This window comes from Flintibacter muris, from assembly GCF_943192995.1.
Classification (GTDB): domain Bacteria; phylum Bacillota; class Clostridia; order Oscillospirales; family Oscillospiraceae; genus Lawsonibacter; species Lawsonibacter muris.
This window is the reverse complement of record NZ_CALPCP010000005.1, coordinates 1-56939: the sequence shown is the minus strand read 5'-3', so window position 1 is coordinate 56939 and position 56939 is coordinate 1. Positions and strand designations below refer to the sequence as shown.

Annotated in this window: 57 protein-coding genes, 1 tRNA gene and 4 pseudogenes (1 of these 62 running past the window's edge); 37 read left to right on the top strand and 25 right to left on the bottom strand. The window is 54.8% G+C overall.

Going from position 1 to position 56939, the window contains the following annotated elements; translation table 11 throughout:
* Window positions 1-30 carry the 5' portion of a hypothetical protein gene (locus tag NFS22_RS06555; RefSeq protein ID WP_251316896.1) on the bottom strand. The gene continues 162 nt to the left of window position 1, outside the view, so the window shows 30 of its 192 coding nt (coding positions 1-30); the start codon lies at window positions 28-30; its stop codon lies off the left edge, out of view.
* 217 nt (window positions 31-247) lie between these two features.
* Between NFS22_RS06555 and NFS22_RS06550 the strand changes: the two genes are divergently transcribed.
* From NFS22_RS06550 to NFS22_RS06540, 3 genes and pseudogenes are all read left to right on the top strand, one after another.
* On the top strand, window positions 248-877 hold the full coding sequence (locus NFS22_RS06550; RefSeq protein WP_251316895.1) for a hypothetical protein: 630 nt from the start codon (window positions 248-250) through the stop codon (window positions 875-877).
* A 139-nt stretch (window positions 878-1016) separates the two neighbouring features.
* A complete protein-coding gene (locus tag NFS22_RS06545) occupies window positions 1017-4343 on the top strand; it encodes an MSCRAMM family protein (RefSeq protein ID WP_251316894.1) in 3327 nt (1108 codons plus the stop codon).
* Window positions 4334-4930 (top strand): annotated as a pseudogene (locus NFS22_RS06540) (terminase TerL endonuclease subunit); the annotation flags it as partial. The gene NFS22_RS06545 and the pseudogene NFS22_RS06540, both read left to right, overlap by 10 nt.
* Window positions 4931-4973: 43 nt before the next feature.
* Here the strand turns inward: NFS22_RS06540 and NFS22_RS06535 are convergent.
* The gene (locus NFS22_RS06535; RefSeq protein ID WP_251316893.1) at window positions 4974-5645 is read right to left on the bottom strand and encodes a gamma-glutamyl-gamma-aminobutyrate hydrolase family protein; all 672 of its coding nucleotides are present in this window, start codon (window positions 5643-5645) and stop codon (window positions 4974-4976) included.
* 166 nt (window positions 5646-5811) lie between these two features.
* Window positions 5812-6753 carry a LysR family transcriptional regulator gene (locus NFS22_RS06530; protein WP_251316892.1) on the bottom strand — a complete coding sequence of 314 codons (942 nt, stop codon included), beginning with the start codon at window positions 6751-6753 and terminating at the stop codon, window positions 5812-5814.
* A 146-nt stretch (window positions 6754-6899) separates the two neighbouring features.
* Here NFS22_RS06530 and NFS22_RS06525 point away from each other — a divergent pair, with 146 nt between their 5' ends.
* The 9 genes from NFS22_RS06525 (at window position 6900) to NFS22_RS06485 (ending at window position 17898) form a co-directional block, all read left to right on the top strand.
* The gene (locus NFS22_RS06525) at window positions 6900-7688 is read left to right on the top strand and encodes an SDR family oxidoreductase (protein WP_251316891.1); all 789 of its coding nucleotides are present in this window, start codon (window positions 6900-6902) and stop codon (window positions 7686-7688) included.
* A 297-nt stretch (window positions 7689-7985) separates the two neighbouring features.
* Window positions 7986-9821: an NAD(P)-binding protein gene (locus tag NFS22_RS06520; RefSeq protein WP_251316890.1), complete on the top strand. Its 1836-nt coding sequence runs from the start codon at window positions 7986-7988 to the stop codon at window positions 9819-9821.
* Complete coding sequence (locus tag NFS22_RS06515) at window positions 9815-11557, top strand: [FeFe] hydrogenase, group A (RefSeq protein WP_251316889.1); 1743 nt, start codon at window positions 9815-9817, stop codon at window positions 11555-11557. The genes NFS22_RS06520 and NFS22_RS06515 overlap by 7 nt, the downstream gene beginning before the upstream one ends.
* 195 nt (window positions 11558-11752) lie before the next feature.
* Window positions 11753-12937 carry a pyridoxal phosphate-dependent aminotransferase gene (locus NFS22_RS06510; protein WP_251316888.1) on the top strand — a complete coding sequence of 395 codons (1185 nt, stop codon included), beginning with the start codon at window positions 11753-11755 and terminating at the stop codon, window positions 12935-12937.
* 30 nt (window positions 12938-12967) lie between these two features.
* Window positions 12968-14200: a dicarboxylate/amino acid:cation symporter gene (locus tag NFS22_RS06505; protein ID WP_251316887.1), complete on the top strand. Its 1233-nt coding sequence runs from the start codon at window positions 12968-12970 to the stop codon at window positions 14198-14200.
* A gap of 24 nt (window positions 14201-14224) precedes the next feature.
* Window positions 14225-15151: a fumarylacetoacetate hydrolase family protein gene (locus NFS22_RS06500; protein ID WP_251316886.1), complete on the top strand. Its 927-nt coding sequence runs from the start codon at window positions 14225-14227 to the stop codon at window positions 15149-15151.
* 73 nt (window positions 15152-15224) lie between these two features.
* On the top strand, window positions 15225-15998 hold the full coding sequence (locus NFS22_RS06495; RefSeq protein WP_251316885.1) for an SDR family oxidoreductase: 774 nt from the start codon (window positions 15225-15227) through the stop codon (window positions 15996-15998).
* A 12-nt stretch (window positions 15999-16010) separates the two neighbouring features.
* Entirely contained in the window at window positions 16011-16349 is a 339-nt protein-coding gene (locus tag NFS22_RS06490) for a hypothetical protein (RefSeq protein ID WP_251316884.1), read from the top strand.
* Between the two features lie 334 nt (window positions 16350-16683).
* Window positions 16684-17898 carry a recombinase family protein gene (locus NFS22_RS06485; protein ID WP_251316883.1) on the top strand — a complete coding sequence of 405 codons (1215 nt, stop codon included), beginning with the start codon at window positions 16684-16686 and terminating at the stop codon, window positions 17896-17898.
* Window positions 17899-18174: 276 nt separating this feature from the next.
* On the opposite strand, the gene NFS22_RS06480 is transcribed toward NFS22_RS06485, so the two are convergent.
* The 7 genes from NFS22_RS06480 to NFS22_RS06450 all read right to left on the bottom strand — a co-directional run bounded on the left by NFS22_RS06480 (window position 18175) and on the right by NFS22_RS06450 (window position 23008).
* Window positions 18175-19851, bottom strand: a complete 1677-nt coding sequence (locus NFS22_RS06480; RefSeq protein ID WP_002569190.1) for a recombinase family protein — start codon at window positions 19849-19851, stop codon at window positions 18175-18177.
* Window positions 19852-19951: 100 nt separating this feature from the next.
* Entirely contained in the window at window positions 19952-20179 is a 228-nt protein-coding gene (locus NFS22_RS06475; protein WP_004613661.1) for a transposon-encoded TnpW family protein, read from the bottom strand.
* Between the two features lie 417 nt (window positions 20180-20596).
* Window positions 20597-20857, bottom strand: a complete 261-nt coding sequence (locus NFS22_RS06470; protein ID WP_002569189.1) for a helix-turn-helix domain-containing protein — start codon at window positions 20855-20857, stop codon at window positions 20597-20599.
* Complete coding sequence (locus NFS22_RS06465) at window positions 20838-21278, bottom strand: RNA polymerase sigma factor (protein ID WP_002569188.1); 441 nt, start codon at window positions 21276-21278, stop codon at window positions 20838-20840. The genes NFS22_RS06470 and NFS22_RS06465 overlap by 20 nt, the downstream gene beginning before the upstream one ends.
* A gap of 101 nt (window positions 21279-21379) precedes the next feature.
* Window positions 21380-21565 (bottom strand): hypothetical protein, encoded by a 186-nt coding sequence (locus NFS22_RS06460; protein WP_009243795.1) that lies wholly within the window; start codon window positions 21563-21565, stop codon window positions 21380-21382.
* Between the two features lie 250 nt (window positions 21566-21815).
* Window positions 21816-22805 carry a 23S rRNA (adenine(2503)-C(2))-methyltransferase RlmN gene (gene rlmN / locus NFS22_RS06455; RefSeq protein ID WP_002569187.1) on the bottom strand — a complete coding sequence of 330 codons (990 nt, stop codon included), beginning with the start codon at window positions 22803-22805 and terminating at the stop codon, window positions 21816-21818.
* 23 nt (window positions 22806-22828) lie between these two features.
* Window positions 22829-23008, bottom strand: a complete 180-nt coding sequence (locus NFS22_RS06450; protein WP_002588768.1) for a cysteine-rich KTR domain-containing protein — start codon at window positions 23006-23008, stop codon at window positions 22829-22831.
* A 384-nt stretch (window positions 23009-23392) separates the two neighbouring features.
* On the opposite strand from NFS22_RS06450, the gene NFS22_RS06445 reads away from it, so the two are divergent.
* From NFS22_RS06445 to NFS22_RS06430, 4 genes are all read left to right on the top strand, one after another.
* Window positions 23393-23746 (top strand): helix-turn-helix transcriptional regulator, encoded by a 354-nt coding sequence (locus NFS22_RS06445; RefSeq protein WP_002569186.1) that lies wholly within the window; start codon window positions 23393-23395, stop codon window positions 23744-23746.
* Between the two features lie 267 nt (window positions 23747-24013).
* A complete protein-coding gene (locus NFS22_RS06440) occupies window positions 24014-24343 on the top strand; it encodes a plasmid mobilization protein (RefSeq protein WP_002569185.1) in 330 nt (109 codons plus the stop codon).
* Entirely contained in the window at window positions 24304-25650 is a 1347-nt protein-coding gene (locus NFS22_RS06435; protein WP_002569184.1) for a relaxase/mobilization nuclease domain-containing protein, read from the top strand. Before NFS22_RS06440 ends, NFS22_RS06435 begins: the two co-directional genes overlap by 40 nt.
* Before the next feature lie 63 nt (window positions 25651-25713).
* Entirely contained in the window at window positions 25714-25965 is a 252-nt protein-coding gene (locus NFS22_RS06430) for a helix-turn-helix domain-containing protein (protein WP_002569183.1), read from the top strand.
* 177 nt (window positions 25966-26142) lie between these two features.
* Here NFS22_RS06430 and NFS22_RS06425 read toward each other — a convergent pair whose 3' ends face one another.
* The 5 genes and pseudogenes from NFS22_RS06425 to NFS22_RS06405 all read right to left on the bottom strand — a co-directional run.
* A complete protein-coding gene (locus NFS22_RS06425; protein ID WP_002569182.1) occupies window positions 26143-26508 on the bottom strand; it encodes a cysteine-rich VLP domain-containing protein in 366 nt (121 codons plus the stop codon).
* Window positions 26505-26711 (bottom strand): transposon-transfer assisting family protein, encoded by a 207-nt coding sequence (locus NFS22_RS06420; protein ID WP_002569181.1) that lies wholly within the window; start codon window positions 26709-26711, stop codon window positions 26505-26507. Before NFS22_RS06420 ends, NFS22_RS06425 begins: the two co-directional genes overlap by 4 nt.
* A 2-nt stretch (window positions 26712-26713) precedes the next feature.
* Window positions 26714-27448 (bottom strand): hypothetical protein, encoded by a 735-nt coding sequence (locus NFS22_RS06415; protein WP_478292999.1) that lies wholly within the window; start codon window positions 27446-27448, stop codon window positions 26714-26716.
* Window positions 27390-27533 (bottom strand): annotated as a pseudogene (locus NFS22_RS06410) (PrgI family protein); the annotation flags it as partial. The gene NFS22_RS06415 and the pseudogene NFS22_RS06410, both read right to left, overlap by 59 nt.
* Window positions 27534-27710: 177 nt before the next feature.
* Window positions 27711-28364, bottom strand: a pseudogene (locus NFS22_RS06405) (VirB6/TrbL-like conjugal transfer protein, CD1112 family); the annotation flags it as partial.
* 114 nt (window positions 28365-28478) lie between these two features.
* Here NFS22_RS06405 and NFS22_RS06400 point away from each other — a divergent pair.
* Together NFS22_RS06400 and NFS22_RS06395 are read left to right on the top strand one after the other, a co-directional pair.
* Entirely contained in the window at window positions 28479-28853 is a 375-nt protein-coding gene (locus tag NFS22_RS06400; protein ID WP_478292998.1) for a recombinase family protein, read from the top strand.
* A gap of 6 nt (window positions 28854-28859) precedes the next feature.
* Window positions 28860-29597: a DUF4368 domain-containing protein gene (locus tag NFS22_RS06395; RefSeq protein ID WP_251316881.1), complete on the top strand. Its 738-nt coding sequence runs from the start codon at window positions 28860-28862 to the stop codon at window positions 29595-29597.
* Window positions 29598-29672: 75 nt separating this feature from the next.
* Here the strand turns inward: NFS22_RS06395 and NFS22_RS06390 are convergent, their stop codons facing one another.
* The 4 genes from NFS22_RS06390 to NFS22_RS06375 form a co-directional block, all read right to left on the bottom strand.
* Entirely contained in the window at window positions 29673-31853 is a 2181-nt protein-coding gene (locus NFS22_RS06390; protein ID WP_251316880.1) for an alpha-galactosidase, read from the bottom strand.
* A gap of 189 nt (window positions 31854-32042) precedes the next feature.
* A complete protein-coding gene (locus NFS22_RS06385; RefSeq protein ID WP_338147944.1) occupies window positions 32043-32882 on the bottom strand; it encodes a carbohydrate ABC transporter permease in 840 nt (279 codons plus the stop codon).
* Window positions 32883-32894: 12 nt separating this feature from the next.
* A complete protein-coding gene (locus tag NFS22_RS06380) occupies window positions 32895-33782 on the bottom strand; it encodes a carbohydrate ABC transporter permease (protein WP_338147943.1) in 888 nt (295 codons plus the stop codon).
* Between the two features lie 19 nt (window positions 33783-33801).
* Window positions 33802-35085, bottom strand: coding sequence for an ABC transporter substrate-binding protein (locus NFS22_RS06375; RefSeq protein WP_251316879.1), 1284 nt, complete (start codon window positions 35083-35085; stop codon window positions 33802-33804).
* An 816-nt stretch (window positions 35086-35901) separates the two neighbouring features.
* Between NFS22_RS06375 and aroF the strand changes: the two genes are divergently transcribed.
* The 10 genes from aroF (at window position 35902) to NFS22_RS06325 (ending at window position 45663) form a co-directional block, all read left to right on the top strand.
* Window positions 35902-36915, top strand: coding sequence for a 3-deoxy-7-phosphoheptulonate synthase (gene aroF / locus NFS22_RS06370; RefSeq protein ID WP_251316878.1), 1014 nt, complete (start codon window positions 35902-35904; stop codon window positions 36913-36915).
* A gap of 3 nt (window positions 36916-36918) precedes the next feature.
* Window positions 36919-37755 carry a prephenate dehydrogenase gene (locus NFS22_RS06365; RefSeq protein ID WP_251316877.1) on the top strand — a complete coding sequence of 279 codons (837 nt, stop codon included), beginning with the start codon at window positions 36919-36921 and terminating at the stop codon, window positions 37753-37755.
* Window positions 37756-37810: 55 nt separating this feature from the next.
* Window positions 37811-38890: a 3-dehydroquinate synthase gene (gene aroB, locus NFS22_RS06360; RefSeq protein ID WP_251316876.1), complete on the top strand. Its 1080-nt coding sequence runs from the start codon at window positions 37811-37813 to the stop codon at window positions 38888-38890.
* A 2-nt stretch (window positions 38891-38892) separates the two neighbouring features.
* Window positions 38893-40161: a 3-phosphoshikimate 1-carboxyvinyltransferase gene (locus NFS22_RS06355; RefSeq protein ID WP_251316875.1), complete on the top strand. Its 1269-nt coding sequence runs from the start codon at window positions 38893-38895 to the stop codon at window positions 40159-40161.
* Window positions 40151-41242, top strand: a complete 1092-nt coding sequence (gene aroC, locus NFS22_RS06350; protein ID WP_251316874.1) for a chorismate synthase — start codon at window positions 40151-40153, stop codon at window positions 41240-41242. The genes NFS22_RS06355 and aroC overlap by 11 nt, the downstream gene beginning before the upstream one ends.
* Complete coding sequence (locus tag NFS22_RS06345; protein ID WP_251316873.1) at window positions 41229-42365, top strand: bifunctional chorismate mutase/prephenate dehydratase; 1137 nt, start codon at window positions 41229-41231, stop codon at window positions 42363-42365. The genes aroC and NFS22_RS06345 overlap by 14 nt, the downstream gene beginning before the upstream one ends.
* A 3-nt stretch (window positions 42366-42368) precedes the next feature.
* Entirely contained in the window at window positions 42369-43679 is a 1311-nt protein-coding gene (locus NFS22_RS06340) for a shikimate kinase (RefSeq protein WP_251316872.1), read from the top strand.
* Window positions 43660-44094: a type II 3-dehydroquinate dehydratase gene (aroQ, locus tag NFS22_RS06335; RefSeq protein ID WP_251316871.1), complete on the top strand. Its 435-nt coding sequence runs from the start codon at window positions 43660-43662 to the stop codon at window positions 44092-44094. The genes NFS22_RS06340 and aroQ overlap by 20 nt, the downstream gene beginning before the upstream one ends.
* Window positions 44095-44437: 343 nt before the next feature.
* Window positions 44438-45199: a threonine/serine exporter family protein gene (locus NFS22_RS06330; protein WP_251316870.1), complete on the top strand. Its 762-nt coding sequence runs from the start codon at window positions 44438-44440 to the stop codon at window positions 45197-45199.
* Between the two features lie 14 nt (window positions 45200-45213).
* Window positions 45214-45663, top strand: coding sequence for a threonine/serine exporter family protein (locus NFS22_RS06325; RefSeq protein WP_251316869.1), 450 nt, complete (start codon window positions 45214-45216; stop codon window positions 45661-45663).
* 88 nt (window positions 45664-45751) lie between these two features.
* Here NFS22_RS06325 and cysK read toward each other — a convergent pair whose 3' ends face one another.
* Window positions 45752-46684: a cysteine synthase A gene (gene cysK / locus NFS22_RS06320; protein WP_251316868.1), complete on the bottom strand. Its 933-nt coding sequence runs from the start codon at window positions 46682-46684 to the stop codon at window positions 45752-45754.
* A 142-nt stretch (window positions 46685-46826) separates the two neighbouring features.
* On the opposite strand from cysK, the gene NFS22_RS06315 reads away from it, so the two are divergent.
* A complete protein-coding gene (locus NFS22_RS06315; RefSeq protein WP_251316867.1) occupies window positions 46827-47258 on the top strand; it encodes an RrF2 family transcriptional regulator in 432 nt (143 codons plus the stop codon).
* A gap of 49 nt (window positions 47259-47307) precedes the next feature.
* On the top strand, window positions 47308-48999 hold the full coding sequence (locus NFS22_RS06310) for a putative manganese-dependent inorganic diphosphatase (RefSeq protein WP_251316866.1): 1692 nt from the start codon (window positions 47308-47310) through the stop codon (window positions 48997-48999).
* A gap of 81 nt (window positions 49000-49080) precedes the next feature.
* Here the strand turns inward: NFS22_RS06310 and NFS22_RS06305 are convergent.
* Both NFS22_RS06305 and NFS22_RS06300 read right to left on the bottom strand, forming a co-directional pair.
* A tRNA-Gly gene (locus NFS22_RS06305) sits at window positions 49081-49156 on the bottom strand.
* An 83-nt stretch (window positions 49157-49239) separates the two neighbouring features.
* Window positions 49240-49773, bottom strand: coding sequence for a hypothetical protein (locus NFS22_RS06300; protein WP_251316865.1), 534 nt, complete (start codon window positions 49771-49773; stop codon window positions 49240-49242).
* Between the two features lie 255 nt (window positions 49774-50028).
* On the opposite strand from NFS22_RS06300, the gene NFS22_RS06295 reads away from it, so the two are divergent.
* From NFS22_RS06295 to NFS22_RS06285, 3 genes are all read left to right on the top strand, one after another.
* Entirely contained in the window at window positions 50029-50589 is a 561-nt protein-coding gene (locus tag NFS22_RS06295) for a biotin transporter BioY (protein WP_251316864.1), read from the top strand.
* 161 nt (window positions 50590-50750) lie between these two features.
* Complete coding sequence (locus NFS22_RS06290; protein ID WP_251316863.1) at window positions 50751-51332, top strand: RNA polymerase sigma factor; 582 nt, start codon at window positions 50751-50753, stop codon at window positions 51330-51332.
* Window positions 51329-52936 (top strand): PepSY domain-containing protein, encoded by a 1608-nt coding sequence (locus tag NFS22_RS06285; RefSeq protein WP_251316862.1) that lies wholly within the window; start codon window positions 51329-51331, stop codon window positions 52934-52936. The genes NFS22_RS06290 and NFS22_RS06285 overlap by 4 nt, the downstream gene beginning before the upstream one ends.
* A 124-nt stretch (window positions 52937-53060) precedes the next feature.
* On the opposite strand, the gene NFS22_RS06280 is transcribed toward NFS22_RS06285, so the two are convergent.
* Window positions 53061-53528 (bottom strand): DUF4368 domain-containing protein, encoded by a 468-nt coding sequence (locus NFS22_RS06280; RefSeq protein WP_251316861.1) that lies wholly within the window; start codon window positions 53526-53528, stop codon window positions 53061-53063.
* Window positions 53529-53640: 112 nt separating this feature from the next.
* On the opposite strand from NFS22_RS06280, the gene NFS22_RS06275 reads away from it, so the two are divergent.
* Window positions 53641-53817 carry a winged helix-turn-helix transcriptional regulator gene (locus NFS22_RS06275; protein ID WP_338147947.1) on the top strand — a complete coding sequence of 59 codons (177 nt, stop codon included), beginning with the start codon at window positions 53641-53643 and terminating at the stop codon, window positions 53815-53817.
* Here NFS22_RS06275 and NFS22_RS06270 read toward each other — a convergent pair.
* Window positions 53798-54733: a radical SAM protein gene (locus tag NFS22_RS06270; protein WP_251316860.1), complete on the bottom strand. Its 936-nt coding sequence runs from the start codon at window positions 54731-54733 to the stop codon at window positions 53798-53800. The two genes, NFS22_RS06275 and NFS22_RS06270, sit on opposite strands and share 20 nt — an antisense overlap.
* A 126-nt stretch (window positions 54734-54859) precedes the next feature.
* Between NFS22_RS06270 and NFS22_RS06265 the strand changes: the two genes are divergently transcribed.
* A complete protein-coding gene (locus NFS22_RS06265; RefSeq protein ID WP_251316859.1) occupies window positions 54860-55189 on the top strand; it encodes a winged helix-turn-helix transcriptional regulator in 330 nt (109 codons plus the stop codon).
* 110 nt (window positions 55190-55299) lie between these two features.
* Here the strand turns inward: NFS22_RS06265 and NFS22_RS06260 are convergent, their stop codons facing one another.
* Complete coding sequence (locus tag NFS22_RS06260) at window positions 55300-55818, bottom strand: nitroreductase family protein (protein WP_251316858.1); 519 nt, start codon at window positions 55816-55818, stop codon at window positions 55300-55302.
* A gap of 177 nt (window positions 55819-55995) precedes the next feature.
* On the opposite strand from NFS22_RS06260, the gene NFS22_RS06255 reads away from it, so the two are divergent.
* Window positions 55996-56346, top strand: a complete 351-nt coding sequence (locus NFS22_RS06255) for a winged helix-turn-helix transcriptional regulator (protein ID WP_251316857.1) — start codon at window positions 55996-55998, stop codon at window positions 56344-56346.
* Window positions 56347-56513: 167 nt separating this feature from the next.
* Window positions 56514-56939 (top strand): annotated as a pseudogene (locus NFS22_RS06250) (hypothetical protein); the annotation flags it as partial.

Here is a 56939-nt window from a genome sequence, read left to right as displayed (position 1 = left end):
CAACGTTCCATCAGCATTCTTAGTCCGCATTACACCTTCTGTCAGATCAATTTCGTACTCCTTACCGTCAAGTGTAACTACATTCCAAGCGTGAGAATCACTCATAAGAGTCCGACAATAAATCCCCTCCGTGGCTAAAAGATGATGGTAAGCATATGCCACCGCCTGTGACAAAGCGACTGAACTTGGCCTGCTCCCAGATGGTGCGGTGGACGGGGCCTCCATCACCCGGGGGAATATCGCCGTTTTGATCTATCGATCGCTGAATAGTGGAAAGCCTGGAGATGGACAGGCTGCACTCCAAGGCGTTGGGGATGGTTACCTCACCAACGGCAAGCCTATCACAGAAGAAAATGTGCTAGAGCTGCTTCGGGAGATTGAAAAAGATTGGCCTACCGACACTGTCTGGGGAACTCACAACACCCCTGGTACGCACAAAAATGAGGTTCCTAGTACAGAGAGCGGGAAGATTATGCGCAGTTATGGTGAAAGTAACACTTACGGTTGCGGAGCTTATGCCAGTATGATTAGTTCCCTTCTTTTTGGTGATAAATCCAATTCTGGTCGTAAGTTGGAGGACATTTGTGAAATACGTCCTGGTGACATCGTGTTTGTAGTAAGTCCAGAAGGAAAAGTAGCCCATGTTGTTGTGGCTTTGGAGTCCCCTAATACCGAAGGACGCTTTCACTATACCGATGGCAACCATGGGGAAACCATTACATGGCCCAGCCCAGAGCATCCAAATCTCAGAAGTTATAGCCTTACTGGGTTTAGTGGAGGCCGTATCCCCCACCACCTTGAAGTTTGGACACGCTATCCCTCTGGCATCTCTTTTACTGGGAATAGTGTAGAGGCATGGCCTATCAACAATAGCTAAGGAGGAGAAATGTATATAAAGTCACCGATTCCTCATATGAATAGTCTTAATTACAAGTAGAGAATCTCATCCGCGAGGACTGCACAATTCTGTGCGGTCCTTTTTCATACCTAAAATCCAGTACAAGGAGGAAGTTTTAATGCTGAAATGTATGAAATCCCACTGGAAACGGGCGGTGTCCGGTCTGCTGGCTGTGGTCATGGCCGCTGGTATGCTTCCGGTTTCTGCCTTCGCCGCAGACACAGGCGGCAGTTCCAATCCCTACGCCCCTACTGGCAGCTTTGAATTAAATGTGGCTGGCACCACTGCCTGGAATGGCAGCGACCAGCCTATGGCCGTCTACCGGACCAAGAACGGCAACACTCAGGTAACTACCATCCCCACTGCTGTACCTTTCGCTCTGCTGGAGGACAACGGCGGCGACAGCCTCAAGATCGGCTATCAGGACGGTGGCTGGACCGGCAGTGACCTGGACGGCACTGGCTGGGCCAACAAGGACAGTGTTCTGGTCAACCTGCCCGACGTGATTCCCAGCATTGCCTACGAGTCGGACGGCAACAAGCTGTTCAACTCCCGTTTGACCCGATTTGAGTATGTGGTCCCCGGAACCTATGCCCAAGCGGAGCAGTTGGCCCAACTCCAGCAGGAGGCTATGAGCAGCGGCGAAACACTGGTTGTCCAAAGGACCGGACAGACCGTGAGTATCATCCGGGCCAAAGGCGATCCCGCCCAGCTGCACAGCTACAGCCTGGATGGAGTCTCCTACCAAAAGTACGACGCTTGGACAGAACCTGTTGACGCAGGTATGTTCGGTTACGAATTGCCTTACTCCATCGACCGGGCATACAGTGCCGATTCCAGCATAACGCTGACCAAATTCTGTCCCCAGGCGGTCACATTTGGCGCTGCTAAGGTGAGCGCCAGCGACCCCACCGGAGGCGTGGGCGCGTACAACCCCGGCAGCCCCGGCGGCAGCAAACCTACGACCTCCAATGTGTCCTGGGCCACCGATCCCGAACGGACTTTTCTGCGCTTCACGCTGATCGAGTTCCCCCAGGGGGTCGTCACCGATCTGAATACCGACGACTGGGGTACGTGGCATGTGGTGGGGACTCCGCTCAATGTTGTGTGGAACACAGACAGCAGTGGAAATGTCTGGTCCGTTGACAAGTGCCGCAGTGACATTACCTGGTACAATTCCTGCGCCATGCAGTACAACGGCCAGGGGGCCAACGCCGCCCAGCTGATGGCGGGAACGGTCTATTCCTACGACGCCACCAGCAATCCCCGCTGGGTGACCACCGCTGATGAGTTCCAGAAAGCCACCGGGATTACAAATGAACAGAAGGAGCAGATGTTCCACTGCAACTCCAGCGCCTGGTCCACCAGCTGGCTGGATGGCGACTACACCTCCATGTGGGGCACCGACGCGGAATCTGTCACTCCCGGCAATCTCTATAAGGTGTACAAGGCCAACGACGCTTTTCTGTACCTGCTGAACTGTCTGAGCGCCAGTGATACCAGCGGCGGCTGGAGTGCGGATGAGGCGATGGAACGATGGTCCGAGTATGTCAATGATGCGGACGGCAATTTGCGGACCAAATACCGGATCATCGTGGAGACAGGCGGCGTGTTCCGTGACCCTGACAAGGGCCGCCGGGCTTACACCCTGCGGGAAGCGATGGCATATTCCCTTTATAATAATGAAGGATCTGGGAATTACACCCTGATTTACGACCAGGCATCCACCCTCAACAATATGGCCCGCTGGATGCGGCAGGGAAAAGATAACCAATTTTTGGAGTATCCGCTGGATGAAAATGGGACGCCAACCGGCGAGGAACTGCATTCCATCAACGGTTTTCGGGAATGTGACAGTTTTGTGGATACCATCCAGTACGCCCGGCCCATTCGGGATACCATCTTCTCGGAACGGAGATCCTTTGGTCTGCACATTTTCAGTCCTTTTAATTTTGAAGGCAATGAACATACAACACCTTCGCTAGAGGTTACAAAAAAAGCTGGAGACAATATCCCTGTCGGAGAGGAATGGAGCTTTACTGTAACTTATACATCTGGCACTCCCATCAACTATACAGCTACAAAAGCTGTGACAGAGACTGCAAATGGGTTGAAGTTTTCACTAAAAGCGGATGAAATAATTCACATTGACTTTGTTGCAGATGCCTCTTTCCGGTTTGAAGTCACAGAGGACGATTCATCCCAGCTAACTAATATCACTGGCACCGGCGGCATCGCTGACATGGCGGCCAAGAAATTCACCAGCAACGGCGGGGCCTCCAAGGTGACCTTTACCAATGGCACGACCATCACCGAGAAAAAGCCTGTTTACCTGAAGCTGAAGAAAATCGCCGCCACAGATAAGCGGCCCCTCTCCGGCGCGGAGTTCTCTGTCTATGCTGACAGCTCTTGCAGCGGAACGCCTCTGGCCGTGATGACCACCGGCGCTGACGGCACAGCCAGCACATCCGTTCCCAACATTGTGGAGGATGGCGGCTCTGTGACCCTGTACGTCAAGGAGACAAAGGCCCCCGCCGGCTGTACCCCGCTGGCCTCCCCCTTCACTGTGACCTGCAAGGCCCCGGAGAACAGCACAGCGGCGGGCGCGGTCCAGGTCGGCCCCGCGAGCGGTATTGAGAACGGCGGCATTCCCGAACCGGGGAAAGCCCTCCTGTTCAAGCGGGACGCGCTGACCAATACCGGAGTCGGCCCCGCCACCTTCAAGTTCTCCTCCGTCACCAACGGCGTCTATGAGTTTGACACCGACGAAAATGGCGTTCTGGAGAGCGTACAGTGGTGGGACCCCACCGAGGCGTCCGGGAAGTACATCAAGCCCGGCGAGTACGCCGTGACGGAGCTGGTCCCGCCCCCCAATTACGAGCCCACCACCGAGGTCCAGCAGATCAAGCTGGAGCTGGACGCCAACGGCAACCCCATCCCCGCCGGGCCGCTGGTATTTAAGAATTTGGCGAAAGTCGGCTTGAAAATCGTGAAATATGACCGGCAGAGTCATAAGCCTATGGCAAATGTCACCTTCGAGATTTTCCGGGACGGCGTTTCTCTGGGCAACTATGAGACGAACGCCAGCGGCGAAATTCTCCTGACCGGCATCGAGCCAGGCACCTACCGGGCGGTGGAGGTGGACACCGGCGACGACAGCCACATCAAGGACACCGCCCCCCAGGAGATCGAGCTGACCGCCGGCTGTGGCATGAAAGAGCTGTTCTTTTTCAATGACGTTCTGCCCGGCATGAAGCTGGTGAAGGTGGACAGCGCCAATCCTTCCAAGACCATTCCCGGCGTGAAGTTCAGCATTCGGGCCATTGACGGCAGCTACGGCCCGGAGGAGTTTATCACCGATGGAAATGGTGAGATCGACCTGTGTCTATCTGGTGGTATAAGCTGGATTCGGTTGATGAGGTTGCCTATCCCGAGATGTGGATGAAAGCAAATCCCAATATCGGAAAAACAGTCACTTACGAAACATACCAGTTGGATGTCGATAGAGCCGAGAAAGCTCCTGCTGCTCGAAACGATATTTTAGCAAAGCGGTTTGGGCTCCCAATGGAGGGCTATACCTATTACTTCACTTATGAAGAAACGCTCCCCCATCCATATCGGAGTTTTTGGCAGTTGCCTTGCGCTCTTGGTGGTGACTTATCTCAAGGCGATGACTTTTGCTCTTTTACATTCTTATTCCCGTTACGAAATGGGTGTTTTGGAGTAAAAACCCGGAACTATATTTCTTCGCGAACGCTAAATAAACTTCCGGCGGCCATGCGGATCAAGTACGAGCAGTTCATGAACGAAGGAAGCCTGATTGTTCTTGAGGGGACGATTCTTGACATGATGCAGGTCTATGAAGACCTGGACAATCACATCGTTCAATGCGGTTATGATGTCCGGTGCTTTGGATACGACCCCTACAATGCGAAGGAGTTTGTGGAACGCTGGGCCGCTGAGAATGGACCGTTTGGTATTGAGAAGGTCATTCAGGGCGCAAAGACAGAGTCAGTTCCTCTCGGAGAACTGAAGAAACTCGCCGAAGATAGGATGCTCATTTTCGACGAAGAACTCATGACCTATATTCTGGGTGCCATTGTACCCCCAGAATGGGTTTTCTTCGGTGAACAATTGCCTCTACCATGCACCAGTCGGTTCCGTCCACTTGCTGCCCGCTCTGGATTTGAGACAGACAGTGGTTCTTTTCACGTTCAGAAATGCTCGGCGCAAACCAAAGCTGAGCAATTTTGAAGGATTTGGCTACTGTTTTCACTGCCTGGTGGTGTTTGGTGTTGATGATACCACCCGCACCATAGAACTGATACAGCGGTGTGCCGGGAACACAGACGGAATCATGAAGTGTTTCCACATCTGGAACGAAGCGATGAACTTTCAGGTCCACAACATCTTGAATCAATGTACCACCAAAGTAGACGTTGAGAAGTTGATGTCCCCAACATATTCCCAGAATGGGCTTGTCCAGGCCCAGCGCAGTATCCAGCATTTTCAACTGTGCTATGTCCAATTCCGGTTCAATCACCCCGCAGGCGATATTTCGTTCGCCGTAGCTGGCTGGGTCAACATCGGGTAGCCCACCAGGGAGAATAACACCATCACAGGTTTCAATATCGGACGGATTTAGGCTGAACGATACCTGTCCTCCGCTGTTTTCTACAGCAGCTTTTGTAATCTGTGGTATGCGGAATGGATCGTCAGCAGGTCCGGCAATCAAAATATTTTTCACGCTATGTCCCTTCTCACTATATAGTAATTTAATATTAAAACGCCGGATTCAAAATATCAAAGACGAATTACTTAATAAGGTTATATCTGTTTTCATATAACAATTATGAAAATCCCACAAAATAAAGTGCCCAATCAGAGCGTTCTGATTGGGCGCTACGGTTTTCTTATAAAATACTGTCTTTCATGAAGTCGATCAAATGCTGTTGTACCGGGTTTGTGTTCCGTTTGGTATATGAGAGGTAAATACTGCGCACAGCCAGAGAATCGCCCAGCTGGTAAAAAACAACCTTATCAGTTGGCGCAACGTGGGCCGGTATGGTAGAACGCAAGAAGGTAATCCCCTGTCCTTCACAAACCAGATAGTAGGCTGTCATCATTTGAGTCAGATATAGGGATACATTGGGGATAAATCCGGCATTTTTACAAATTTGCAGACTGCGCTGATGAATGTCATTTCCTTCTTTCAAGAGGAGAAAGTTTTCCTGCGCAAAAGCCTCCAGGGGAACGGATGGACGGCGGCTGTCCGCTTGATTACGGTTCAGAAATTCTTCAAAGGAGTAGCGGTATTGCTCCAGTTTCTCATTGACCGGATTGTTAGCCGGTACCGCCAGAACGATCTCCTCTGACGCCCAGGGGATAGCATAAATCCGACTGTTGGCGGGCTGCTCTGCCTCCAGAAGAAAATCAAGCCGTCCATTCATGAGCTTTTCTAAAAGTGTTTTGTTGCCGCCCTCTGTTAAAGTTAATGTTACCTGTGGATAGAGGAGCTGGAACTCTTTCATCAGGCTTGGGAGTACATACGTACAGAAGAACATGGAGCTTCCGATGTGCAGTTCTGTGCGATTTATATCTCGCATCTGCCTGAAATTTTCAATCATCTCCTCCTCAATGGCTGTAATTTGTTCATACTTCTCAATGTAGTATCTTCCCGCTTCGGTCAATGAAATGGGATTGGTGCTTCGGTCAAACAGGGCCAGGCCCAATTTCTGCTCCGCTTTTTTGATGGTGGCGCTCAGCCAGGGCTGAGAGACATACAGCTTTTTGGCCGCCTTGGAAAAACTTTTTTCCTGATAGACCGCATAGATGTATTCTTTATAATTCGTCATTTTGCTGCCCTCCTATACGAAAATCGATATAATGTCTTCAAGTTTTTCGTATTTTACTTTTTGACGGCTTTGTGGCTAAATAATATCAGAAAGAAAAACAAAACGCAAGACAAGAAATTGAATCAATTTGTTGGGGAGGTATCATTATGGATCTCGGATTAAAGAATAAGGTAGTTTTGTGCATGGCGTCTGCTGCCGGCCTGGGCAAGGGGATCGCCACGGAGCTGGCCTGGGAGGGGGCCAAAGTCATGCTCAGCGGCCACAACCCGGAACGGCTGGCCGCCGCCCAGGCGGACATTGAACAGGAGACGGGCAACCGTCCCGAGGTCTTTGTGTGTGACGTGAACAAGGCGGAGGACATCCAGGCCCTGGTGGATCACACCGTTCAGACGTTGGGCGACATTTACGCCCTGGTCAACATGGGTCCCGGCCCCAAGCCCGGTCCCTTTGACAGCTTTGATGACGCGGCCTGGACGGGCACCTTCGAGATGTGCCTGCTGTCCTACATCCGTACCATCCGGGCTGTGCTGCCCTCCATGCGCCGCCTGGGCGGGGGCCGCATCCTCAACTCCACCAGCTCCTCCGTCAGGGACTGCCTGGACAACCTGATTCTGTCCAACACCATGCGCATGGGCGTAGTGGGGATGAGCAAGACGCTGGCCAAGGAGGTGGGTAAGGACAATATCCTGGTCAACGTCATCGGCCCTGGCCGGATTGATACCGACCGCATTACCAGTCTGAACGCGATGCGGGCAGAGAAGGCAGGAATCTCCGTGGAGGAATACGAAAAGGAGGATTTGAAGTCCTTCCCCATGGGCCGCTACGGCACCGTGGACGAGTATGGCCGTATGGCCGCCTTCCTGTGTTCCGAGGCTAACACCTATATTTCCGGCCAGACCATCCTGGTGGACGGCGCGATGACCGGGGCCTATTGAGTTTGTGTTTCTTCTCTCTTTCTTCCATGCGGGAGTCTGGCAGGATTATCTTGCCAAGCTCCCGCTCTTTATTGGAAAAATCGACAAACGATATACGAAAATAGATATAACCTTATTAAGTAATACGGATTGGACAAACCAGAATACCTTCTGCTACAATACGGGACAACAAGGTTGAAACGATAACTTTGTTTTGCAGACCTCCCCCATGGAAAGCCTGACCGGACATTTGCCCAGATGACTGGTCGGGCTTCTTATTATTTCATTTGTTATTTTCATAAAGAAGGAGGAATTTGAATGAGCCGATTATCCATCGAAGTGCCGGGGCGGGCTCAAACTGTCTTGGGCGGCCTACAGCGTGACATGGAGCGGCGGATCAACGCCAGCCAGCCGGGGCTTTGTCCGGTGGACATGTCGCTGAACTTTCTGCGGCTGTGCCACGCTCAGACCTGCGGCAAATGCGTCCCCTGCCGGGTGGGACTGAACCAGTTGGCCGTCCTCATCGAGCGGGTGCTGGACCGCACCGCCGCCCTGGAGGACATCGACCTCATCGAGAACACCGCCCAGGTGATTGCCGACTCCGCTGACTGCGCCATCGGCTACGAGGCTGCCCACATGGTGCTCAAAGGGGTTCGTGGCTTCCGGGAGGACTACGAGGAGCACGTCCTCCACGGCCGGTGTATCTGCGGCCTGAGCCACCCGGTGCCCTGCGTGTCCACCTGTCCCGCCCATGTGGACATTCCCGGCTATGTGGCTCTGGTCCACGAGGGCCGGTATGAGGACGCGGTGCGCCTGATCCGCAAGGACAACCCCTTCGTCTCCGCCTGTGCCTACGTCTGCGAGCACCCCTGCGAAAGTCAGTGCCGCCGGCGCATGGTGGATGACGCGGTGAACATCTGCGGCCTGAAGCGTTATGCGGTGGACCACTCCCAGCCCATGAAGGCCCCGGCGAGAGCGGAAGCGACCGGCAAGACGGTGGCAATCATTGGCGGCGGTCCCGGCGGATTGACGGCGGCCTACTATCTGTCCCTCATGGGACACGACGTCACCGTCTACGAGCAACGACCCAAGCTGGGCGGGATGCTGCGCTACGGCATCCCTGACTACCGTCTGCCCCAGGAGGTGCTGGATCGGGACATTGCCCATATCCTGAGTGCGGGGATCAAGGTACATACCGGCGTGTCCATTGGGAAGGACCTGACGATGGATGAGATTCAAACCAGCTTTGATGCGGTGTACATCGCCATCGGGGCCCACAACGACAAAAAGCTGGGCCTGGAGGGCGAGGAGGCCCAAAATGTCATCAGCGCTGTGGCCCTGCTACGGAACGTAGGGGATGGAGAGGCTCCCGATTTTACCGGAAAGCGGGTTTGCGTGGTCGGCGGCGGCAACGTGTCCATGGACGCCACCCGTACCGCTCTGCGGCTGGGGGCGGAGCGCGTCACCTGCGTCTACCGCCGCCGGGTGGAGGACATGACGGCCTTGGCTGAGGAGATTGAGGAGGCTATGGCGGAGGGCTGTCAGATCCTGCCCCTCCAGGCCCCCACCCGCATTGAGGCGGACGCGGAGGGCAAGGTGGCCGCTCTATGGACCCGTCCTCAGCTCATCGGCGCTTATGGCCGGGATGGACGTCCCAGACCGGGGGACGCGGACGCCAAGGAATTTCGCATTCCCTGCGACTATGTGATTGTGGCCATCGGCCAGGCGATCGAGGCTCAGGCCTTCGAGAAGGTAGGGGTCACCACCAGCCGGGGGGCCATCCAGGCCGACCACACCAGTTCGGTTCCCGGGGTGGACAATGTATTCGCCGGAGGCGACGCGGTGTCCGGCCCCGCCACCGTCATCCGCGCCGTGGCCGCGGGCAAGGTAGCCGCCGCCAATATTGACAACTACCTGGGCTTTGACCACAAAATCCGCAGTGAAGTGGAAATTCCCCCGGCCCACTTTACCAACACCCCGCCCTGCGGCCGGGTGAATTTGAAAAGCCATGCCCATCCCGGCTGCCAGGGGGATTTCTCTCTGGTGGTGGAGGGGATGACCCAGGAGGAGGCCCACCAGGAATCCAGCCGCTGTCTGCGGTGCGACCACTTCGGCTTCGGCAGCTTTAAGGGAGGGAGGAACACGGAATGGTAACCCTGACCATCGACAACAGACCGGTACAGGTTCCGGAGGGAACCACCATCCTGCAAGCGGCGCAGTCCGCCGGTATCTCCATTCCCCACCTGTGCTATCTAAAGGACGTCAACGAGATTGCCGCCTGCCGGGTGTGCTGCGTGGAGGTGGAGGGAGAGCGGGCCATGGTCACCGCCTGCAACAGCCCAGTCCGGGAGGGGATGGTGGTCCACACCAACTCTCCCCGGGCCCGGCGCACCCGGCGAACCAATGTGGAGCTGATTTTGTCCCAGCATGACTGCAAGTGTGCCACCTGCGTGCGCAGCGGCAACTGTCAGTTCCAGACCATCGCCAACGACCTTGGGATTTTGTCGGTTCCCTACGAGACGCAGCTGCCCAAGGGCCTGCGGGGGGCCTGGACCACCACCTTCCCTCTGTACCACGACTACAACAAGTGCATCAAGTGTATGCGCTGTGTTCAAATCTGCGACAAGGTCCAGTCTTTGAGCATCTGGGACGTGGCGGGCACTGGCGGACGGACCATGGTGGACGTGTCCAACAACCGGGTCATCAAGGATTCGGACTGCGCCCTGTGCGGACAGTGCATCACCCACTGTCCGGTGGGCGGCCTGCGGGAGCGGGACGACACACAAAAGGCCTTCGCCGCCCTGGCCGACCCGGACAAAATCACCGTGGTTCAGGTGGCCCCGGCAGTCCGCACCGCCTGGGGTGAATACTTCGGCCTCAGCCGGGAGGAGGCCACCATGGAGCGCATGGCCGCCTGCCTGCGCCGCCTGGGCTTCGACTATGTCTTTGACACCAACTTTTCCGCTGACCTGACCATTATGGAGGAGGGCAACGAGTTCCTCCACCGTCTGAAATCTGGCGGACTGACCCGCTGGCCTATGTTCACCAGTTGCTGTCCCGGCTGGGTGCGGTTCCTGAAGGGACAGTACCCGGAGCTGACCGGCCAGCTGTCCACCTCCAAGTCCCCCCAGCAGATGTTCGGCAGTGTGACCAAGAGCTGGTTTGCCAAAAAACTGGGCGTGGAGCCGGAACAGATTTGCTGTGTGTCCATCATGCCCTGCGTGGCCAAAAAAGCGGAGTGCGAACTGCCCAGCATGACCACCGGGCATGGCCCTGACGTGGATATGGTGCTCACTACCCGGGAGCTGGTTCGGATGCTGCGGGCGGATCAGATTTCTCCTGCCAGTATGCCCGAGGAGGCCCTGGACAGTCCTCTGGGTACCCACACCGGGGCAGGGGCCATCTTCGGGGCCACCGGCGGGGTGATGGAGGCCGCCCTACGCACCGCTTCCTACGTCCTGACCGGAGAAAATCCGGACCCGGACGCCTTCGCGGCGGTCCGCACCGGCCCTGGCCTACGGGAAGTCACCTATGAGATTGCCGACATCCCGGTGCGGTGCGCTGTGGTCAGCGGACTGGGCAATGCCCGGCAGCTCATTGAACAGTTAAAGGCTGGAAAAGTCCACTATGACTTTGTGGAGGTGATGGCCTGTCCCGGCGGCTGCGTAGGCGGTGGTGGGCAGCCCATCTCGGTGGAAGACGAGGAACGGTACGGCGTTCGGGGTGAACGGCTGTATCATCTGGACAAGGCGAATCCCATGCGCTTCTCCCACGAAAACCCGGATGTGCAAACGCTGTATGAGGAGTTTTTGGGACAGCCTCTCAGTGAAAAAGCGGAGGAACTGTTACATACCGACCATATGGCTTGGAATATGCCAAGTCAGGCGTAATCAAAGGGCGTCCGGCCACCAGGCCGGGCGCTGTTTAATTGTGCAGATTGCATAGCACTTATACGAAAATAGATATAACGTGTTCAAGTTTTTCGTATTTTACATTTCGCCGCTTTTATGGCTAAATAGTATCAGAAGGCAGAACAAAACGCAGCCTGTTTTACACAAATTAACCAAATCAGAGGAGGCAAAACTATGGCGGCAAAAATCGCGGCGCGGATGAACCGGATGGCACCCTCCGGCATCCGCAAGGTCAACGAAAAGGCGCTGGCAATGGAGCGGGCGGGGGAGAGGGTCCTCCACTTTGAGATCGGACGGCCCGACTTTGACACCCCGGAGTACATTAAGCGGGCGGCGGAGCAGGCTCTGGCGGACGGGAAGGTCCACTACACCTCCAACTTCGGCCTGATGGAGCTACGCCAGGCCATCGCGGACAAGCTGAAGCGGGAGAACAACGTGGACTATACAGCATCCGAGGTGCTGGTCACCGTGGGGCTGTCCGAGGCGGTGTTCGCCGTCCTGGCCACCATCCTGGAGGAGGGCGACGAAATTCTGGTCCCCGACCCGGTGTGGCTCAACTACATCAACGTGCCCAACCTGCTGGGGGCCAAGGCGGTCACCTACGGGCTGACCGAGGAAACCGGCTTCCAGATGAACCTGGAGGAGGTCAAAGCAAAAATCACCCCCAAGACCCGGGCCATCGTCATCATCACCCCCAACAATCCCACCGGCGGCGTGCTGTCTGAGGACGTACTCAAGGAGCTGGCTGAGATTGCGGTCTCCAACGACCTGATGGTTATTTCCGACGAGGTTTACGAGCGGCTGGTCTACGACGGGGCCAAACACATCAGCATTGCCTCCCTGCCCGGCATGAAGGAGCGCACCTTCACCATGAACGGCATGTCCAAGGCCTACGCTATGGATGGCTGGCGGCTGGGCTATGTGGCCGCTCCCGAGGAATATATTTTGGCCATGAACAAGTTCCACCAGCACAATACCACCTGCGCCCCCAACTTCGTCCAGGTGGCCGCCATCGCCGCCCTCAACGAGGAGGGGGACGAAGTGAAGGAGATGGTGAAGGAGTACCAGCGCCGCCGGGATTATGCGGTGAAAGCCATCAACGAAATTCCCGGCCTGCACTGCGAGTGCCCCAAGGGCGCGTTCTACATCTTCATCAACTGTAAGTCCCTGAACATGAAGTCTGCTGATCTGTCCGCTTACCTGCTGGAGGAGGCCAAGATTGCCCTGGTGCCCGGCGACGTGTTCGGCCCCGGCGGTGAGGGCTATCTGCGGATGTCCTTTGCCAACAGCTACGAAAACGTGGTGGAGGGGTGTGCGCAGCTGAAAAAGGCCGTTGCGCTGCTTCAGCAGAAACCTTGACAAGTGAATAGAGAAAGGGAGGACAAACGCTTGAAAAAGAAAAAGATGAGCCTGGCCCTGAAAACCTTCATTGGCTTTGGTCTGGGTATTGTAATCGGCCTGATCTTCCAGGAGAAGGCCACCATTCTGAAACCTCTGGGCACCATTTTCCTGAACATGATCAAAATGATCGTCGTTCCCCTGGTGTTCTGCTCCATTACCGCCGGCGTGGCTAGCCTGGGCGACCTGCGCAAGCTGCGCAGTATCGGTGTGAAGGTGGTGGGACTGTACGCCCTCACCTCCGCCATTTCAGTGGCCCTTGGACTGCTGATGGCAAATATCACCAATCCCGGCCAGGGCTTTGATATGAGCGCACTGGCAGAAAGCAGCCAGTATGAGGCCCAGGCCATGCCCAGCGTGCTGGACACCATCGTGGACGCTTTCCCGTCCAATATCTTCCAGTCCTTTGTTGACACCAATATGCTCCAGATTATCGTCTTTTCTATCTTCCTGGGCGTTGCCCTCATTATGATGGGGGAGCAGGGGGAGCGTCTCTCCTCCGCCATCCAGAGCTTTTCCGACGTCATGTCCAAAATCACCGCCATTGTTATGGAGTTCTCTCCCATCGGCGTGTGCGCCCTGCTGGCTGACTCCGTGGGCGCATATGGACTGAAAATCTTTGGTCCTCTGGGCAAGCTGATTCTCACCGTTTACGCCTCCGACGTGATTCTGGTGTGCCTGATGTATGTCCCCATGGTGGCGATCCTGGCCCGGTTCCCCATCGGCCAGTTCTTCAAGGGCATCTGGAAGGTCTGGGTGGTCACCCTGAGCACCACCAGCTCCGCTGGTTCTCTTCCGATTTCCACCTCGGTCACCAACGATGACTTCGGCGTGTCTCCGGAGCTGTCCTCCTTCTCTCTGCCCCTGGGGGCTACCATCAATATGAACGGCGGCTGTATCTATTACGCTGCGGCCATCGTGATGACAGCTCAGATTTATGGCATGGACCTCACCCCCGCCGCCCTGCTCAACATTGTGGTATCCACGGTGCTGGTGGCTATGGGCTGTCCCGGCGTCCCCGGCGGCGCAATTATTATGACCACCATCCTGCTGACTAACATGGGCCTGCCCCTGGAGATCGTGGGCATGATCGCCGGTATCTTCCGTCTGATTGACATGGCAAACACCACCTTTAATGTCACTGGCGATGTGGTCACCACGATGGTAGTGGCCCGCAGTGAAAATATGATAACTCCCCCCGCTGCCGTCGCGGCAAAAAAATAAATACATACTTGGAGGAATATAACCATGCGTCTTGCTACCATTAAAAAGAACGGCGGGGAAATCGCCGGTATCGTCACCCCCAAGGGCGTGTTCCCTATCGCCGCCCTCAACGCAGCCAAAGGCACCGCCTGGAGCACCGACATGCTGTCCCTTATTCAGGAGGGCGAGGTTCCTGGTCTGACCGCCTGGTACAACGCCGGCGGCAAGGCTGAACTGGACAATCTGCCCGGCCTGGTTCCCCAGGAGGAAGTGGTCTACGCTCCCCTGTACCGCAACCCCAAGCGCATCTTCGGCATCGGTCTGAACTATGTGGACCACGCCGGGGATATCGGGTCCGCCGCTCCCACTGGTTTCCCCGGCAGCTTCTTCAAAATGGCCGACACCCTGATTGGTCCCAACGACGATATCAAGCTGCCCACCCTGAAGGAGGCCCAGAAGACCACCGCCGAGGCGGAGCTGGGCGTGATCATGGGCAAGGACTGCCGGGATGTATCCGAGGAGAACTGGCAGGACGCTATTGTGGGCTACACCACCATCCTGGACATGACGGAGGAGTCCATCCTCAAGGGCAACGACTACGTCAGCGGCAACCCCCGGTATCTGTGCATCGTGAAGAACTTCCCCACCTTCTTCTCCTTCGGCCCCGAGCTGGTTACCCCCGACGAGGTGCCCGACGTCCTCAAGCTGGAGGTCCAGTCCGTCCACAACGGGGAAATTTATGCCAAAAACGTGGTTGCCAACATGACCCACCGCCCTGCCCGGCTGGTATCCCTCCACAGCAGCATTCAGGGCTGGTACGCCGGCGACATCCTGTCCACCGGCACCCCCCGGGCCTTCCACATCCAGGACGGCGACATGGCCGAGTGCCGCATTGTCGGCCCCGACGGCTTTGAGATGCGGCCCCTGCTCAACCCTGTGGTGGACCTGAAGAAGCATCCTGAGAAAGAATAAAGCATGTTCCGGTTCCCGCCCCATCCGGGGCGGGAACGTAAAATAAGCATTGATCTGGAAGGAATGAAATGTTATGGGTATCTATGTCGTTACCGGCGGCACCACCGGAATCGGCGCAGAGGTCTGCCGTATGTTGATGGGAGAAGGACACGAAGTCTTCAACATCGACTACAAAGATGGTGACTTCCAGGCCGACTTGTCTACAGACGAGGGTGTCAACGACGCAATCCAGGCTGTGAAGAAGAAGTACCCGGACGGGATCGACGGTCTGATCAGCAATGCCGGTGTAGGTCCCACTGCGCCGGCAGAGAAAATTTTCGCATTGAATTTTTATGCGGGCACCTATATTGCGGAGGGCCTTCGGCCCCTGCTCATTAAGAAAAAGGGCTGCTGCGTGATGACCTGCTCCAACACCATCACCAATTCCATTGTCCGAATGGACTGGGTGGAGCTGCTGACCAATCTGCGCAACCGGGAGCGAGGGATGGATCTGGCCCGCATGATTCCCAAGGAAAAAGGCCCTGCCGCTTACAGTTCCTCTAAGTGCGCCTTGGCCCGCTGGATTCGTCGGGTTTCTCCCAACTGGGCGGTGGATGGCCTGCGGATCAACGGAGTTGCTCCGGGCAATACCACGACTCCTATGACGAAGGGTATGACGGAGCAGCAGCGGAATGCCGCGCTGCTCATCCCCATTCCCACACGATATGGGACAAAGGAATTCCTGGACGCAGAGGAAATTGCCAACTCTATTGTGTTCCTGGCCTCCCGCAAAGCCAGTGGTATCAATGGCGAAATCCTGTTTGTAGACGGTGGCATCGATGCGCTGATGCACTCCGAACGGTTTTAAGGGGGTGCCAATATGACGTTATTGGAACAGTACATTGATTATATGCGCAAGGGTGACGAATGCGCTCTTTCTGATCTGTTTGCCAAGGATGGCATTCTTCACGATGCTTCCTGGACCCAGGTAGGAGAAGACACCCTGCATCTGTCCGGAAAGATGGCGGTGGAGATGATGTTCCACCATAAGTTCGGATATAACGGTGGTCCCTTCCCCATCAGCGGTGTGAAATTCATGGAGGAGAATGTAGCTTGGTACTTTATCGTGTATCATGACAGAGTGGTACCGGTAGTCGCCTACCTCTCCTCGGTAACTGAGGATGGGAAGATTGACCGTCTAAACATTCTTCCTATGTAGATGGATATCCTCATCTGCGAAAGGCTACCCGCAATATATTTGGGTATAATCCGGAGGTGATCCACATAAAAAGACAGATATTAGTTGTGGACCATGACTTAGCCGTGTGCCGGGCAATCTATGATGGTATGCGGGATGAGTTTACGGATGTCTGCTATATGACGTCTGCGGTTGAGGTTTTAGTTGATTACATGAAGCAGGAATACAGTTTGGTGATTTTAGACTCACAGCTTGCAATGATGAGTGACATGGAGTTGCTTCGGATTTTAAGAAAAGCAAACCATATGACTTTCCCTATGGCACTGCGGGTAATATCAATAACGGTCTATTAAACTTGATTAACGAAATGTACAGCCGGGACCTATCCCAGAAGTCCAAGGCGGCCAAGCGGCTGTACGCCCAACGGGGCCAGTGTATCAACGCCTACCCGGTCTATGGCTACCTCAAATCCCCGGAGGACAAACGGGCCTGGATTCCTGATCCGGAGGCGGCTCCGGTGGTTCAGCGGATGTTCAACTGGTATGCAGAGGGACTCACCCCCACAGAAATAGCCAAACGGCTGAATGAGGATGGCACCCCTACGCCAGCCCAGCACAAGAGGGCGCTGGGGTCCAAACGTCAGCTGTGGAACTCGGAACGCACCGATAATTTCTGGCGAGCCACTACGATTGGGAAAATCCTGCGGGACGAGCGGTACACCGGCAAGCTGGTGGCACTGAAAACCACACTGAGCGAGTTGGGGAATATCCACTCAGCCAAGGCGATTGAAAAAGGTGATTGGATCATCGTTCCTGGAGCATTTGAGGCGATTATCTCTCAGGAAATCTTTGACCAAGTACAAGCAAAGCTTGAAACGGTCAGGCCCGCTCGGAAGCTGGGCCCCATGAAACGGAGACTGTTTTCCCGAAAGCTAAGATGCGGCCACTGCGGCGCGGCGTTGATACGCCATGAGATTGCGCAGGGCGTCTACTACGCCTGCGATGGCAGGACATGGAACGGAACAGATGACTGCAAAAAAATCCGCCTGTTTGAGACAGACCTGATTCAAGCGGTTCTGGCCTCCATCCGGTTTCAAGCGCAGCTTGCGAAACGGACGGAGGAACAACTGGACCGGCAGGCAAAAAAAGTCCAAGCGGCGCAAGATCGTACTCAGTCAGCCCAACAGCGTATCCAAAGGCGAATCGCTCAGTTGGAGGCGCAGAAAGCGGAAACCTATCTGAGCTTTGACTTGGGCAAGATTTCTCAAACCCAGTACAGAGAACAATGTATAAAACTTGGCACTGCTATCACCGAGCAGCACACAAAGCTGGAAATGTTGAACCAGACCAGCGATAGTGACTCTTCCAGTGTGGATATAGTCAGTTATGGTCAGATCAATGGGCTGAAGCAGCTGACCAACCTGAGGACACTGAATCGGAACGTGGTGGAGATATTGATTCACTCAGTCCAGGTTTACAGTGGAAAGCATATCGAAATATCCTGGAATTTCAACGAAGATGATATGCGGCTGATTGCCAAGGAGGATACCACTATGCGGGACAGCAATTAACAACAATTCGATATATAACGTGGGAACGGTGTATTTCGCCGTTCCCACACTTTGTATTTTAATCACTTTTTGGTTTTTACAGGACACTTTCACCCGATAGTGTCCAATAAAAACCAAAAAGGAGATTGTTTTATTTCCTCCGAGAAAAAATTTTTATAATTTTTGGGTTTTCCCTTGACACTTTCTGATGACGGTTACACAGGGACAAATTTTGTTGAGGTAAGATAACGATACCTTTTTTGCAGAGGGTGTTATCTTACCTCTTTTTGATGTATGTTAGATAGCATAACTCTTTACGTCGGCTCCTATCTGTCTGAAATAGGAGATACTTTCGGTAGGCTTGTCACCTGTATCAACTCTGCCGACAAAGCTATAAAAGATTTCGATTTTGCGGGTGTTCGTTTCCTTATCCAGTTCGTGAATAAGAATACGGTCAATAAATTCATGGACGTTTTCGTAGGTCAGTTCTTCAATCGCTGTGTATCTGCGTACCAGTGCGACAAACCTTTTTACGTCCGCGCTGCGCTCGGTGGCGTTGTCGATTTCCTGTGACAGCTCCGCAATCCTCCGGGTCAGCGTCTTTTTTTCTTCATCATAGCCGGAAGTCAGAAAAGCAAATTGTTCATCTGAAAGTTTCCCTAAAGCGTTGTCCTCGTAGAGCTTGCGGAATAAGATGTTCAGCTCGTTAATACGGTTCTGCGCCTTGTCAAGCTCTTTCCGCTGCTGTGTCAGCGTCTTTTGTACTGCCTTTGCGCTGCACTCGTTGGCTGTTTCGATAAACTCCTGTTCATGCTCTTTCACATAAGACGTTACTCGCTGCAAGTCTGCAAGGACAAGTTCTTTCAATACGCTTTTGCGGATATAATGCGTAGTGCAGAGCATATCATTTCTTGCCCGGTTGCGGTAGTTGCCGCAAGTGTAGGCGTGTTTCCGTTCAAGCGTCCCGGCTCCGCGTACTGCATACATTTTGTAGCCGCAGTCCCCGCAAAAGAGCAGCCCGGAAAACAGGTCAATTTCATCAACCTTTGTCGGGCGTTGCCGGGTGGCAATCCGCTTCTGTGCAAGTTCAAAGGTTTCTTCATCAATCAAAGGTTCGTGAGTGTTGGGGAAGAAATACCTTTTTTCCTCCGGGTTCTTTTTCGTCTTTTTCGACTTATAAGATACCTTGTAGGTTTTCCCGGTTATGGTATGCCCTAAATATTCTTTCCTTGTCAGAATGTCGTACAGCGTCTTATCCGGCCAGTTGTACCATGCGTTGAGCTGTGGGCGGGGGTGGCGTTTGCTCCCTGTCCTGCGGTAGCGCAGTTCCCCGACGGTCAGTATTTCATTGTCCCGCAGCCAGTTCTGGATTTCACACATACGGTCGCCCCGTACATACATTGCAAAAATCTGTTTTACGACGTGCGCCGTTTCCGGGTCGGGTATCAGATGATTGCGGTTATCCGGGTCGATAAGGTAGCCGTAAGGAGCTTCGCCGTTGACGCGCTCGCCTTTCTGCGCCTTTGCCTGTTTGACAGCCCGGATTTTCTTTGAGGTGTCGCGGGCGTAAAACTCGTTGAACCAGTTCCGCAGAGGGGTAAACTCGTTATCTTCCCTTGCTGTGTCTACACCGTCGTTAATGGCAATGTAGCGCACTTCATATTCGGGAAAGACAATCTCTATCAGCTCCCCGGTTTTCAGATAATTACGTCCCAGACGGGAAAGGTCTTTTGTTATGACGGTCGCCACGTTCCCGGCTTCAACCTCATGCAGCATGGCTTGAAGCCCCTCACGCTCAAAGCTCACGCCGGAAAATCCGTCGTCTACGAAAAAGCGCGTGTTGAAAAAGTGGTGTTCGTCAGCATACTTTTGTAAAATCAGTTTTTGGTTCTGTATGCTCTCGCTTTCCCCGGCTTGCATATCTTCCTGGCTCAATCTGCAATATAAAGCGGTAATCTTGTCTGTCTGTAACATTTTGTCCTCCTTTCCGACGACAGACAAGCATGGTATTTGTACTGTCTATATTATACCACATACCGCTGCCTGTGTCATGTATAAAATGTGAAGAAACGCCCTATTTCCGGGCGTTTGCGGGGTTCAGTTCCATGTCTTTGCGAATGAGTTTTTTTATCTTTTTATCCAGTGTGTCCGTTGCGCGTTCACTTGCGGACGAACATACAAGGTAAGTAACTTTTCCTATTTTATGCTCCGTTGTGGTAACGGGCGTTTGGTTTTGCGTCAAAGAAAATCCCCCTTTCTTTCGCAAACATATAATATAGTCTATGAATAGCAGCAAGTCCACTATTCAATAAAACAAAGGCTTTAATCGGACGGTTATTAGCATAACCTCATGGGAATTTCACCCCGGCATGGTTCTCATGCCGCCCTACCCATTGCCTGCGACGCTCTTAACGCTCGGACTGTGGCTGTAAGGAAGTATCATTGTATATTCTGCGTGTCGTCGCCCGCAAGCCGCTACACTTGCTTTCCGGCGCGGTGTTGGTCGCTCGGCTGTCCGGGCGGGGATAACCTCACCCGGATAGCGTCATGGCGCACCCGCCGTATGGCTCGGCGCAAAAGGAACGTATCCGATTTGCCCTATGCTGCGCCGCCGTTATCTTGCGCCGCTTTCTTTGTCAAGGTTCAGAATGGCTTTGCTGCCGCGTCAGCAGCGGAACGGAAAAGGGGGAGAGAGAAAGCGTCCCGCCGCCGCTGCGGTTTATTCCTCTGCCTTAAAGGTGAGGACAGCCATCATCAGTTTTGCTTGCAGCCGTTCCCGAATGTCGTGGTCTACGCCAAAATAGACGTTCCCGCGCTCGTCGTACAGCTTCCGCATGGAGAGGCGGGCTATGTAGCCGCTGAAATGCTGCAAGACAATCTTCATGGCGTCCGGGTCGCCCTTTGTCGCTGCCACAATGACAGGATAAGGAACAAGGGCATTTTCCGGGTAGCCGGGTTCGTTACCATTCGTCCCATTCATCAGCATTTTCCTCCAGATATTTTCTTAATTTCTCAAAAGAGCTTGTCCGCCTGTACTGTATCGTGCTTCTCGACGTGTTGAACAGCTCCGCAATCTCGGTATCGTTCATTCCCTCGAAGTAATACAGCAATATGGCTTTGCGCTTTTCTTCCGGCAAAGTACGGATTGCTTCAAGAAGCAGCTTTGGCGTGATTTTCTTCCCGGCTTTCTCAAAGACGGTTTCGGCGGCTTCACGTTTGAAATATTCATCAAACGTATGAAGCTGCCGCGCTTCGTCTAAGGTCATGTCGGAAAAGGTCACTTCCTTTGCCTTGTGTCTGCGAAGTTCTCTATGGGTGTCGCAAGCTTCATTGTGCAATACCGTATTACAAAACTTCTGAAAAGCACACTGTTTGTAAAACTCCCTGCTATTAGGTTCCACATTCTCACCTCCTTTCTCGTTGGAAAGTTGGTGGTGCTTCCCCCCTTTTCGCGGGGCAATACGGCGTTTTTCAAAAACGCCGAAGATTTTTTGAAATTTCTTCAAAAATTTTTTGAACGTACAAAATGCGCCCGTCCGAAAAGCCCGGACGGGCGCATAGGCATTGTAAGCAGTATCCAGATGATTAGACAGTTCATATATATAAGCGTAGTTTCCCCCGGTGGTGGGCGGGCTTTTTTTGATAAGTCAATAACTGTCGGATTTTGTCGATATGCTTTTTGCTTCATGGCGGCTACCTCCTTTAGCCGCCGATTTCAACAGTGATACCGCGTCATTTCATTAGAAGATAAAAAGAAACGGCGGCTTTGATTTTTCAAAGCTGCTGCGGAAATCAAAGAACGACAAGCAACAGTTCTGATTTTGCTCCAATATGGTTATTAGGGGCACAAATTAAAATCAAAAAAGAGCCGATAACAGCAGTATTTCAAACTGCATATTATCGGCTCTGCGTCTGTGCGTCTGGCTCTTTTAATTAAATTATTTCTGTTGTTTTTTGGCTTTATTATATGTATTAGCTAACTGTCCACAAGCTGCTTTAATCTCTCTACCATGAGAAACTCTCATGGTAACTTCAAGTCCTGTTTGCTCTAATTGATGTTTGAACGCAACCATTTCTTGTTTTTGTGGTGCTCTAATTTTTGAATTACTCGTCGGGTTGTATTGCAGCACGTTAATCATAACATTTTTGCCCTTAAACCATTTTGCAAGTTGCCTTATATCTGAGGAACGGTCATTTATACCTGGTAAAAGCAAATACGCAAATACCACTTTTCGATTATGCCTTTGAGAATAGGACAATGCTTGCTTAACAACATCTTCAATAGCGTACATGTGCATATGAGGAATGATACAGTTTCTCGCAGCCTGTGTTGCTGCATGTAAAGATATTGTCAACTGAATTTTTAGATGTTCTTCGCGCAATTTTTTTAATTGATTAACTGGACCAACTGTTGATACGGTAATGCCGTCGGTTGGAAAGTTAAGTCCATTTCTATCTCGAAGAATATGGATTGCTGCAATCAAGTTGTCGTAATTGAATAAAGGTTCTCCCATTCCCATAAAAACGATACGATTTACTTTTTGACGTATCAATACAACCTGCTGCACAATTTCAGACGGTGTTAGATTACGAACAAAACCATTGCGTCCGGACTCACAAAAAATACAGCCAACAGAACAACCAACTTGCGTACTTACGCAAACAGTCCCACCATCTCGCCGTTTAATAAAAACCGTTTCAATATACCTGTTATCTTTCAATTCATAAACATACTTTTCAGTATCGCTACTTTTATAGACTTTTTTTGTTGATATTGATAGATTTTCTTTGTGAAATGGCTGTTTATACAATTCCGTATATAAGGCTCTTGCTTTATCCTCTCCAATTACTTCCGACATTTCTTTGTAAGTAAATCCGTATGGGTCATTCAATATTTCCGTAGGTGTACTTTTAGGTAAGTGTTTCATTTAAATATCCTTCCTTTTCAAAATTAAAAAGTTTGTTTTTCAGAGTTTTTGATTATGATTTCTAGTTTTTCAACATCAACGATATGCGTTAATTTACATTTAGGGCAGAAAAGAGGAAAATTTCTTAATACCGTATTATAAAATACTTGAACCCTCGTCTTTCCGTTACAAATTGGACATTTTATCCAATATTTTTCAAGCATAATATTTCTCCTTTTGCGCAAAAAAATGCAGGTCAATTCTCAACATGAGCATTGACCTGCATTTATACATATAATACTACAACAAAATTAAGGCATAGTTTTTATACTATGTCTATACGTCGTTAGTTTTGTTGTATAGCATACGCAAAATAAGCATGACAAAAAAGCCCATATTGAAAATGGGAAAAATCTTTTTTGATTTCAATGCTTATCGAATACGCATGCTATGTAACATAAACATTCCCCCCCTTTTATATAATATTATATACAAAAGCAGCTTGTTGTCAACATATATATATATGAATTATTTTGGCTAACTGATAGAACTACGTAGACATATCCAAGAAGAAAGGGGAACAGTAAAATGTAATAGGGTGAATAACTATGGCAAAAAGACCAGTACCACGATACGACTTTAAGGCTTTTGGGGCAGCGATAAAGGCAGCGCGTGAGGGATGCAAGGAGAGCCGCAAGAAAGTAGGCGACGAAATGTTTATCTCGCCGCGCTACCTTGCGAACATTGAGAACAAGGGGCAGCACCCAAGTTTACAGATATTCTTTGAGCTGATACAGCGTTACCATATATCCGTAGACCAATTCCTTTTAGAAACGCCGCCGGAGAAGAACACGCAGCGGCGGCAGCTTGACGCGCTTCTTGACGGTATGAGCGATACAGGCATACGGATTGTAACCGCAACGGCAAAGGAGATTTCCGAAGTCGAAAAAGAGGGCGAATAGGAATGTCCGACTTAAAACTGAACAGGATTTAGAAAGCGTTGTAATCTTTTTTGAGGTTGCAGCGTTTTTCTTTTGCGTAAGTTTGGCAAAATCGCTTTTTCTCCGTAGTAGGTGATAAGAGCCTAAAGGATAAAAACATTCGTAGCAAGCATAGGAAGCGGGTACCACTTCCGTATTTTCGCCCTCCCGCGCTGCGGCGCGTCGGTTGAAAATTGCTTGTTGGGAAGTGTCCCAAACCCTCGGAACGGAAAGGAAAGGAGCGAACACATGGACGGACGCAAAAGGACAGTGCAAATCAAATTCAGAGTGACGGAAGCGGAACGGGATTTAATACTGGAAAAAATGAAGCTCGTACCCACCCGGAACATGGCGGCGTATCTGCGGAAGATTGCCATTGACGGGTATATCATTCAGATAGACCACGCCGATATAAAGGCTATGACCGCAGAGATACAGAAAATCGGTGTCAACGTCAACCAGATAGCACGCCGCGTAAACGCGACGGGGAACGCATACCAAGAGGACATAGAGGAAATAAAGGGGGTGCTTGCGGAGATATGGCGGTTACAAAGATTAAGCCTATTAAAAGCACTCTAAGCAAAGCCCTTGACTATATCGAAAACCCGGACAAGACGGACGGGAAAATGCTTGTGTCCTCTTTCGGTTGCTCCTATGAAACGGCAGATATTGAGTTTGAATATACCCTGTCGCAAGCACTCCAAAAGGGGAACAATTTAGCCTTTCATCTGATACAGTCCTTTGAGCCGGGGGAAGTCGATTATCAGAAAGCCCATGAAATCGGAAAGCAGCTTGCCGACGCGGTAACAAAGGGGCAGCATGAGTATGTACTCACGACGCACATTGACAAAGGACACGTCCATAACCATATCATTTTTTGCGCGGTGAACTTTGTAGACCACCATAAATACAATTCCAACAAAAGGAGCTATTACGGCATACGGAACATGAGCGACAAGCTGTGCCGGGAAAATGGCTTGTCCGTTGTCGTCCCCGGCAAGGGCAGCAAGGGAAAGAGCTATGCGGAGTACCAGGCAGAAAAGACGGGTACAAGTTGGAAAGGCAAGCTGAAAACCACTGTTGACGCGCTTATCCCCCAAGTTTCCAGTTTTGAGGAATTGCTAACGCGGTTACAGGCGGCGGGCTATGAGATAAAGCCGGGGAAATATGTATCATGCCGCGCCCCCGGACAGGAACGCTTCACCCGCCTTAAAACCCTCGGCGCAGACTATACAGAGGAAGCCGTAAGGGAACGGATAGCGGGCAGACGGACAAAGGTGGCGAAAGCTCCCAGAGAGCAGCGCGGCGTGTCGCTGCTTATCGACATTGAGAACAGTATCAAGGCAGCGCAGAGTAAGGGCTATGAACAGTGGGCGAAAATCCACAATCTGAAACAGGCAGCTAAAACAATGAATTTCTTGACGGAACATAAGATTGAGCAGTACGCGGATTTAGTCAGCCGGATTGAGGAAATGGCAGCGGAAAGCGGACAGGCGGCAGACGCATTGAAGAACGCCGAAAAGCGGCTTGCGGAAATGGCGGTGCTTATCAAGAATGTTTCCACCTATCAAAAGACAAAGCCTGTCTATGACGCATACCGCAAGGCAAGGAACAGGGAGAAGTACCGCGCCGGACAGGAACAGGCAATTATCCTCCATGAAGCCGCCGTAAGGTCACTGAAAGCGGCGGGCATTGCGAAGCTCCCGAACCTCGCCGCGCTGCAATCGGAGTATGAAGCCCTCCAAGCGCAGAAAGAAGCCCTTTACGCCGACTATGGAAAATTGAAAAAGAAAGTCCGGGAATATGATATTATCAAGCAGAACATTGACAGCATTTTACAGGCAGACAGACAGCCGGAACGGGAAAAGGAAACAGAACGCGGATAAGGATAGCAAAATCCCCGCCGCTGTGCTATGATAGGGCTATCAAAAAGCAGAGGAGCGTTGAGCATGGAAAACCAGAAAATGCCGGAATATGAAACCATACGCGCCGCCGTTGCCGGGGAGAAATGGGCGGTGGAGAAAGTCGTGGATTGCTACAAGGACGAAATCGACAGGCTATCGACGGTAGCGGTCAGACAGCCAGACGGAAGCACGAAACAGGAAATCAACGAAGATATGCGCCAGTCTATCACAAAGAAGCTGATAGAAGCCCTCCCGCAGTTCCCGCTTGAAGAAATGGAAAAGGGAAATGTCAGATAGGCAAAAAAAGAACAGGGCGCGGAAGCCAGTATATGACTTCCGCGCCCTGTCTTTTTATGGGTGCTGTTTTCGTGAATGTTACGCAGTAGAACGCCATTTTCGGGGGTAAAGGTATAAAGTATCGCCTATCCGATTTTCACGCCCGGAAAGCCCTGTAAATCAAGGGATTTTCCGCACCTACTGCGTAACAGGGGTGCGTCTTTTCCTCATGCGCTCGGCAGCTTGTCTGCGGGTGATACGCTTCCGGCAGACGGGGCAGTATTTGACACTGTTAGAGGTTGACGCAAAGAACGCGCCGCACTCGGTACACTTCTTCTTGTCCCCTGTCTGGTAAAGCTCCGCATAGAGTAGCCTGTCGGCGGGAAGCACCGCAGCCCGGAACCACTTGCAGAGAAGCGAATAGGAAATGAGCTGCGGACAAACGCACTCGTCCCCGTCGTCCAGTAAGATACAGTTCCCGTTATCATAATTGCAGCACGTCCGGCGCACAAGGGCGTTGACTTTCCGGCTCTGGGGCGGCGTCAGCCGCTTAACCCCGTTCATACTTCATCAGCGGCGTAAATGGGAAGCTCTGCAAATTCCGCTTCGGTCAAAGCGTCCACTTTGGAAAGGGTGCGCTTTGCAAGCTCCCGCATATCCGCGTCCATGTAGGGCAGCGCGGCGTTGACATTCTCAATCAAAGCCCGCTTGCCGCCCTCGTTGTAAATGCTCAAAAGGTTTGTTTCTTCAACAGTCAGTCTAATCATGCTCATACCTCCATATCGTGATTTTTTGTTTTTGCCGCCGCCTTTTTCGGGGCGGTCTTTGCCTTGTCTGCTTTAAGCTGCGCCCGGATAGAGGGGCGGGGCTTCCTTATCTTCCTGTCCCGGTTCTCCCCCTTGTCAATCAGCGCATACGTCCCATGTCTGCCCTCGATTTTGGAAAAGGCAAGGGTCTTGTAGGGCAGCATGGAGAAAAGGCGGTCAGTGTCCTTTGTGGCTGCAAGCTGCATGAACGCCGGGGAAAGCTCTACCATGAAATGGGTCTTGTTGGGGCTGTTCGGCGTGTCGTGCCGCTTCATTTCCCGTACAATGCGCCGCGCTTCCGTTTCAATCAGCCCGTCCCGCAATGCGGCGATATGCGCCTTGAAATCCCCCGGCGGAAGCTGCTCCCGGCTGCGCCGTTCTTCCTGTAAGAGCGATTGCAGCGCGTCCGGGTCGTTGGGTACGGCTTCAAAGCGTTCAAACTTTCCAAGCTCATAATCGGGATTGCCGTTGAAAAACTGTCCGGCGGGTATCTCCCGTTCCCCATGCTCATAAATCAGCTTCACCGTATCGGCGGGCAGCTCCTTTTCCTTGACGCGCTCATAATGTTTAGCGTAGTCCAGTTCGTACAGATTGCCCTTGATTTTCCCGCGCTCCGTCCCCGTTAGCTCGATTGCATATGCCTGTGCTGTCTTTGAGCAGAAAGAAAAGCGGCAAGCCGAACAGGAGAGCCGCCGCAAAACATACAATCTGCCGTTTGGTAAGGTTGAACGCTACTTTTGTCTTGACTTTGGATAAGTCTTTGGGTACGGGTACATACGCCAAGTGAAAACCTCCTTTCTCTGGGTTTGGTGTTGCTGTAACTTCCCATAAGGGTAATCAAGGCAAAGGTCAATCTATGCCCTTTGCCCGCCCGTATTATATGGGGGTTATCCGCGTCAAGGTCGGGTCGTATTTTCGCCGCTTCGCTCTGAAAATCTCCACCCTGCCCTTGACACGCCGCTAATGCGCGGAGAATATCGACTTCGCCAGTGCGCCGGATTTGAACAGGGAGAAACAGAGGATAACGGTATAGGCTGCAAGGGAGAATATCGCGCTGTGCAGATTGTCCGCTATTATCATGTTGTTTACCAGAACCGCGTAAATGCCGACGCATATCATAATGAGGAAGCCTTGAAAACCGATAGCGAACAGGGATTTGAGGTAGTTGTTTCCTATCTGCCCCCATTCCCGGTTCGTCATTGTTGCAAACGGGATAGGCGATACCGAACAGTAAAGGTAAATCTCTATCATGCGCCCGTAGAGGATAACGGTTATCAGTACGGACATGATTTTCATGCACAAGCTCACAAGGCTTGTTTCCATGACAAGTAAGAGCAGTTCGGGGATTTCCATAGCGTCAAGCCCGTCCTGCATGGAAGCAAGGGCGGCGGCAACATCAATCTCTGTGCTGCCGCCGATTACCCCCGCCGCGCCGGAAACAACGTGCTGCGCCATATCGAACACCGCCATAGTGATGTCAAAGGTGTGCGTCACAAGGTAGACTGCCACAAACGCCTTGAACACCCACTTGAAGAACATGGAAGTGTCAACGTCGTGCATATTGTTCTTTTCCGTTACCATGCTGATAAGCTCATAGCATAGGACGTAGGTAATGCTCCTGTCATTTTCTGTGCCATAATAAAATCCTCCTTTTGTTGTTTTACAGGCTTTCGCCCGGTTTGAATGAATAATAGTCCGGGTCGCCGTACTGCGGCTTCTTCGGTGACAGTGCGCCGCTTGCCATGCGGCTGGGAGATAGACGAAGAAGCGGCCCAGGTGGTACGGGAGATATTCAGCCTGTGTATGGATGGTCTGGGGCCTATGCAGATCGCCAAGCGGCTCCGGGCGGCGCAGGTGCTGACCCCCACGGCGTACAAGCTGGCAAAGGGCCTCCCTGTGGTGGGCCACCCCCGCGAAAATCCGTATGAATGGGATAGCAAGCTGGTGGCAAAGATTTTAGAACGGATGGAGTACACAGGCTGTACGGTGAATTTCAAGGGCTATAAAAAGTCTTACAAGTCCAAGAAACGGGTACAGAACCCCCCGGACAAGTGGAAGGTGTTCCCGGACACCCACCCGGCAATCATAGACCGGGAGACCTAGGAACGGGTGCAGGAGCTACGGAAGAACAAGCGCCGCCCCACCAAGACGGGCAAGCACAGCATGTTTTCCGGGCTGGTGTACTGTGCTGACTGCGGCGCAAAGCTACATTATCGTACTGCCGCCAACTTCGAGGACAGGCAAAACCATTTTTGCTGTGCCAACTACAAGAGCAATACGGGCACCTGTTCCGCTCACTTTATCCGGGAGGTTGTTCTATCTGATATTGTGCTGGAACATCTGCGGCGGACGGTGCAATATGTCCAGGCCCACGAAGCCGAATTTGTCCAAACGGTGATGGATAAGAGTATGGCCGACCAAAAGCGGGAGACAGCGCAGAAGCGGCGGGAGCTAGCCCAGGCCGAGCGGCGTATATCGGATTTAGACGTGCTGTTTCAGCGTATCTATGAGGACAATATCAGCGGGAAACTTTCAGACGAGCGTTTTTCCAAGCTGTCCAAGTCCTACGAGGACGAACAGCGCACGCTGACAGAAAAGGCCAAGGCCCTCCATGCTGAATTGGACAAGGAACAGGCCCAGGCCGTGAACGTGGCGCAGTTTATCGCCCTGGTGAAGAAGTACAGCGAGATTGACACGCTCACCCCGGCCATTCTTAACGAGTTTATAGAGCGTATCAACGTACACGCCCCGGACAAATCCAGCGGACACCGCACCCAGCAGATTGACATTGTTTATAACTTCATTGGTATTCTCCCCACTCCCCAGGCAAAGGAAGAAGCGGCGTAGCCTCCCGACTACGCCACTTCTTCAAGATAAAAATACTTCCTTATGAGGCCCCCCGGTCCTGGGCGGGAGTGTTTTTTATATGGCACTGAGGTAGAGCTGCAAGGATTGGTAGTCCCCGTTGAGCATAGGCAGGGGATAGCCGGCGCACATAAGCACGTCGCCAGGCCAGGAGCCCTCGCCGTTGATCTGGTAGGTCAGCTGGGGGTTCAGTCCCTTGAGCTTCAATACCCGGAAGGGCTGGGCCGCACGCAGGGAGGTGAACACCAGAGAAACCAGGGCCTCGCGCCCGTCGGGGGCGACATGGGCCCAGGCGGTGTAAGGGCCGTTCTGGAAGGGATCGGTGAGGCGGTAGTAGTCTCCCTGCTGAATCAGGTTGTAGTGCTCCTTGAAGAAGGCCACCTGCTCCCGAATGACCTCCTTTTCCTCCTGGGTGGTCTGGTTGGGGTCCATCTCGTAGCCGAAGGTGCCAGACATAGCCACCACGCCCCGGGTCCGGATGGGGGTAGTGCGTCCGTTGGCCTCATTGGGGACAGCGGAAACATGGGACCCCACGGCGCTCACCGGATAGCAGAAGGAGGTGCCGTACTGGATGCGCAGGCGGTCAATGGCGTCGGTGTTGTCGCTGCACCAGATCTGCGGGGTGTAGTAGAGCATTCCGGCGTCAAACCGGCCGCCGCCGCCGGCGCAGCCCTCAATCAAAATGTGGGGGAAGTCCCGGCGCAGCCAGTCCAGCATCTCGTACACGCCCAGAACATACCGGTGGAAGACCTCCCCCTGGCACTGGGCGGGCAGTGCGGCGGACCACACGTCGGTAAGGCTGCGGTTCATGTCCCACTTTACATAGGCGATATCAGCGCTGGACAAAACGGCCTTGATCTGCTTGTAGATATGCTGGCGCACCTCCGCGCGGGAGAAGTCCAGCACCAGCTGATTGCGGCACCGGGTGGGGGCCCTGCCTGGAATGGTCAGCGCCCAGTCCGGGTGCTCCCGGTAGAGGCAGCTGTCCTCGTTGACCATCTCCGGCTCAATCCAGATGCCGAATTTCATCCCCAGCTCCTGGATACGGGGCACCAGGGCCTCCAGCCCGCCGGGGAGCTTTTCGGTGTTGACAGACCAGTCGCCCAGGCCGCTGTTGTCGTCGTCCCGCTTGCCGAACCAGCCATCGTCCATGACCAGCAGCTCAATACCCAGAGGAGCGGCGGTTTTGGCAAAGTCCACCAGTTTGTCAGCGGTGAAATTAAAATAGGTGGCCTCCCAGTTGTTAATCAGCACCGGGCGGCGCTGGCCGCGCAGGGGGTCTTGGATCAGGTGCTCCCGGATGGCCCGGTGATACTGGCGGCTCATCTGGCCCAGGCCGTTGGGGGAGCAGATCAGCGCCGCCTCCGGGGCGGTGAAGGACGTGCCGGGTTCCAGGGTCCAGCAGAAGTGATAGGGATTGATTCCCATAACCAGCCGGGCGTTGTCATACTGGCTGACCTCCACCTGGGCCTGGAAGTTGCCGCTGTACAGCAGTGCGGCGCCGTAGCACAGGCCGTGGTCCTCGTTGGCGTTCCGATCGCAGAGGACCACGAAGGGGTTGTGCTGATGGCTGGAGGTGCCCCGGACGCTGCCCACCCCCTGGGTACCCGAGCGCAGGGGGGAGCGGTCGGGTGACCGCTCCATCAGGTGACAGCCATCAAAGGTAATCAGGTCCAGGTCAGAGCGCAGAAAATCCAGGCATACAGAGGCGCACTGGCACAGGCGGATGGGAGCGGCCCCGTAGTTGTGTACCTCAACACAGCGGGTAATCAGGTCGCAGTCCTCAAACACGCCGTAGGTCAGCTCCACCACCAGATTGGTCGTGGTGTCCTCCAGGTAAAGCCGAAGGGTGCTTGCCTGCGCCCCGTGGAAGAAGGGCAGGCCGTCCAGCTCGTACTTGCCCTGCTCCTCCTCCCAGTCGGTGAGGCGCAGATCCACTGCCCGGCTTCCGTCCGGGTACTCAATCTCAATAGAGGGTAGACGGAAGTCCCCAAGGCCGCAGGTGGAGTACTCCTGGGGGAGAGTGTTCAGCGAGTAGGTCCGGTCCAGCCCTGCCTCAGGCGGGTTGGGGGCACAGCCCCGGTCCATATAGCGGACCAGGTAGGACAGATCGCTGCCGCTCACTCTGGGGCCGTAGTAGGTGTGGATCAGCACATTGTGCTGGTCAGCTTTCATTTGATAAGTGGTGTTCTTGGTGTGCAGAGTAAAAACTCGGTTTTCATTATCGAGTACGATCATAGGGATACCCCCTGAAAAAGATTTATCGGGCTGATTGTACGGGATTTTTTGCCGGGTGGCAAGAAGAAGTTGAAAAAATAAGCTACAAATTCAACGATTTTTTTCAACATCTTTTTGTTTAGGGAAACAGCCCCGGCAATTTAAAGTGCCGGGGCTGTTCGGAAAAGGGAAAGAGAGAAAGGAGAACGCTTATTTGCCGCCGGTGGAGGCGATACCCTCGATAAACTGGCGCTGGAAGATCAGGTACAAAATTACCATAGGCAGCATAGCCAGCAGGGAGCCCGCCATCAGCACGGGGAAGTTGGTGGAGAACTGGCCGCGCAGGGTGGCCAGGCCGGAGGAGAGGGTCATCATGGTCAGGTCGGAGTTGACCACCAGGGGCCACATCAGGTCGCTGTAGGCGAACACGGCGGTGAAGATGGTCAGGGCGGCGACCGAGGTGCCGGTGAGGGGGAACATCACCTTATAGAAGGTCTGCCACTGGTTGCAGCCGTCCAGATAGGCGGCCTCACCGATCTCCTTGGGGATGCCCATGTAGGTCTGGCGCAGGAAGAACACGCCAAAGGCGCTGACGATACCCGGGAAGACCAGGGCGAAGATGGAGTTGGCCATTCCCATTTTCGCCACCATCTGATACTGGGGGATGATGAAGATCTGGGAAGGCAGGGACATCTGCACCAGCACAATGCCGAACAGCAGCTTCTTGCCCCGGAAGTTCAGCATGGCGAAGGCGTAGCCCGCCATAGAGCTGAAGGCCACAGCGCAGATCACCCGGAAAAGGATCATCAAAGCGGTATTGATGTACAGCTTGATAAAGGGCAGGCTGGTCATTGCCTCAGTGAAATTGGACCACCGGAAGGCGCTGGGGAAGATGACCGGGGGCACCGCGTTGCTTTCGGCAACGGTTTTGAAGCTGGTGAGAATCATCCAGATAAAGGGGAAGACCATGATAAGGGCGGCAACAATCAGCACCACATAGGTGAGGACGGTCATCCGCTTCTGGGAGGCTTCCAACGAACTGTTTTTCATCAAAATTCCTCCTTACACGTCGTAGTTGACCCACTTCTTCTGGCCGTAGAACTGGATGACAGTGACCAGGCCGATAAGCAGGACGGTCCAGAGTACGATAGCGGAGCCGTAGCCGCGCTCGCCCGCCACGAAGGAGGAGCGATAGAACAGATACATCAGGCTCTGCACGCTGGTGACGGCGGGGTTGGTTTCCTCCACCATCATGTAGATCAGGTCGTAGACCTTGACGGCGGACATCAGGCGCATAATCATCACCACGAACAGGGTGGGGGAGACCATGGGCAGGGTAATGGTGAAGAACTGCTTCACCTTGCCGGCGCCGTCAATACTGTTGGCCTCGTACAGGGTCTTGGGGATGTTCTGGAGGCCGGCCAGCAGGAGGACGGCGTCGTAGCCGATATTGCTCCAGATGGCCACGATAGCGCAGGAGACCATAACGAACTTGGGGTCGGTGATCCAGCCGATGTGTGAGCCAAAGATCTGGTTCAGGATGCCGTACTCGCCGTTGAAGATGAAGCGCCACACCATGGTCACAGCGGCGGGGGCGCACACCAGGGGCAGGAAGAAGATGGTGCGGAAGCCGCCCTTAAACTTGATCTTGGCGTTGAGGAGCATGGCCACCAGCAGGGACAGGAACAGTCCCACGGGGACGGTCAAAATACAGAACAGGACGGTGTTCCAGGTGGCCTTCCAGAACTCGGCGTTCTGGAACATGCGGATGAAGTTGGCCAGGCCCACGAACTGGTAGTGGCCAAAGCCCAGGTGCTCACAGAAGGCGGTGTAGATGGTCTGGACAAAGGGCCAAAGGTTCAGGATCACCAGACCCAGGATGGTGGGGGCTACCATGATCCAGCCCCAGTTTTCTTCCCGCCGGGCGGCGGGGGACAGTTTGTTATTCACAATATGCCTCCTCTCTCCATCAGTCCGTCACGTACTGGTCCGCAATGCCCTGCATCACGGCCAGCTGGGCGTCGATATCCGCGCCGTTGTAGACCTTGACCATCTCGTCCGCCACGTTGGACTTCCACTTGCGGCGGGTGGCGTTGTTGATGTACTGCACGCAGGTTTCAAACTGGTTGTAACAGACCTGAACGTCCAGCAGATAGTCAAACTTGGCAAACTCGGTGGTCCAGGAGTCCTCCAGGCCCAGGTAGGCGGGGATGGCCGCGCCGGATTCGCCCTGGATGCGCTGGCCCTCCTCGCTTCCGAAGAAGCGGAGCACATCCTTCACAATTTCCAGGTTCTTACCAGCGGCGGCGGTGGAGTAGCACAGGCCGTTGGAGATAGTGCCGGTTCCGTCGCCGGAGGCGGGATTGGGGCACTTGGGAAGGGGAGCAATGTCCCACTTGCCAACCATATCGGGGTAATTCTTCAGCTCGGACAGCAGGTTCCAGGAGCCCTCATAGAACATGGAGCCCATGCCGGAGAAGAAGGCGGTGCCAGGGGTGGTCTCAGCAAAGAAGGTCTGGTCGGGGCACCACTCATTCTTTTGAATGTTGACATAATACTTGATAGCGTCGGCGGTGGCAGGCTGGGTGTAGCCGGCATGGATGTTGGTCTCCGGGTCCAGAATGTAGCCGCCATTCTGATAGACAAAGTTCCAGTAGCCCAGCTGCTCGTCATTGTAGGCCATGTAGCCGTATTTTCCGGTGGCGTCGTAAATTTTCTGGGAGGCGTCCATCATGTCGTCCCAGGTCCAGTTCTCGTCAGGGTAGGCCACTCCGGCAGCGTCGAACATCTCCCGGTTGTATACCAGGACCACGTTGTCACGATCCTTGGGTACGCCGTACATTTGCCCGTCAGAGCCGCTGGCATTGCCGATAGAGATGTCTGAATAGTGCTCGGTCCAGTAGTTAGGGTTCTCGCTGGCATATAGGTCAGTGAGGTCGGCCAGGATGCCGAAGTCGGCGTAGTACAAAATCTGGTCGGTGTGCATCCAGAAGATGTCCGGCATGGTGTTGGATTCACCGGCGGCCTCCAGCTTGGTCCAGTACTCGCCCCAGCTGGTCACCTGAACCTCGATCTCCACATCGGGGTGCTGAGCTGTGTAGGCATCGCACATGGCCTGCATGCCGTCTCGTTGGGCCACGTCCCAGATCTGGAAGGTGAGATGGGTCTTGCCATCCGACGCGCCGCACCCTGACAGGGACAGCAGCAGCGTTATGGCTAAGACAAGGGATGTGATACGGGGTATCTTTTTCATAACTCCACTCCTCTGCTTGTTTGTCGCACTCGGAAACGTTACGTAACTGTGAATAAATGATAAACTTTGGCCAGCTTTGTGTAAATGGTCTGGATTTTACGAAATATAGCAAAATGTCACATAACATGTTTTAGGCGCAGTTGGAGCGACATTCTGGTATATTTTTAGGAAATTCATTGATTGTGCACAGCTGCAAGGGTTTCAGTTTGTGCAAAACGTAAATTTTCAGAGCCCAAATTAAGAAAATCAGAGCAAACGTCAGAATTGCTGCCACTTGCAGGGGCGGCCTTTGGCCGTCCGTCCGCCACAGACAGAGCCACCTGGTTCTGCGGGCGGCCACAGGCCGCCCCTACAGAGCTGGTGTCAACAATTTTGAAGTTTGCTATAGAAAGAAAATATATACCTTGATGTGCTGTTGCAGGGTCTGACTATGCAGGATGAAACCAACTTTAATGCCCGATTACACCGCCGCACCGGTGTGACAGTGCGATATTTAGAAAAATGACGGAAAACTGCTTTTTCAACCGGCTATTTTTTGAAGATTTGTCAATTCACTTTTCCCTGGCAAAGTGGTATGCTGTTTACAACCTTGAGACAGAGAGGATTACGCAAAATGGCTGATATGACGCGCGCTGCTTCTTATTACCGCTGCTTTAGCTTTACCTTCTTTTGGGGTAAGGCTTGTTTCGGTTTGGCTGAAAGCGTGTGTGTGTAAGCTTGGTTTTGCAGGAACCACTGTACATGACGACCCGCGGCCGAACCGGTCGCGGGTTTTTTTGTACCAACCTGTTGTAATTTTTTAGGAGGACTTTGATTATGATTGTCATTTTAAAGCATGACCACAATGCCAACCAGCTGGAGAGCCTGATTACCTGGCTCCAGGAAAAGGGCATCACCATCCACACCAGCATTGGCGAGGCCAATACCGTTTTGGGCCTGGTGGGGGACACCTCCAAGCTGGACATTGACCTGATTGCCGCTTTGGACATTGTGGAGGACGTAAAGCGGGTCCAGGAGCCCTACAAGAACGCCAACCGGAAGTTCCACCCGGAGGACACTGTGGTCAAGGTGGGCAGCACCCAGATCGGCGGCGGGAATCTGACCATCATGGCCGGGCCCTGCTCCGTGGAGTCGGAGGAGCAGGTGGTGGCCATTGCCAAGGCGGTCAAAGCCAGCGGGGCCACCATGCTGCGGGGCGGAGCCTTCAAGCCCAGAACCTCCCCCTATGCCTTCCAGGGACTGGGGGAGACCGGCCTGGAGTATCTGAAGGCCGCCCGGGCGGAGACCGGCCTGCCCATTGTCACCGAGCTGATGGACGTGACCCACCTGCCCCTGTTCAAGGACGTGGACGTGATCCAGATCGGCGCCCGGAACATGCAGAACTTCGATTTGCTCAAGGCGGTGGGCCATCAGGACAAGCCTGTGATGATCAAGCGGGGCATGTCCGCCACCTATGAGGAGTGGCTGATGAGCGCCGAGTACGTCATGGCCGGGGGCAACGAGAATGTGATTCTCTGCGAGCGGGGCATCCGCACCTTTGAGAGCTACACCCGCAACACTCTGGACCTGGCGGCCATTCCCGTGCTGCGCAAGCTGACCCACCTGCCCATCATCGTGGACCCCAGCCACGCCACAGGGAAATACTGGCTGGTGGAGCCCCTGGCCCTGGGCGCCGTGGCCACCGGCGCGGACGGCTTGCAGATTGAGGTCCACAACGACCCCGCCCATGCCCTGTGCGACGGGCCCCAGTCCCTGAAGCCCGAGGCCTTTGACCCTCTGGCCAAGAAGCTGCTGGCCCTCCACGCCCACCTGAACGGGATGGAGGGATAAACCATGAAGGTTGGAATTGTGGGCCTGGGCCTGATTGGCGGGTCCATGGCCAAGAGCATCAAAAACCGTACCAGCCATACCGTCTACGGCGTTGATCTGGATCAGGAGACCATGATGCTGGCCCGGATATGCGGAGCCATTGACGGTCCGCTGACCGGGGAGACTCTGCCCCAGTGTGACCTTGTGCTGGTGGCCATCCGCCCCCAGGCAGCTGTGGACTGGGTGGGGGCTCACGCCGGGGAAATTGGCAAGTCCGCCATTCTGGTGGATTTGTGCGGCGTGAAGCGGGCGGTGGTGGAAAAAATCGCCCCCATTGCCGAGGAGCACGGCTTTGCCTATATCGGCGGCCACCCCATGGCGGGCCGGGAGCGGGGAGGCTTTACCTCCTCTGCCGACGATCTGTATGTGGGGGCCTCTATGATCCTCACCCCGGACAAGCGGACGGACATGAAGCTGCTGGAGACCCTCCAGGCCTTTTTTCTGGATGTGGGCTTTGCCAAGCTCACCTTCTCCCAGCCCGAGGAGCACGACCGGATTATCGCCTTTACCTCCCAGCTGGCCCACATTGTGTCCAGCGCCTATGTGAAGTCCCCTGAGGCCCAGCGCCGCCGGGGCTTCTCCGCCGGCAGCTTTAAGGACATGACCCGGGTGGCCCGGCTGGACGAGGACATGTGGACCGAGCTGTTCCTGGATGACGCCGACTATCTCACCCATGAACTGGATATTCTGATTGGACATCTGGAGGAGTATCAATCTGCCTTAAAGAACCGGAACGCTCAGCGGCTCCACGACCTCCTCAAGGAGGGCCGGGAGCTGAAGGCCACCGCCGGCGGAAATTAAGGCGCGAAAAAACCTCCTGCCGCCCTGCGGGCTAGAGAGAAAGGAACGATTGTTTATGATCCAAACCATTCATGTGCGCACCAATCCGGAATATGATGTGACCATTGGCCCCGGCCTGCTGAGGGAGTGCGGCACCCGCCTGAGAGGTGCGGTCCCCCTGTGCCATATGGCGGTGGTTACCGACAGTAATGTGGCCCCTTTGTATCTGAAGACGGTAAAAGATTCCCTGCTGGAGGCGGGCTATCAGGTCAGCACCTATATGTTCCCCGCCGGGGAGGAGCACAAGAATTTTGATACCCTGTCCGGCATTTTGGAGTTTCTGGCCGAAGAGCACCTCACCCGCACCGACTGCGTGGCCGCCCTGGGCGGCGGCGTCACCGGGGATATGGCGGGGCTGGCCGCCGCCCTCTACCTGAGGGGAGTGAAATATGTCCAGCTGCCCACAACTCTGCTGTCCGCAGTGGACTCCTCCGTGGGGGGGAAGACGGCTATCGACCTGAAGGCGGGCAAAAATCTGGCCGGGGCATTTCTCCAGCCCTCCGCCGTCATCTGCGACACCAACTGCCTGGAAACCCTGCCCCCGGAGGTCTCTGCCGACGGGGCCGCTGAGGCGATCAAAACTGCTGTCCTCTCCGACGCCGGCCTGTTCAATGCCATAGAGGACGGCATGTTTATGATGACGGATACGGCGGCCATCATCGCCCACTGTGTCCAATACAAGGCCGGCGTGGTGGAGCGGGACGAGAAGGAACAGGGGGAGCGGAAGCTGCTCAACCTGGGCCACACCGTGGGCCACGCCATTGAGAAGTGCAGCGATTTTACCATCCCCCACGGCCACGCCGTGGCGGCGGGACTGGCCGTCATGGCCCGGGCCTCCAAGCGGCTGGGCTGGATGCTGGAGGAGGGGATCAACGCCTGGACAGCGGACCGCATCTGCTCCGCTCTGCGTCTCACGGGCCTGCCCATTTCCACGGAGTATTCCCCCGAGGTCCTGGCCCAGGCCGCCCTGTCCGACAAGAAGCGGGCGGGGGACAGCATTACCATTGTAGTTCCCAGGGAAATTGGGAACTGTGAGCTGAAAAAGATTCATGTCTCGGAGCTGGAAGCCATCATCCGGGCGGGGCTGGAGGTCTGATAATGGATATCCGCATTACCCCTGGCCTCCTGGAGGGGACCGTCACCCCGCCCCCCAGCAAGTCGATAGCCCACCGGGCCATTCTGGCGGCGGCGCTGACCAGCGAGACCAGCACCATTCAAAATATCACCCTCTCCCAGGACATTGAGGCCACTTTGCGGTGTGTCAGTGCCCTGGGCGGTGCGTGGAAACAGGAGGGAGACACCCTGCACGTCAGCGGGCTCTGGCACAGGGAGTGGGATACCGCCGAGCTGCCCCATCTGGACTGCGGGGAATCGGGCTCCACCCTCCGCTTCATGATTCCCATTGCGCTGACGCTGAACAACGGAGGGGTGTTCACCGGCCGGGGCCGGCTGATGGAGCGGCCCCAGAAGCCCTACTTCGATATTTTTGACGAGAAGGGCATTTTCTACCAGCAGAAGGATGGCGTCCTCACAATCAAGGGCGAGCTGATGCCGGGGGAGTTCCGCCTGCCCGGCAACGTGTCCAGCCAGTTTGTCACCGGGCTGCTCTACGCCCTGCCTCTGATGGAGTGGGAGAGCGAGATCATTCTCACCTCCAAGCTGGAGTCCAAAGGGTATGTGAACATGACGCTGGCGGTGCTGAAGGACTTTGGTGTAACGGCAGAGCATCAGTTTTATAACCCGTTTGCGAAGAGGGCTGCGCCGGAAGGCCAGTGGTACGAGCGGTATATCATTCCGGGGGATCAGGTGTGCCGGGCGAAAGACATCACCATAGAACCCGACTGGTCCCAGGCGGCGTTTTGGATGGCAGCTGAGTTTTTGGGGAGCGACGTGGAAGTGGAGGGCATGAATTACGACTCGGTCCAGGGGGACCGGGCCATAGACCGGCAATTTGTACTGCTGGGCCGCCCGGAGGATTACACCTTTAGCGCTTCCGGGTTCCCCGACCTGGTACCCCCTCTGGCGCTGATGGCGGCGGTCCGCTCCGGAACGGTGCGCCTGACCAACGCCGCCCGCCTGCGCATCAAGGAGAGCGACCGCCTGGCCACGGTGGCCCAGACTCTCAACGCCCTGGGCGCTCAGGTGGAGGAGGGACCGGACTTCCTCAAAATTACAGGCCGGGACGGTCTGGAGGGGGGCGTCACGGTGGACTGCTGCAACGACCACCGGATCGCCATGATGGCCGCCATTGCCGCCACCCGGTGCAAAAAGCCGGTCACCCTGGTTGGGGCGGAGTGCGTAAACAAGTCTTACCCCACGTTCTGGAACGAATATAAGCGGTTGGGAGGAAAAATGGATGTCCTCTGAGTTTGGAAAAATTTTAAAGGTGTCCGTCTTTGGACAGTCCCACGGACAGGCGATTGGCGTGAACATCGACGGCCTGCCCGCCGGGGAGGCCGTCGACCTGGAGGAGCTCCAGCGGTTTCTGGACCGCCGCCGTCCGGGAAAAAGCCCCCTGTCCACCGCCCGGAGCGAGGGGGATGTGCCGGAGTTTCTCTCCGGGCTGGAGGACGGAAAAACCTGCGGCGCGCCCCTGTGTGCCATCATCCGCAACAGCGACCAGCACTCCGGTGACTACTCGGAGCTGGCCGACAAGCCCCGCCCCGGCCACGCCGACTACACCGCCTGGGTGAAGTGGAAGGGCCACGCCGACATGCGGGGGGGAGGACACTTCTCCGGACGGCTCACCGCCCCCCTGTGTATTGCCGGGGGGATCGCCAAGCAGATCCTGGCCCGGCGGGGAATCCATGTGGGGGCTCATCTGTATTCGGTGGGAAATTACCTGGACGAGCCTCTTCCGGACCGTCCCACTCCGGAGCTGTTTGCGTCCGTCGCCGCAAAGCCCTTCCCGGTTTTGAACGACAAGAACGGCGAGCTCATGCAAAAGCTGATCCAGCGGGCCAAGCAGGAACTGGATTCGGTGGGGGGCGTGATCCAATGCGCCGCCATCGGCCTGCCCGCCGGGCTGGGCGACCCTATGTTTGACGGGGTGGAGAACCGTCTGGCGGCAGCGCTGTTCGGGATCCCGGCGGTGAAGGGGGTGGAGTTTGGCGAGGGCTTCAACGCCGCCTTCCTGCACGGCTCACAGAATAACGATCCCTTAGTTGTGAAGGACGGCAAAATTATGACCGAAACCAACCACGCCGGCGGCATTTTGGGCGGCATCACCACCGGGATGCCCATCCTTCTGCGGGCGGCATTCAAGCCCACGCCGTCCATCGGAAAACCGCAGAAAACCGTCAGCCTGTCCACGATGGAAAACACGGAATTGCAAATCCACGGCCGTCACGACCCCTGCATCGCCCACCGGGCCGTCCCAGTGGTGGAGGCGGTGACCGCCTGTGTACTGTTAGACTTACTGTTGGAGGGAAATCATGGAACTTTCTGAAATTCGTACCAAAATTGACGCTGTTGACGACCAGCTGTTAGACCTCTTTCTGGAGCGCATGAAGCTGAGCGAGGAGGTGGCCGCCTACAAAAACCAGCACAATCTGCCCATCCTGAACAAGGGGCGGGAGCGGGAAATTTTAGCAAAGGTCACCCAAAGAGCGGGGGACAAGGAGCGGTACGCCTACCACCTGTATTCCACCCTGTTTGAGCTGGCCCGGTCCCGTCAGGCGGAGCTGATTTCCGCGCCCACCAGGGTGGCCCGGCGGATCGAGGCCGCCCTGGCCTCCAACAGCGAGGTGTTCCCCCAGACGGGGATGGTGGCCTGCCAGGGGGTGGAGGGGGCCAACTCCCAGGTGGCCTGCGACCGGCTGCTTCCCAGGGGAAACATTATGTATGTGAAGAGCTTTGACGCGGTGGTGTCCGCTGTGGAGTCCGGGCTGTGCAAATTCGGCGTACTGCCCATTGAGAACAGCTCCAACGGCTCTGTCCGCAAGGTGTACCAGCTGCTCCAGGAGCACGACCTGTCGGTGGTCCGTTCCACCCGGCTGTGTATCCGCCACGAGCTGCTGGCTCTGCCCGGCGTAAAGCAGGAGGAAATCACCGAAATTTACTCCCATGAGCAGGCCATTGGCCAGTGCTCCCGGTTCCTGGGCGGCCTGAAAGACGTGAAGGTGATTCCCTGCGGCAACACCGCCCTGGCCGCCAAACAGGTGGCCGAAAGCGGAAATCTCCACGCCGCCGCTATCTCCTCCCACCCATGCGCCGCCCTGTATGGCCTGGAGTGTGTCAACGGCGCCATCCAGGACAGCGACAACAACTACACCCGCTTTATCTGCGTCACCAGAGACCCGGTGATCTACGCAGGGGCCAACAAGATCAGCCTGATTATTGCTCTGGACAACAGGCCGGGCGCCCTGTATGAGGTGCTGGCCAAGTTGGCCGCCCTGGATATCGACATGACCAAGCTGGAGTCCTGCCCCGTGGCGGGGAGCGATTTTGAGTTTGTCTTTTTCCTGGAGCTGGAGGCCAGCGTGAAGGACCCCAGCGTACGGGCATGCCTGGAGGAGATGGAGCGCAGCTGTGCCCAGTTCCAGTTTTTGGGGAACTACGCGGAGGTATAAGGGATGGAGGAGAAGATATACGGGCTGTTGGGCCGCAAGCTGGGCCACAGCTGGTCGGTCTCCATCCACCAGGCCCTGGGCTGTAAGGACTACCGCCTGATCGAGCTGGAGCCGGATGAGCTGGGGGCTTTTCTCAAGCGGGAGGACGTCGGCGGGCTGAACGTCACCATCCCCTATAAGCGGGAGGTAATGGCCTTCTGCGACGTTATCGACCCGGCGGCGGAGGCAATCGGCAGCGTGAACACCCTGGTTCGCCGGGAGGGAAAGCTGTACGGCTATAACACCGACATTGACGGTTTTTTGTATATGCTCAGCCGGGCGCGCATCTCTCTGACGGACAAAAAGGTGGTCATCCTGGGCAGCGGGGGAGCGTCGCTGACGGCCCGTGCCGCCGCAGTTCAGGAGAAGGCCCGGGAGATAGTGGTCATCTCCCGCAGCGGCCCGGACAATTACGACAACCTGAGCCGCCACGCCAGCGCGGAGGTGATTGTCAACACTACCCCGGTTGGGATGTGGCCCAGTGTGGAGGGCCAGCCTGTGGATCTGGAGCGATTCCCCAGGGCGGAGGCGGTTGTGGACATCATATACAACCCCAATCGGACCAATCTGTTCCTCCAGGCGGAGGCGATCGACAAGAAAGACCGGCTGCTGGCTGGGGAGGGCCTCCGCCTGGAGGAGAGGGAGCTTCACGGTGTCCATCCCATCCGCCGCACCGGCGGCCTGCCTATGCTGGTCCACCAGGCCAAGCGGGCGGAGGAGCTGTTTTTTGGAAAACCAATTCCGGATTACCAGACCGAGCTGATTCTGGCCCAGCTCTGGCAGGACCGGACAAATATCGTCCTGGTAGGGATGCCAGGCTGCGGCAAGACCACCGTGGGCCGGGAATTGGCCAAGCTCACCGGCAAGCCCCTTGTGGACCTGGACGAAGAGATTGTCCGCAGGGCAGGCAAGCCCATTCCGGAGCTCTTTGCCCGGGAGGGTGAGAAAGCCTTCCGGGAGCTGGAGGCCCAGGTGCTGGCGGAGGCCTGCGCCCAGAGCGGCCAGGTGATTGCCACTGGCGGCGGGGTGGTGCTCCGTCCGGAGAACCGAGCCGCCATGCGCCGCGCCGGACGGGTGTACTGGCTGCGCCGGGACCTGAACGTCCTGCCCAAGGAGGGCCGCCCCCTGTCTCAGAAGGGGAGCCTGGAGGAGATGTACCAGATGCGGAAGCCGCTGTATGAGGCGGCGGCGGATTTCTGGGTTGACAACAATCAAACGGCGGCGGAGGCCGCTCAATGGATATGGAGTGAGTTGTGTGCAAATATTGGTCATTAACGGCCCCAATATGAACATGCTTGGGGTCCGCCAGCCGGAGATCTACGGCACGGCCACCTATGACGATCTGGTGGGCATGATCCAGTCCGAGGCGGATGCCTTGGGTGTCCAGGTGAGCTTTTTCCAGTCCAACCACGAGGGGGCGCTGGTGGATGCCATTCAGCAGGCCTGCTTTGACAAGGTGGACGGTATCATCATCAACCCCGCCGCCTACACCCATACCAGCGTGGCCCTGCTGGACGCGGTAAAGGCAGTGGGCATTCCCACAGTGGAGGTCCACATCTCCGACCCGGACACTCGGGAGGACTTCCGCCATGTCTCCTACATCCGCGCCGCCTGCACGGCCACCATCCGGGGACGCGGCCTGGAGGGCTATCTGGAGGCCCTGCGGCTGCTGGCAAAAAAAGAGAGCTGAGCCCCTGTATTGACGCCCAAACACCACTCCATAACGGTGGGTGTTTGGGCGTGTCCCATTTGCGAATTTAAACGTAGGGGCGGCCTGTGGCCGCCTCCTAGAACAAACATCAAAATTGCAGACAGCGAAGATATGTAGGGCGCGACGATTCGGTGCGCCGTTGTATCATATAGCGTTGGCTGCAAGAGCGGCGGGACGAGGTCGTCCCGCCCTACAAATGCAGCTGGATTTTCAAAAATTGATTTCCGTGCTGGTGGTGCTTTGGCGGCTTGTATTCTGCCTTCAAATATGGTATGATTTTCACTCAGTCAGGGGTTATTCCCTTTTTCAGGAGAGAAAAGCAATGGATTACGATAAGCTGCTGAATATTTCCGTGGAGCTGGGTTGTCAGCTGATGTCCAGCGGGGCGGAAATTTACCGGGTGGAGGAGTCGATACGCCGGCTGCTCCAGGCCTATGGCCTGGAGTGTGCGGAGGTGTTTGCCATTCCAAACTGCGTGATTGTCAGTGTCACCACTCCGGAGGGCCATCCCATCACCCGGATGCGGCGGATTGGCGGGCATGGGACGGATATTGAGCTGCTGGAGCGGTGTAATGATCTGTGCCGGCAGCTCTGCGTTCGGAGGCCGCCGGTGGAGGAGGCCCAGGCCCAGGTGGCCTCCCTGTCGGACTGCACCCCCCGTTACGCGCCCTGGCAGGTGCTTTTGGGCTACGGAGTGGTTCCCACTTTTTTCTCGCCGCTGTTCGGGGGCGGGATATCAGATTGCATAAGCGCCATGATTGGAGGGCTGGCGGTGGGCTTCTGCCTGCTGTACGCCCACAGATTCCTGGGCGCCAACGGCTTTTTTCGCACTGCCATATGCAGCGCTGTGGCCTCCATGCTGTCACTGCTGCTGGTGCGGCTGGGACTTGGACAGAGTGTAGACACCGTGACCATCAGTGTGCTGATGGTACTGGTCCCCGGCGTGGCCCTGACCAACGCTATGCGGGAAATTATGGCGGGAGATATTATCTCCGGCCTGAGCCGGGCCGCGGATGCCATCCTGACGGCCGCCGCCATTGCCATTGGCGCGGCAATGGGACTGGCAATCGGCTGGAGGTTTTAAAGGAGGTCGCGGATATGAGCGTAATCTGGTTTGATTACATAGTGCCCTGTCTCAGCGCTTTTCTGGCCTGCGTGGGGTTTACGCTGGTGTTCAATATTCACGGGGTGGGCAAGCTGATCTGCGGCCTGGGCGGGGCGATGGGCTGGCTGGTCTATCTGCTGGGCGGAAAAACGATTCTGGCCGCCTTTTTTGCCTCGGCGGCTATCGGGCTGTTCTCCGAGATCATGGCCCGGCTGCGCCGCTGTCCAGTGACCGGCTACCTGCTGGTGGCCCTGCTGCCCCTGGTGCCCGGAGGAGGCATCTATTACGCCATGAGCTACTGCGTGGCTGGGGACACCCAGCGGTTTCTGGATACCCTGCTCCACACCTTTGGGATGGCCTCGGCGCTGGCGGTGGGGGCTATGCTGACCGCCTCTGTGTTTCGGGCGATTTATTCCTACCTGTACCGGCCCAGGACCTCGTAAGTGCGGCGCAAGTTGCGGTAAATAGAATGAAAACAATCCGCAGTCCTTCTGGACTGCGGATTGCTGTTGGGAGGGGCACTCAAAAGGGTCAGTCAGCGAAGAGGGGGGTGGAGAGGTAGCGGTCGCCGGTGTCGGGCAGAAGTGCCACAATGGTTTTGCCCTTGTTTTCAGGGCGTTTGGCCAGCTGGATGGCCGCCCAGAGGGCGGCTCCGGAGGAGATACCCACCAGCACGCCCTCGGTCTTGCCCATCAGCTTGCCGGCGGCAAAGGCATCCTCGTTTTCCACCGTGATGATCTCGTCATAAATCCCGGTGTTCAGTACCTCGGGGATAAAACCGGCGCCGATACCCTGAATTTTGTGGGAGCCGGAGGTACCCTTGCTCAGCACAGGGGAGGCGGTGGGCTCCACAGCCACCACCTTTACCTCCGGATTCTGACTTTTCAGGTACTGACCTGTGCCGGTAATCGTGCCGCCGGTGCCCACGCCGGCCACAAAGATATCCACCTGGCCGTCAGTATCCGCCCAGATTTCAGGTCCGGTGGAGGTCTTGTGGGCCTCTGGATTGGCGGGGTTGACAAATTGGCCGGGGATAAAGCTGTTGGGGATCTCACCGGCCAGTTCCTCGGCTTTGGCAATGGCCCCTGTCATGCCCTTGGATCCCTCAGTGAGGACCAGCTCCGCCCCATAGGCCTTCATCAGCTGGCGGCGCTCCACGCTCATGGTCTCAGGCATGACTATGATGATGCGGTAGCCCCGGGCAGCGGCCACTGAGGCCAGGCCGATTCCAGTGTTTCCAGAGGTGGGCTCAATAATGACAGAACCGGGCTTTAACGCGCCTTTGGCCTCCGCGTCGTCGATCATGGCTTTGGCAATGCGGTCTTTCACGCTGCCCGCGGGGTTGAGGTATTCCAGTTTGGCTAGAATGCGGGCCTGGAGACCCTCGTTTTTCTCGATGTGAACCAGCTCCAAAAGGGGAGTTTTGCCGATCAGCTGGTCGGCGGATGTATAGATTTGACTCATAATTAACCAACCTTTCCTGTGGGTTTATGAGTATTATATACGCTGTCCATTCCCATGTCAAGGGAAAATTTGCAAAACTTGCTGTTGATTCCCCACAAACCTTATTATATAATTGGTTAAAAAGAAGGGGGCTGGGAACTGTATGCTGATTTCCACCAAGGGTCGCTACGCCCTGCGTGTTATGATCGACTTGGCCGAGCACCAGACAGAGAGCTTTATTCCACTAAAAGTGATTGCCCAGCGGCAGGAGATTTCTGAAAAGTATTTGGAAAATATTATCAAGCTGCTGGTCAAGGCCAAGCTTTTAAACGGTCTGCGGGGAAAGGGAGGCGGCTATCAGCTGACAAAGACGCCGGAACAGTATACGGTGGGAACCATCCTGCGGCTGACAGAGGAGTCTCTGGCGCCGGTTACCTGTCTGGAAGAGGGGGCGTCCGCCTGCACCCGGATGTCAGAGTGCCGCACGCTCCCCCTGTGGCAGGGGCTGAACAAGGTTATAAACGACTATCTGGATCATATTACGATTGCGGACCTGATGCGTCAGGGCGAAATCGGGGATAACTATGTGATCTGACAAAAAATCTGACCCGTAGAAGGTTCCGACGGGAGAAATGAGGGAAAATATGGATAATAGAGCAAGAAATGTGGATAACAGAGTAATCAATTCCCGTGCCATCAAGGTAATCGGGCACCGCAATCCGGACACCGATTCCATCTGTGCCGCAATTACCTACAGCAATCTGAAAAACATTCTGGATCCGGACCACCCCTGCAAGCCGTGCCGGGCAGGACTGCTGAACCGGGAGACGGAGTTTGTTCTGGACCACTTCAAGGTCCCTGTGCCTCAGCTGTATACTGATGTGAGTCCCCATATCCGGGACGTGGATATCCGCCTGGCCAAAGGGGTGGACGGCGAAACCAGCCTGCGCCGGGCCTGGATGACCATGCGGGACCAGGAGCTGGACACCCTGTGTATCGTGGACGAGGAGCAGTATCTGAAGGGTGTTATCACCGTCAAGGACGTGGCCACCGCCAATATGAACGGCATGGACCCCCATATTCTGGAGATCGCCAAGACCAGCTACCAGAATCTGCTGGATATTCTGGACGGCACCGTTTTGGTGGGCGATGTGACAGGCAAGACGGTGGAGGGGCGCATCATTATCGGTTCCGGAAGTGCGGAGCAGATTGAGAAGTCCATCTCGCCTGGAGATATTGTTGTAGTGAGCAACCGGGCAGAGAGCCAGCTGGCCGCCCTGGAGATGGACGCCGGCTGTATCATTGTCTGCGCCAGCAGCAAGGTCTCCCGCACTATGCAGATGCTGGCCGAGGAGAAGGGCTGTATGGTCATCACCACCCAGAACAGTACTTATGTCACCGGCCAGATGCTCAGTCAGGCCGCTCCCATCCGCCACTACATGACCAGCGGAAAGCTGCTTACCTTTACCCTCCATACCCCCGTGGAGGAGGCCACCCGGGTGATGGCCTCCGTCCGATTCCGCTATTTCCCCGTTCTGGACGACGACGGCAAGTATATTGGCGTAGTTTCCCGCCGGAATCTGCTCAATCTGCACAAAAAGCAGCTGATCCTGGTGGACCACAACGAAAAAAGTCAGGCCGCCGAGGGTATTGATGAGGCCGAGGTGCTGGAGATTATCGATCACCACCGCATTGGCACATTGGAGACTGACGGCCCGGTGTACTTCCGCAATGTACCTGTGGGCTGTACCTGCACCATCATTTATCAGATGTATCGGGAGAATGATGTGGAAATCACCCCCACCATGGCGGGACTGATGCTGTCCGCCATCCTGTCAGATACGCTGATGTTCCGCAGTCCCACCTGCACGCCTGCGGATGAGCGGGCTGCCCGAAAGCTGGCGGAGCTGGCCGGCGTGGATCTGGAGAAGTACGCCGACGACATGTTTGCCCACGGCGGAGACGTCTCGGGCAAGACGGCGGCGGAGGTCTTCAACGGGGACTACAAGATATTCACCAGCGGAGATGTCCGCTTTGGTGTAGGCCAGGGCAGCTATATGATGGAGAAAAACCGGAAGGCCGCCCAGGCGCTGGTGGGCCCCTATCTGCCTCAGGCCATGGAGAAGCAGGGATTGGACTACATCTTCTACATGTTTACCGACGTGCGCAACTCCAGCACCGAGCTGCTCATGACTGGCGCCGGAGCAGAGGAGCTGATTGCCAAGACCTTCAACACCACGGTGGACAACGGCGTGGCGACCCTTCCCGGGGTGGTCAGCAGGAAAAAGCAGCTGATTCCATCGCTGATTAAAGCAATCAAGCTGGAACAGGAATAGTGGCAAGGGGCGGCCTTTTGGCCGCCCCTGTTCGTTGACAGAAAAAAGAACGGACTGCTAAAGCAGTCCGTTCTTTTTTGCTGGAGCGAGTGACGAGGCTCGAACTCGCTACCTCCACCTTGGCAAGGTGGCGCTCTACCAGATGAGCTACACTCGCAGCGACAAATGGTATTATAGCAGAATTGCGGCCAAAGTCAACCCCCAATTTACAAAAATGGAAAAAATTTTTGAAAAGCTTTTTCAGGCTGCCGGCTGGGTCAGAATATCCTCCAGCAGACCCTGATGGACGGGCCGAAGCCCCTGGACGGTGCAAAAATCGGCAGGGCGGAGCAGGGTAGGGGGCTTGGGCAGCTCCACAGCGCCGCAGTCCTCCAGAAGTCCGGCCACGAACTGGGAGCAGAAGTAGTGGTGCCGCCGCTGGAGAGACAGGTTGAAGTAGCAGGCAAAGACCCCCAGCACACTGTAGTGGTACTCCTCCCGCTGGACATACATGGAACGCAGCTTTTGGCGCAGGCGGAAATAGGTCTCCTCACTCACCTTGAGCTCGTACAGACAGCAGGGGACAGCCCGGCGGTATACCGTGACCTGTTCCTCCACCAGTCCGGCGGGCAGGGCCAGGTAGCGGTATTTTCGGGCAAAGCTGTAAAAGAGGCCGTCAGGCCCGTCCAGGCCAATGGAGGCGTGGGTATAGCTGTCACGGGTGGCAAAATGAATCAGCCGGGAAAACCAGGTCCCGGACCGGGTAAGCAGAATATGTATCGTTCGCTCTGCCATGGAACGTCCCTCCTTTTAAGACATCCGGCGGATATCCGCCGGGACAAAAGGGCAGGCCCTTTTGAATTTGATTCTTTTGAAGTGTTTTGACTATAGCACACAAAACCTAAAATGAGTTGAAGGAAAGATTAAGATTTTCTGAAATGCTGTAAAAAATAAAATGTAAACTTAAAATAAAAATAGTTGACAAGCAAAGACGGGTATTGTATACTGATTTCAAATCCGGGTTACAATTAGAGAAAAGAGGTAAAATTTATGGAAACTAAGACAAAAAGCAGTGTGTATCCCATGGCAATGACCGCCGTAATGGCGGCGGTGATTGCGGTGGTTGCCCCCTTCTCGATCCCAGCCTGGGGGGAGGTATCCTTTACCCTGTGTACCTTTGTCCTCTATCTGTCCCCCTATATTCTGGGGTGGAAGAGAGCGTCGGCTGCGACATTGGTTTATATTCTGCTGGGTATGGTAGGTATGCCGGTGTTCAGCAATTTTAAGGCCGGGTTGGGTGTGCTGGCCGGTCCCACAGGGGGCTATATCCTGGGTTACATTCCCATGGTGGTGATATGCGGCCTGATGATTAGGGCTTTTCCTAAAAACCGTATGATTCATCTGGGCGGTATGATTCTGGCCACCGCCGTGCTCTATGCCTTTGGCACCGCGCTGTTCTGTGCCCAGACGGGCTCCACCCTGGAACGTGCGCTTGTGGTGTGTGTGTTCCCCTTCATCCCCTTCGACCTGGGGAAGATGGTTATTGCTACCGGACTGGGGCCCATCCTGCGGGAGCGGCTGATTTTGGCCAAAATTTATCCCGAGGCCTGAACGATTCCCCTTTGACCGCTGTCTCAGATATCTTCTGAGGCGGCGGTTTTTTGCTTGCTTTCCGGCGAAGAGGGCAATATAATAAGAATGAAAAAATTTTTTCAGAATGTGCGATAAAAACCTTGCTTCGCGCGTTTCTGTTTTGACAGGAGAAATGGACTATGCTGGCTGCCTTATGCCTCCAGACAACAGAAGAGGAGAGCGAGCGCCGCCGCCGGGAGTTGGACCAGCTTCTGCTCCAGGTGGGGCAGGGGGACCGGGAGGCATTTGCCCGGCTGTACTCCCTGACGCGGGGGGCGGTGTATGCTTTGGCGCTGTCCCTGCTTCAGGACACCCATGAGGCCCAGGATGTGGCGCAGGACACCTTTGTCAGGGTGTGGGAGCGTGGGCCGAGCTACCGTTCCCAAGGCTCGCCTATGGCCTGGCTGCTTACCGTCGCCCGGAATCTGGCCTGGAGCCGCCTGCGGCACAGCGGGCGGCAGGTGGAGGTGGGTGAGGAGGCGTGGAACGCCCTTCCCGCCTCTATGCCGGAGGTCTCCCCCGAGGACCGGGTGGTTCTCCAGGAGGGGCTGGCCAGCCTGGGAGCGGAGGAGCGGCGGATTATTTTGCTGCACGCTGTCACCGGGCTGAAGCACCGGGAGATTGCCGCGCTGTTGGAGCAGCCACTGTCTACTGTCCTGTCAAAATACCACCGCGGGCTGAAAAAACTAAAGAGCCTGATGAAAGGAGAGAATGAGCCATGACCGACCGGGAACTGGAACTAAAGCTGGCCGCCGCTCTGGAACGCACGGCCCCCGACGATTTTGAAGCAATCCTCTCCCGCTGCGGTGTGCAAAACGGGAGTGTGACAGAATTGAAGGAGTTAGTACAAGATCAGAAGGTTATTGACGTGGAGGCCGTGGAAGTGAAGCCGAAAAAGAGGCTTAACCGCTGGCTGGCCGCCGCCTGCGCGGCGCTGGTGCTGGCAGGGGCGGGGGGTGGAGGACTGATCTATCACCAGAGCTACGCCGTGGCCTCGGTGGTGTCACTGGATGTCAACCCAAGCATTGAGCTGAAGGTCAACCGGGCAGAGGGAGTGATCTCCTGCACCGCTTTGAACACCGAGGCGGCGGCGGTCCTCTTCGACATGAACGGCGGCGCCGATTTGAAGGGCACCAAGCTGGATGTGGCGGTGAACGCCATTGTGGGAGCCCTGGTGCGGGAGGGCTATCTGGACAGCATCTCCTCCGCCATTTTGATCTCGGTGGAGGACAACGACCAGGAGCGGGCCCAGCGGCTCCAGGCAGAGCTGGTGGCCTCAGTGGATGGTGTCCTCCAGGCCCAGGCCCCAGGGACCTCCGTGCTGAGCCAGGTGCTGGACGCGGATGCTCCAGCGCTGGAGTATATGACCTTTGACAGTGGCCTGTCCACCGGGAAGTCTGCTTTGGTGCAGAAAGTAATGGAGATGAACGGTACCCTGGCTCTGAACAGCACAGACGCTTTCGACAAGCTGGCCGCCCTGTCGGTGGAGGAGCTGAACGACCTGCTGAAGGCGGGAGAGAAGCGCATTCCCATCGGGAAAGCCGCCGCTGCCACAGCGGCAGAGGAGTACGCCGGGACGCTGGCTATGAATTCAGTTACCACTGATGTGGACCCGGAGCTGGATGAAAATCCCCCCCACTACGAGGTGGAGCTGAAAACCGTCTGGGGCGAGTTTGAATATATTGTGGACGCCTTCACCGGGGAGGTTCTCAGGGGACAGAAGGACCTTCTGAATCAGTCGCCGGCCGGGCAGGATTCGCCGGTGAATCCAGCCCCCCCTCCGGCTGCTGAGAACAATGTTTGGCAAGACCCGGGAAATTCTGATACGATCAGTGGGACGGTTATCGATCAGGAAACTGCAAAAAAAGCCGCCCTGGACAATGCAGGGCTGTCTGAGAGTGACGTAACCGACTGGAAGGTAGAGCGGGAATGGGACGACGGACGGCTGGAGTACGAGATTGAGTTCTGGTGTGGAACCACCGAATATGATTGCACCGTGGATGGACACACTGGTGCTATTTTGAAGTGTGGGATTGACCATCACGGGAACAGCGGCTCTGGACACCACAGCGATTCCCACCACAGCGGGGCAGGGACAAGTACCAATACCGCCACGTCCGCCGACATTGGCCAGGAGGCCGCCAAAGCCGCCGCTCTGGCCCACGCCGGTGTGACGGAAAGCCAGGCTGTCAAGCTGAAAGTAGAGCGGGACTGGGACGACGGCCGGTTAGAGTATGAGGTGAAGTTTGAGGTGGGCCGCATGGAGTATGAGTATACCATCGATGGGGCCACCGGAGCCATTCTGGAGTACGAATGGGACGACTGATTGATTAACATAAAAAAGAGCGCCTTAGGCGCTCCCACATAAGGGTATCTTTTTATTGAGGGGAATTCCCCCGGCAGGAGTTACACTGAAATTTCCCGCCGGGGGCTTCCTTTCCTTGCGGGACTTATCCACCGATATAGCCGATATCGGTATAATGGATTTCCACGGTCTGCTCTGCGTGCTTGGAATATTTCACGCTTTTCTCATGTACTACAATCTTTTGGATGAACAGCCGCAGCAGTTCCGGTGTCAATTCTGTGATATCCGTGTACTTCTTGGCTTTGTCAACGAAATGGGCCGTATTGGAAACCGATTCTTTCAGCTTTTGGATGGCAGATCCTTTTTCATCAGCCCCTTTTTTCAATGCATCTTGTTCCTCTGTGTAGCCGCTGGACAGAGCCTGAAACTGCTCCACCGAAATATGACCAAGTACCCCATCCCCATACAGTTTCTTGAAGATGGCATCCAGTTCAGCGCGGCGTTTCCGTACAGTGGTCAGTTCCTTTTCCAGCCTGCGGATCTCTCGCTGGATCTCAGCGGACTGCTTACTGCCAATGTACTCCGCAAACTCCTTGGTATGTTCCCTGGCCATCGCCGTCACCTGCCGCAGATCCTCCAGAACAATATCGTCCAGTACGCACTCCCGGATATAATGGGCGGTGCAGCCCTCGGTTCCAAGTCTCCTATATGTATAGCAAGTAAAGATACTTGCGCGGACGGTTTATCCCGACAATCCGCCAAAGGTCGAATACACCTTAACAGACCTCGGACAGTCCATTCATCCCGTTTTGAAGTCCTTGTGCGATTGGGGAACAGCCTACCAAGCCGCTATACCGCCAATCAACGATTTGGGTGGGCCTCTTACAGATGCCGCAGATTGACGCGGTACTCCCGTAAATCATCTTCTTTTACGGTTTCGATAATTTTATCAAGTGCCGCAGCAAGAGCCTCTTTATCCTCTGGCAGCGTTCCTTGAAACTGAAATGCGTTTGACGCACCTAAAGCGGCAAATTGGGTGGGTATTTCCAGGCTTTCAAGCAAAGTGCGGATTTCCTTGTATTTTTCGATCTCGCCTTCCTCTTTCCAGTTGCCGCGCTGAATTTCCTGGTAAAGCTCCGATTCCGGGTAAATAGTCAGCATATTGACGCCAATGAGCGTCGGATGGAGCTGATTACAAATATCGGCAGTTGCCTTTGCGCCGATCTCACCACGGCCAGCGCCTGAAATGCTCACCAAGTAAAAGAAGCTGTAATGAATACCGGCTTGATCTAACCGCTGGCATTGTTTCACAATATCGGCGGCGGCATAGCCCTTATTCATAAATCGCAGGGCTTCATCATCGCCTGTTTCAATCCCGATTGTCAGGCCGTCATATCCGGCTTGATGCAGGGATGCAAGTTCCTCGTCCGACTTTAACGTGACATCTGTAATCCGGGCAAAACATCCAATCGTTTTAATTGAGGGGATATATTGCCGGATTAGGTCAGCGATAGCCATGAGCCGTTCAGCTTTCAAGACAAAAGGGTTTGCCCCGGTCAAAAAAGCCCGCTGGATGTGCTCCGGCCTGGGTAATCCCTGCAAGCGGGCCGTCAGCATTGAAATGGGGTCTGTACTCCAAAGCTGGGCTTCCTGCAAGTCACTTTCCACATCTTCGAGGGGTGACATTCTGAATTTGAACGGTAAATCGTTATAGAGCGTACAGAATTTGCATTTGTGATGGGTACAGCCAGCCGTTACTTCAAGCAACAGCGAGGAAGCCTCATAGGGTGGCCTCCATATTGTTCCAGTGTAGTGCATAGTAGAACCTCCTTATCTTTTTTTCATTATATCATGGTACAGAGAAAATAAAAGTACGGTACTTTTTTGCAGTACCTTGTTTTTTAACTGCAAAGGCGATATAATGCCGTCAGGAGGTTATGAAAAATGAGAAAAACAGAAACAGCAATCCAACGCTGTAAAACGATGTCAACGCTCCAAAAAATCTTAGGCGGCAAGTGGAAACTTGAAATTCTTTACTATATTGCTTTTAATGATATTCACAGATTTGGAGCGTTGCGCCGCCAGCTTGGTGAAATTACAGAGTCGTCCCTGACAAAACAGCTTCGGGAATTAGAAGCCGATGGATTTTTAATCCGGCATGATTTCAAGGAGATTCCGCCGAGGGTGGAATATACTTTATCCGATTTAGGTAAGAGTTTTATTGATGTGATTGATTACATGAAAACCTGGGGCGATCACAATTTGCCAGACTAAGCTGGTTCAACCCGGTCTGCTCAGGACAAATGGTATAGAATGGAACTGTTTCAGTTTGTCCCTTCATACAGACCGCACCAGGAGGATACCCCCTGGTGCATTCAGGCGGTTTACAGGCTCTCGTAGGAAACCAGCTCACGCACCGGGATTCGCGTTTGGCTGTGCCGTTCCGAGTCGGCAAAGTTTTCCTTGGCATAGCCGATCACCAGGATATTGATCGGCTCCAGGTTGGCGGGGAGGTCAAACTCCTTGCTCAACACATCCGGCTTGAAGTAGCACACCCATACGCTGCCCAAGCCCAGCTCTGTGGCCTGGAGCATCATGTGGTCGGTCAGGATGGAGGCATCAATGTCCCCGGTCTGCTTCTGGTCGAAGGGCCGTACCCATGCCTTGTCGTGGTCGGCACAGACGATGATAGCGAGGGGCGCGCCGTAGATGCCAGCGGCCTTTCCAATCTTCGCCAGCCCTTCTTCGCTCTGAACAACGATCAGGCGTACCGGCTGAAGGTTGGCGGCGGTAGGGGCCACATGAGCGGCCTCCAGAATCTTTTCCAGTTTTTCCGGCTCCACCTTCTGGCCGGTGTAGCTGCGGATGGAGCAGCGTGTCTTTGCAATTGTGATAAAGTCCATGATAGGCAGTCCTTTCGCAAATAAACTGATTGTTGGCCATGTCAAGGCAACCATCTGATATGATTTTAGCACAATCATCCCCGTCCGCAAGACTGCACTTTTTTGTAAGGCACTACCCAAAAAGTAAGTCCTTTTCCAAATGAAAATACTATGTTATACTTTCCATGAGGTGAGACTATGAAACAGCAAGAATTTACTTGTCCCGTTGCGGCAACGCTGTCGCTGATTGGTGGGAAATATAAGCCGCTGATCCTCTGGCATTTGATTGAGCGGCCCCTACACTATATGGAATTGCAGCGGAGGATTCCAAAGGCCACGCCTAAAATGCTCTCTCAGCAGCTCCACGATCTCGAAGATTGCGGCATGGTGCATAGAGAAGTGATCCCAGAAAAGCCGCCCAAAACACTTTACTCACTGACTGCATTTGGGGAAAGCATTATTCCTGTTTTGGACGCGATGTGCCAGTGGGGAGCGAACTATTTAGACGGGCTGGATGTTCAACGGCCGTGTTGCGGCGCAGGTGCATGAAAAGGGGGGCATAGCTGCCATTAGGTGGCTATGCCTGTTTGTTTTCAGAACCACATAAGCCGCTCATTCTCTGGCACTTGGTAGACCGGCCTTTACATTATACGAATCAATAGTAGAAAGGAAAGAAAAATAGAGACAAATGGTACAGAAAAGACGAGAATGGATGTGTGAAAAACAAACTCATCGAATTATACTGCACCATTTGCCAATGCAATGATAGCAGGTCAAGAGAAAAAATGCAACGCCTAAGCAACAATAAGTGTAAGTGTCCCCAATTCACAGATGTGGAGTTGATCACGGTATATCTCTGGGGCGTAAGACAGCACTTACTGACGCGGAAAGCGATCTACGAGTACACGAAAGAGAATCTGCTGGGGTGGTTCCCCAAGCTGCCCAGTTATCAGGCTTTCTGCCGCAGGCTGAACTGGATGGCAGGTGCATTTCAGGCTCTGACAGAGATATTCGGGGAGAAAACACTGGAGAAATGTGCAGATACCCATGAGTATGTGGTAGATTCGGCTTGGTGTAAAATCTTGTGTAAGCGAAAATCGACAAAGTCAAGAAGTGGCGCGATGGAAAGTGCACAGGCTGGG

Bases quoted from the DNA above. Each gene is read 5' to 3' on its own strand.
- NFS22_RS06470 (WP_002569189.1), bottom strand. From the start codon at position 20,857: ATGAATGGGACGAATGGTAACGAACCCGGCTACCCGGAAAATGCCCTT.
- NFS22_RS06345 (WP_251316873.1), top strand. From the start codon at position 41,229: ATGGAACTTTCTGAAATTCGTACCAAAATTGACGCTGTTGACGACCAG.
- NFS22_RS06500 (WP_251316886.1), top strand. From the start codon at position 14,225: ATGCGTCTTGCTACCATTAAAAAGAACGGCGGGGAAATCGCCGGTATC.
- NFS22_RS06430 (WP_002569183.1), top strand. From the start codon at position 25,714: ATGGAAAACCAGAAAATGCCGGAATATGAAACCATACGCGCCGCCGTT.
- NFS22_RS06450 (WP_002588768.1), bottom strand. From the start codon at position 23,008: ATGCTTGAAAAATATTGGATAAAATGTCCAATTTGTAACGGAAAGACG.
- NFS22_RS06325 (WP_251316869.1), top strand. From the start codon at position 45,214: ATGAGCGTAATCTGGTTTGATTACATAGTGCCCTGTCTCAGCGCTTTT.
- aroB (WP_251316876.1), top strand. From the start codon at position 37,811: ATGATCCAAACCATTCATGTGCGCACCAATCCGGAATATGATGTGACC.
- NFS22_RS06460 (WP_009243795.1), bottom strand. From the start codon at position 21,565: ATGAAGCAAAAAGCATATCGACAAAATCCGACAGTTATTGACTTATCA.
- NFS22_RS06510 (WP_251316888.1), top strand. From the start codon at position 11,753: ATGGCGGCAAAAATCGCGGCGCGGATGAACCGGATGGCACCCTCCGGC.
- NFS22_RS06260 (WP_251316858.1), bottom strand. From the start codon at position 55,818: ATGGACTTTATCACAATTGCAAAGACACGCTGCTCCATCCGCAGCTAC.
- rlmN (WP_002569187.1), bottom strand. From the start codon at position 22,805: ATGAAACACTTACCTAAAAGTACACCTACGGAAATATTGAATGACCCA.
- NFS22_RS06280 (WP_251316861.1), bottom strand. From the start codon at position 53,528: ATGGCCAGGGAACATACCAAGGAGTTTGCGGAGTACATTGGCAGTAAG.
- NFS22_RS06420 (WP_002569181.1), bottom strand. From the start codon at position 26,711: ATGATTAGACTGACTGTTGAAGAAACAAACCTTTTGAGCATTTACAAC.
- NFS22_RS06495 (WP_251316885.1), top strand. From the start codon at position 15,225: ATGGGTATCTATGTCGTTACCGGCGGCACCACCGGAATCGGCGCAGAG.
- NFS22_RS06545 (WP_251316894.1), top strand. From the start codon at position 1,017: ATGCTGAAATGTATGAAATCCCACTGGAAACGGGCGGTGTCCGGTCTG.
- NFS22_RS06340 (WP_251316872.1), top strand. From the start codon at position 42,369: ATGGAGGAGAAGATATACGGGCTGTTGGGCCGCAAGCTGGGCCACAGC.
- NFS22_RS06365 (WP_251316877.1), top strand. From the start codon at position 36,919: ATGAAGGTTGGAATTGTGGGCCTGGGCCTGATTGGCGGGTCCATGGCC.
- NFS22_RS06270 (WP_251316860.1), bottom strand. From the start codon at position 54,733: ATGCACTACACTGGAACAATATGGAGGCCACCCTATGAGGCTTCCTCG.
- NFS22_RS06285 (WP_251316862.1), top strand. From the start codon at position 51,329: ATGACCGACCGGGAACTGGAACTAAAGCTGGCCGCCGCTCTGGAACGC.
- NFS22_RS06440 (WP_002569185.1), top strand. From the start codon at position 24,014: ATGGACGGACGCAAAAGGACAGTGCAAATCAAATTCAGAGTGACGGAA.
- NFS22_RS06445 (WP_002569186.1), top strand. From the start codon at position 23,393: ATGGCAAAAAGACCAGTACCACGATACGACTTTAAGGCTTTTGGGGCA.
- NFS22_RS06330 (WP_251316870.1), top strand. From the start codon at position 44,438: ATGGATTACGATAAGCTGCTGAATATTTCCGTGGAGCTGGGTTGTCAG.
- NFS22_RS06525 (WP_251316891.1), top strand. From the start codon at position 6,900: ATGGATCTCGGATTAAAGAATAAGGTAGTTTTGTGCATGGCGTCTGCT.
- NFS22_RS06515 (WP_251316889.1), top strand. From the start codon at position 9,815: ATGGTAACCCTGACCATCGACAACAGACCGGTACAGGTTCCGGAGGGA.
- NFS22_RS06490 (WP_251316884.1), top strand. From the start codon at position 16,011: ATGACGTTATTGGAACAGTACATTGATTATATGCGCAAGGGTGACGAA.
- NFS22_RS06385 (WP_338147944.1), bottom strand. From the start codon at position 32,882: ATGAAAAACAGTTCGTTGGAAGCCTCCCAGAAGCGGATGACCGTCCTC.
- NFS22_RS06480 (WP_002569190.1), bottom strand. From the start codon at position 19,851: ATGTTACAGACAGACAAGATTACCGCTTTATATTGCAGATTGAGCCAG.
- NFS22_RS06530 (WP_251316892.1), bottom strand. From the start codon at position 6,753: ATGACGAATTATAAAGAATACATCTATGCGGTCTATCAGGAAAAAAGT.
- NFS22_RS06300 (WP_251316865.1), bottom strand. From the start codon at position 49,773: ATGGCAGAGCGAACGATACATATTCTGCTTACCCGGTCCGGGACCTGG.
- NFS22_RS06355 (WP_251316875.1), top strand. From the start codon at position 38,893: ATGGATATCCGCATTACCCCTGGCCTCCTGGAGGGGACCGTCACCCCG.
- NFS22_RS06295 (WP_251316864.1), top strand. From the start codon at position 50,029: ATGGAAACTAAGACAAAAAGCAGTGTGTATCCCATGGCAATGACCGCC.
- NFS22_RS06315 (WP_251316867.1), top strand. From the start codon at position 46,827: ATGCTGATTTCCACCAAGGGTCGCTACGCCCTGCGTGTTATGATCGAC.
- NFS22_RS06290 (WP_251316863.1), top strand. From the start codon at position 50,751: ATGCTGGCTGCCTTATGCCTCCAGACAACAGAAGAGGAGAGCGAGCGC.
- NFS22_RS06265 (WP_251316859.1), top strand. From the start codon at position 54,860: ATGAGAAAAACAGAAACAGCAATCCAACGCTGTAAAACGATGTCAACG.
- NFS22_RS06425 (WP_002569182.1), bottom strand. From the start codon at position 26,508: ATGAACGGGGTTAAGCGGCTGACGCCGCCCCAGAGCCGGAAAGTCAAC.
- NFS22_RS06520 (WP_251316890.1), top strand. From the start codon at position 7,986: ATGAGCCGATTATCCATCGAAGTGCCGGGGCGGGCTCAAACTGTCTTG.
- NFS22_RS06310 (WP_251316866.1), top strand. From the start codon at position 47,308: ATGGATAATAGAGCAAGAAATGTGGATAACAGAGTAATCAATTCCCGT.
- aroF (WP_251316878.1), top strand. From the start codon at position 35,902: ATGATTGTCATTTTAAAGCATGACCACAATGCCAACCAGCTGGAGAGC.
- NFS22_RS06255 (WP_251316857.1), top strand. From the start codon at position 55,996: ATGAAACAGCAAGAATTTACTTGTCCCGTTGCGGCAACGCTGTCGCTG.
- cysK (WP_251316868.1), bottom strand. From the start codon at position 46,684: ATGAGTCAAATCTATACATCCGCCGACCAGCTGATCGGCAAAACTCCC.
- NFS22_RS06390 (WP_251316880.1), bottom strand. From the start codon at position 31,853: ATGATCGTACTCGATAATGAAAACCGAGTTTTTACTCTGCACACCAAG.
- NFS22_RS06435 (WP_002569184.1), top strand. From the start codon at position 24,304: ATGGCGGTTACAAAGATTAAGCCTATTAAAAGCACTCTAAGCAAAGCC.
- aroC (WP_251316874.1), top strand. From the start codon at position 40,151: ATGTCCTCTGAGTTTGGAAAAATTTTAAAGGTGTCCGTCTTTGGACAG.
- NFS22_RS06375 (WP_251316879.1), bottom strand. From the start codon at position 35,085: ATGAAAAAGATACCCCGTATCACATCCCTTGTCTTAGCCATAACGCTG.